General features: G+C 69.2%; 47 protein-coding genes and 8 pseudogenes (1 of these 55 only partly in view). 30 read left to right on the plus strand and 25 right to left on the minus strand.

The genetic code is table 11. The features are described from left to right. Positions 1–887: macrolide 2'-phosphotransferase (locus ACIHCL_RS32500; protein ID WP_399867664.1), on the minus strand; the 887-nt coding region annotated here is incomplete at its 3' end. A gap of 365 nt (positions 888–1,252) precedes the next feature. Here ACIHCL_RS32500 and ACIHCL_RS32505 point away from each other — a divergent pair. After that, positions 1,253–1,423 (plus strand): annotated as a pseudogene (locus tag ACIHCL_RS32505) (methyltransferase); the annotation flags it as partial. Here the strand turns inward: ACIHCL_RS32505 and ACIHCL_RS32510 are convergent. Further along, a pseudogene (locus ACIHCL_RS32510) lies at positions 1,423–1,605 on the minus strand (MoxR family ATPase); the annotation flags it as partial. The pseudogenes ACIHCL_RS32505 and ACIHCL_RS32510 sit on opposite strands and share 1 nt — an antisense overlap. Positions 1,606–1,698: 93 nt before the next feature. After that, positions 1,699–3,096, minus strand: coding sequence for a GH1 family beta-glucosidase (locus tag ACIHCL_RS32515; RefSeq protein WP_399867666.1), 1,398 nt, complete (start codon positions 3,094–3,096; stop codon positions 1,699–1,701). A 61-nt stretch (positions 3,097–3,157) separates the two neighbouring features. Between ACIHCL_RS32515 and ACIHCL_RS32520 the strand changes: the two genes are divergently transcribed. Further along, positions 3,158–3,793, plus strand: a complete 636-nt coding sequence (locus ACIHCL_RS32520; protein ID WP_399867667.1) for a TetR/AcrR family transcriptional regulator — start codon at positions 3,158–3,160, stop codon at positions 3,791–3,793. A 294-nt stretch (positions 3,794–4,087) separates the two neighbouring features. Here ACIHCL_RS32520 and ACIHCL_RS32525 read toward each other — a convergent pair whose 3' ends face one another. The 3 genes from ACIHCL_RS32525 to ACIHCL_RS32535 form a co-directional block, all read right to left on the minus strand. Then, entirely contained in the window at positions 4,088–5,350 is a 1,263-nt protein-coding gene (locus ACIHCL_RS32525) for an MFS transporter (protein ID WP_399867669.1), read from the minus strand. Further along, on the minus strand, positions 5,347–7,407 hold the full coding sequence (locus ACIHCL_RS32530) for an alpha-galactosidase (RefSeq protein WP_399867671.1): 2,061 nt from the start codon (positions 7,405–7,407) through the stop codon (positions 5,347–5,349). Before ACIHCL_RS32530 ends, ACIHCL_RS32525 begins: the two co-directional genes overlap by 4 nt. Before the next feature lie 334 nt (positions 7,408–7,741). Beyond that, the gene (locus ACIHCL_RS32535) at positions 7,742–9,763 is read right to left on the minus strand and encodes a discoidin domain-containing protein (RefSeq protein ID WP_399867751.1); all 2,022 of its coding nucleotides are present in this window, start codon (positions 9,761–9,763) and stop codon (positions 7,742–7,744) included. A gap of 459 nt (positions 9,764–10,222) precedes the next feature. Here ACIHCL_RS32535 and ACIHCL_RS32540 point away from each other — a divergent pair, with 459 nt between their 5' ends. Further along, positions 10,223–10,525: a hypothetical protein gene (locus tag ACIHCL_RS32540; RefSeq protein WP_399867673.1), complete on the plus strand. Its 303-nt coding sequence runs from the start codon at positions 10,223–10,225 to the stop codon at positions 10,523–10,525. A gap of 622 nt (positions 10,526–11,147) precedes the next feature. Here the strand turns inward: ACIHCL_RS32540 and ACIHCL_RS32545 are convergent. Genes ACIHCL_RS32545 through gcvPA form a run of 6 tightly spaced genes read right to left on the minus strand, consistent with a single transcriptional unit; the run spans position 11,148 to position 18,502 of the window. After that, complete coding sequence (locus tag ACIHCL_RS32545; RefSeq protein WP_399867675.1) at positions 11,148–12,458, minus strand: MFS transporter; 1,311 nt, start codon at positions 12,456–12,458, stop codon at positions 11,148–11,150. Next, a complete protein-coding gene (locus tag ACIHCL_RS32550) occupies positions 12,451–13,416 on the minus strand; it encodes a 3-hydroxyacyl-CoA dehydrogenase family protein (protein WP_399867676.1) in 966 nt (321 codons plus the stop codon). The genes ACIHCL_RS32545 and ACIHCL_RS32550 overlap by 8 nt, the downstream gene beginning before the upstream one ends. 5 nt (positions 13,417–13,421) lie before the next feature. Further along, entirely contained in the window at positions 13,422–14,189 is a 768-nt protein-coding gene (locus ACIHCL_RS32555) for an SDR family NAD(P)-dependent oxidoreductase (RefSeq protein WP_399867678.1), read from the minus strand. Between the two features lie 26 nt (positions 14,190–14,215). Beyond that, positions 14,216–15,403 carry an ATP-NAD kinase family protein gene (locus tag ACIHCL_RS32560; protein ID WP_399867680.1) on the minus strand — a complete coding sequence of 396 codons (1,188 nt, stop codon included), beginning with the start codon at positions 15,401–15,403 and terminating at the stop codon, positions 14,216–14,218. Positions 15,404–15,407: 4 nt separating this feature from the next. Further along, positions 15,408–17,105 (minus strand): aminomethyl-transferring glycine dehydrogenase subunit GcvPB, encoded by a 1,698-nt coding sequence (gcvPB, locus tag ACIHCL_RS32565; protein WP_399867681.1) that lies wholly within the window; start codon positions 17,103–17,105, stop codon positions 15,408–15,410. Next, positions 17,102–18,502 (minus strand): aminomethyl-transferring glycine dehydrogenase subunit GcvPA, encoded by a 1,401-nt coding sequence (gene gcvPA, locus ACIHCL_RS32570; RefSeq protein ID WP_399867682.1) that lies wholly within the window; start codon positions 18,500–18,502, stop codon positions 17,102–17,104. The genes gcvPB and gcvPA overlap by 4 nt, the downstream gene beginning before the upstream one ends. Before the next feature lie 155 nt (positions 18,503–18,657). Between gcvPA and ACIHCL_RS32575 the strand changes: the two genes are divergently transcribed. Then, positions 18,658–20,298, plus strand: coding sequence for an amidohydrolase (locus ACIHCL_RS32575; protein WP_399867684.1), 1,641 nt, complete (start codon positions 18,658–18,660; stop codon positions 20,296–20,298). Between the two features lie 327 nt (positions 20,299–20,625). Here the strand turns inward: ACIHCL_RS32575 and ACIHCL_RS32580 are convergent, their stop codons facing one another. Continuing rightward, positions 20,626–22,185 carry a PucR family transcriptional regulator gene (locus ACIHCL_RS32580; protein WP_399867686.1) on the minus strand — a complete coding sequence of 520 codons (1,560 nt, stop codon included), beginning with the start codon at positions 22,183–22,185 and terminating at the stop codon, positions 20,626–20,628. A 32-nt stretch (positions 22,186–22,217) separates the two neighbouring features. Beyond that, positions 22,218–22,402, minus strand: a pseudogene (locus ACIHCL_RS32585) (hypothetical protein); the annotation flags it as partial. Between ACIHCL_RS32585 and ACIHCL_RS32590 the strand changes: the two are divergent. Then, a pseudogene (locus tag ACIHCL_RS32590) lies at positions 22,391–22,498 on the plus strand (Ku protein); the annotation flags it as partial. The pseudogenes ACIHCL_RS32585 and ACIHCL_RS32590 sit on opposite strands and share 12 nt — an antisense overlap. 12 nt (positions 22,499–22,510) lie before the next feature. On the opposite strand, the gene ACIHCL_RS32595 reads toward ACIHCL_RS32590, so the two are convergent. Continuing rightward, positions 22,511–24,835, minus strand: coding sequence for a collagenase (locus ACIHCL_RS32595; protein WP_399867688.1), 2,325 nt, complete (start codon positions 24,833–24,835; stop codon positions 22,511–22,513). Positions 24,836–25,501: 666 nt separating this feature from the next. Between ACIHCL_RS32595 and ACIHCL_RS32600 the strand changes: the two genes are divergently transcribed. From ACIHCL_RS32600 to ACIHCL_RS32610, 3 genes and pseudogenes are all read left to right on the plus strand, one after another. Continuing rightward, positions 25,502–26,881 carry an FtsW/RodA/SpoVE family cell cycle protein gene (locus tag ACIHCL_RS32600; protein ID WP_399867753.1) on the plus strand — a complete coding sequence of 460 codons (1,380 nt, stop codon included), beginning with the start codon at positions 25,502–25,504 and terminating at the stop codon, positions 26,879–26,881. A gap of 332 nt (positions 26,882–27,213) precedes the next feature. Next, a complete protein-coding gene (locus ACIHCL_RS32605; RefSeq protein ID WP_399867690.1) occupies positions 27,214–28,008 on the plus strand; it encodes an alpha/beta fold hydrolase in 795 nt (264 codons plus the stop codon). A gap of 243 nt (positions 28,009–28,251) precedes the next feature. Next, positions 28,252–28,374: pseudogene (locus tag ACIHCL_RS32610) on the plus strand (transposase); the annotation flags it as partial. A gap of 144 nt (positions 28,375–28,518) precedes the next feature. Here the strand turns inward: ACIHCL_RS32610 and ACIHCL_RS32615 are convergent. Together ACIHCL_RS32615 and ACIHCL_RS32620 are read right to left on the minus strand one after the other, a co-directional pair. Then, positions 28,519–29,970 carry a zeta toxin family protein gene (locus ACIHCL_RS32615; protein ID WP_399867692.1) on the minus strand — a complete coding sequence of 484 codons (1,452 nt, stop codon included), beginning with the start codon at positions 29,968–29,970 and terminating at the stop codon, positions 28,519–28,521. After that, entirely contained in the window at positions 29,943–30,170 is a 228-nt protein-coding gene (locus tag ACIHCL_RS32620; protein WP_399867694.1) for a hypothetical protein, read from the minus strand. The genes ACIHCL_RS32615 and ACIHCL_RS32620 overlap by 28 nt, the downstream gene beginning before the upstream one ends. A 365-nt stretch (positions 30,171–30,535) precedes the next feature. Between ACIHCL_RS32620 and ACIHCL_RS32625 the strand changes: the two genes are divergently transcribed. Then, a complete protein-coding gene (locus ACIHCL_RS32625; protein WP_399867695.1) occupies positions 30,536–31,051 on the plus strand; it encodes a hypothetical protein in 516 nt (171 codons plus the stop codon). On the opposite strand, the pseudogene ACIHCL_RS32630 reads toward ACIHCL_RS32625, so the two are convergent. Continuing rightward, positions 31,044–32,019: pseudogene (locus tag ACIHCL_RS32630) on the minus strand (transposase). The gene ACIHCL_RS32625 and the pseudogene ACIHCL_RS32630 overlap by 8 nt on opposite strands. A gap of 289 nt (positions 32,020–32,308) precedes the next feature. Here ACIHCL_RS32630 and ACIHCL_RS32635 point away from each other — a divergent pair. Beyond that, on the plus strand, positions 32,309–32,740 hold the full coding sequence (locus tag ACIHCL_RS32635; RefSeq protein ID WP_399867696.1) for an SRPBCC family protein: 432 nt from the start codon (positions 32,309–32,311) through the stop codon (positions 32,738–32,740). A gap of 247 nt (positions 32,741–32,987) precedes the next feature. Here the strand turns inward: ACIHCL_RS32635 and ACIHCL_RS32640 are convergent, their stop codons facing one another. After that, the gene (locus ACIHCL_RS32640; RefSeq protein ID WP_399867697.1) at positions 32,988–34,313 is read right to left on the minus strand and encodes an MFS transporter; all 1,326 of its coding nucleotides are present in this window, start codon (positions 34,311–34,313) and stop codon (positions 32,988–32,990) included. Between the two features lie 345 nt (positions 34,314–34,658). Next, positions 34,659–35,498, minus strand: coding sequence for an IclR family transcriptional regulator (locus ACIHCL_RS32645; RefSeq protein ID WP_399867699.1), 840 nt, complete (start codon positions 35,496–35,498; stop codon positions 34,659–34,661). Between the two features lie 240 nt (positions 35,499–35,738). On the opposite strand from ACIHCL_RS32645, the gene ACIHCL_RS32650 reads away from it, so the two are divergent. From ACIHCL_RS32650 to ACIHCL_RS32715, 14 genes and pseudogenes are all read left to right on the plus strand, one after another. Beyond that, positions 35,739–36,647: a tRNA U-34 5-methylaminomethyl-2-thiouridine biosynthesis protein gene (locus ACIHCL_RS32650; RefSeq protein WP_399867701.1), complete on the plus strand. Its 909-nt coding sequence runs from the start codon at positions 35,739–35,741 to the stop codon at positions 36,645–36,647. Next, positions 36,644–37,495: a hypothetical protein gene (locus ACIHCL_RS32655; RefSeq protein WP_399867702.1), complete on the plus strand. Its 852-nt coding sequence runs from the start codon at positions 36,644–36,646 to the stop codon at positions 37,493–37,495. The genes ACIHCL_RS32650 and ACIHCL_RS32655 overlap by 4 nt, the downstream gene beginning before the upstream one ends. A gap of 3 nt (positions 37,496–37,498) precedes the next feature. After that, on the plus strand, positions 37,499–37,789 hold the full coding sequence (locus tag ACIHCL_RS32660) for a BMC domain-containing protein (protein ID WP_399867703.1): 291 nt from the start codon (positions 37,499–37,501) through the stop codon (positions 37,787–37,789). Positions 37,790–37,801: 12 nt separating this feature from the next. After that, entirely contained in the window at positions 37,802–38,149 is a 348-nt protein-coding gene (locus ACIHCL_RS32665) for a BMC domain-containing protein (protein WP_399867705.1), read from the plus strand. After that, positions 38,146–38,448 (plus strand): EutN/CcmL family microcompartment protein, encoded by a 303-nt coding sequence (locus ACIHCL_RS32670; RefSeq protein WP_399867707.1) that lies wholly within the window; start codon positions 38,146–38,148, stop codon positions 38,446–38,448. The genes ACIHCL_RS32665 and ACIHCL_RS32670 overlap by 4 nt, the downstream gene beginning before the upstream one ends. Positions 38,449–38,456: 8 nt before the next feature. After that, the gene (locus ACIHCL_RS32675; protein WP_399867709.1) at positions 38,457–39,926 is read left to right on the plus strand and encodes a 2-hydroxymuconic semialdehyde dehydrogenase; all 1,470 of its coding nucleotides are present in this window, start codon (positions 38,457–38,459) and stop codon (positions 39,924–39,926) included. Positions 39,927–40,026: 100 nt separating this feature from the next. Then, entirely contained in the window at positions 40,027–41,955 is a 1,929-nt protein-coding gene (locus ACIHCL_RS32680; RefSeq protein WP_399867711.1) for a flavin-containing monooxygenase, read from the plus strand. A gap of 10 nt (positions 41,956–41,965) precedes the next feature. Then, complete coding sequence (locus ACIHCL_RS32685; protein ID WP_399867713.1) at positions 41,966–42,871, plus strand: alpha/beta fold hydrolase; 906 nt, start codon at positions 41,966–41,968, stop codon at positions 42,869–42,871. Positions 42,872–43,000: 129 nt separating this feature from the next. Then, complete coding sequence (locus ACIHCL_RS32690; RefSeq protein WP_399867715.1) at positions 43,001–44,257, plus strand: MBL fold metallo-hydrolase; 1,257 nt, start codon at positions 43,001–43,003, stop codon at positions 44,255–44,257. A gap of 88 nt (positions 44,258–44,345) precedes the next feature. After that, positions 44,346–44,804 (plus strand): RidA family protein, encoded by a 459-nt coding sequence (locus ACIHCL_RS32695; RefSeq protein ID WP_399867717.1) that lies wholly within the window; start codon positions 44,346–44,348, stop codon positions 44,802–44,804. Positions 44,805–45,022: 218 nt separating this feature from the next. Then, positions 45,023–45,805, plus strand: a complete 783-nt coding sequence (locus ACIHCL_RS32700; protein WP_399867719.1) for a 2-keto-4-pentenoate hydratase — start codon at positions 45,023–45,025, stop codon at positions 45,803–45,805. Positions 45,806–46,034: 229 nt separating this feature from the next. Continuing rightward, positions 46,035–46,424 carry a YidH family protein gene (locus ACIHCL_RS32705; RefSeq protein ID WP_399867721.1) on the plus strand — a complete coding sequence of 130 codons (390 nt, stop codon included), beginning with the start codon at positions 46,035–46,037 and terminating at the stop codon, positions 46,422–46,424. After that, the gene (locus ACIHCL_RS32710) at positions 46,421–46,717 is read left to right on the plus strand and encodes a DUF202 domain-containing protein (RefSeq protein WP_399867722.1); all 297 of its coding nucleotides are present in this window, start codon (positions 46,421–46,423) and stop codon (positions 46,715–46,717) included. Before ACIHCL_RS32705 ends, ACIHCL_RS32710 begins: the two co-directional genes overlap by 4 nt. Positions 46,718–46,894: 177 nt before the next feature. After that, positions 46,895–47,201 (plus strand): annotated as a pseudogene (locus tag ACIHCL_RS32715) (SAM-dependent methyltransferase); the annotation flags it as partial. Between the two features lie 13 nt (positions 47,202–47,214). On the opposite strand, the gene ACIHCL_RS32720 reads toward ACIHCL_RS32715, so the two are convergent. Then, positions 47,215–47,868: a hypothetical protein gene (locus ACIHCL_RS32720; RefSeq protein ID WP_399867724.1), complete on the minus strand. Its 654-nt coding sequence runs from the start codon at positions 47,866–47,868 to the stop codon at positions 47,215–47,217. Then, complete coding sequence (locus ACIHCL_RS32725) at positions 47,844–48,287, minus strand: hypothetical protein (RefSeq protein ID WP_399867726.1); 444 nt, start codon at positions 48,285–48,287, stop codon at positions 47,844–47,846. The genes ACIHCL_RS32720 and ACIHCL_RS32725 overlap by 25 nt, the downstream gene beginning before the upstream one ends. Positions 48,288–48,579: 292 nt before the next feature. Between ACIHCL_RS32725 and ACIHCL_RS32730 the strand changes: the two are divergent. Further along, positions 48,580–48,850 (plus strand): annotated as a pseudogene (locus ACIHCL_RS32730) (helix-turn-helix domain-containing protein); the annotation flags it as partial. A gap of 1,111 nt (positions 48,851–49,961) precedes the next feature. Here the strand turns inward: ACIHCL_RS32730 and ACIHCL_RS32735 are convergent. Both ACIHCL_RS32735 and ACIHCL_RS32740 read right to left on the minus strand, forming a co-directional pair. After that, positions 49,962–50,549 (minus strand): sigma-70 family RNA polymerase sigma factor, encoded by a 588-nt coding sequence (locus tag ACIHCL_RS32735; protein WP_399867727.1) that lies wholly within the window; start codon positions 50,547–50,549, stop codon positions 49,962–49,964. A 140-nt stretch (positions 50,550–50,689) separates the two neighbouring features. After that, positions 50,690–51,481, minus strand: coding sequence for a hypothetical protein (locus tag ACIHCL_RS32740; RefSeq protein ID WP_399867729.1), 792 nt, complete (start codon positions 51,479–51,481; stop codon positions 50,690–50,692). Positions 51,482–51,775: 294 nt separating this feature from the next. Between ACIHCL_RS32740 and ACIHCL_RS32745 the strand changes: the two genes are divergently transcribed. After that, positions 51,776–51,985 carry a hypothetical protein gene (locus ACIHCL_RS32745; RefSeq protein WP_399867731.1) on the plus strand — a complete coding sequence of 70 codons (210 nt, stop codon included), beginning with the start codon at positions 51,776–51,778 and terminating at the stop codon, positions 51,983–51,985. Between the two features lie 102 nt (positions 51,986–52,087). Here the strand turns inward: ACIHCL_RS32745 and ACIHCL_RS32750 are convergent, their stop codons facing one another. Next, positions 52,088–52,303: a heavy-metal-associated domain-containing protein gene (locus ACIHCL_RS32750; RefSeq protein WP_399867733.1), complete on the minus strand. Its 216-nt coding sequence runs from the start codon at positions 52,301–52,303 to the stop codon at positions 52,088–52,090. A 260-nt stretch (positions 52,304–52,563) separates the two neighbouring features. On the opposite strand from ACIHCL_RS32750, the gene ACIHCL_RS32755 reads away from it, so the two are divergent. The 4 genes from ACIHCL_RS32755 to ACIHCL_RS32770 all read left to right on the plus strand — a co-directional run. Next, complete coding sequence (locus ACIHCL_RS32755) at positions 52,564–52,788, plus strand: hypothetical protein (RefSeq protein WP_399867735.1); 225 nt, start codon at positions 52,564–52,566, stop codon at positions 52,786–52,788. Beyond that, the gene (locus ACIHCL_RS32760; protein ID WP_399867737.1) at positions 52,788–55,076 is read left to right on the plus strand and encodes a heavy metal translocating P-type ATPase; all 2,289 of its coding nucleotides are present in this window, start codon (positions 52,788–52,790) and stop codon (positions 55,074–55,076) included. Before ACIHCL_RS32755 ends, ACIHCL_RS32760 begins: the two co-directional genes overlap by 1 nt. A 72-nt stretch (positions 55,077–55,148) precedes the next feature. Further along, a complete protein-coding gene (locus ACIHCL_RS32765; protein ID WP_399867739.1) occupies positions 55,149–55,670 on the plus strand; it encodes a copper chaperone PCu(A)C in 522 nt (173 codons plus the stop codon). A 290-nt stretch (positions 55,671–55,960) separates the two neighbouring features. Then, positions 55,961–56,556 carry the 5' portion of a DJ-1/PfpI family protein gene (locus ACIHCL_RS32770; protein WP_399867741.1) on the plus strand. It continues 52 nt past the right edge of the window, so only the first 596 of its 648 coding nucleotides appear in the window; it begins with the start codon at positions 55,961–55,963; its stop codon lies off the right edge, out of view.

Raw genomic sequence — 56,556 nt, forward strand, 5'->3', positions numbered from 1 at the left:
GCCTCGGGGTTCAGCATCGCCGCCGCGGTGGCCAGGTCGGTCTCGGCGCCGGTGGTCAGCGCGTACAGGGCGTACCCGATCGGGGAGGCGTCCCACAGGTGCTTCGCCTGGGCTGCCAGGCCGGGGTGGACGTGCCCGCCCGCCTGCTCGTACGCGGTGAGGGTGGCCTGGAGCATCTCCTCGCCCGCGGCGCCGTACTGGGCGGACAGGTCACGGGCGGGGTCGTCCACGCGGGCGGTGGTCCAGTCCAGGACCCCGGTGATCGTGCCCTCCTCGTCGAACAGCACGTGCGCGGGGTAGATCTCGCCGTGGGTCATCACGGTCTGCTCGGGCCAGCAGGTGTCGTCCTCGAGCCAGGCCTCGGTCAGGGCGGGGGAGACAGTGAATGCCTCGCTCACGCGGGCGACGTCGTCCCGCCACGCCTGACGTACCTGGGCGGAGGTGCGGACCTCGACGCGCGCGGCCTCGGCCTGCTCCGGGGTGATGGAGTGCAGACGGGCCAGCAGACGCCCCAGTCGCTCGGCGTAGTCCGGGCTGGCAGGGTCCATGTGCCAGTTAGGCTCCCCGGCGTCGGTCAGGGTCAGGCCCGGGGCGCCGGGCAGGGCCGGGTAGGCGATCAGCTCGGGGGAGCGGACCTGCCAGTCGGGGACCGCGACGCCGTCCTCGGCCAGGGCGGGGGCGACCAGGTCGAGGATGCGCGTCTCGGCGGCCATGCCCTCGGAGACGTCGGCGCGGCGCGGTACGCGCAGCACCCACCTCTGGCCGGTCGCGTCGGAGGCCATGACGACGCGGTAGTCCAGGCCCGCCTCGTTCACGGTGGCGTCCTGCGCGGACAGGTGCGGGCCGTGGGTGGCGGCCAGAGCGATGACGTCGTCGATCGTGCTCATGGGACCACGTTCTCACCTGCGCCTACGCCACTTCCAGTTTTCTCCCCTCACCAGCCATGCCACCGAGGGGCTGCTCCGGAGCGACACGGCCTACTCCTCAACCATCCTCATTTGCCAGATCAACCTTGCGCTCACCCTGGTTTGCCTGTGGGGAGAGGGCTGTGCAAGCCTCTTACGCCATCTCTCTGAAAGGGCTGGTCGTGACGCTCGGCATGGTTCTCGGCGACTTCTCCTCCCGCGCTTCGACGCGGGAGCGGTAGCCCTGCCTGCCCTGACACTCGCGCCCGTGTTGTAGCACGGGCCGTTTCTCCTGCTCCTCGTCGAAGTGTTCTTCGTGCCCCTGCACGTTCGATCACAAGGAGTACATGGTGTCCACGATGCACTGGACCGAATCCCACACCGCCCGATCCGCCCGCTGGCATTCCGAGAGTGCCACACCGCTTCCCAGCCTGGTCGTTGTCGCGGACGACCGTACGAAGGCCGACACCGCCTACCGGCTGGCCTGCGAAGGTACGGCGCTGCTGTGGCGCGGCGACTCGGGTGCGAGCTGCGTACCGAGCAGGCTGACGCATTCGAGGCCGAGGGACGCGGCGAAGTTCCGCACGAGGGACGACTTGCCGATGCCGGGAGCACCCCGCAGGAAGACGGGGCGCACGGTGGCGAGGCCGAGCAGCAACTCGGGGACGCGGGCGGGCGTGACGGTGACGGTTGCCTGCACGCAGAACTCCTGAAACGGGTGATGCCCGGTGCGCCCGGACTGTTCGATGCGCGCGAACAGTGTGGACGCGCCGGACAGCACGACGCAGCTCGTTTATCGTACGGCGTCCGGACGGGACGCCCCGCCGGCGCGGGATCCGCCGGTTTCCGCGCACTCCCGACCCCGCTGAGCGCGGATGAGGTCGCGGTACCACGCGAAGGACGCCTTCGGGGTGCGGACCTGGGTGTCGTGGTCGACGTAGACGAGACCGAAGCGCTGGTGGAAGCCCTCGGCCCATTCGAAGTTGTCCATCAGGGTCCAGGTGAAGTAGCCGCGTACGTCCACGCCCTGGGCCACGGCGGCGTCGACGGCCTGGAGGTGGGTGTGCAAGTAGTCGATGCGGTCGAGGTCGGGAATGGTGCCGTCCGCGGTGATGACGTCCTTGACCGAGCAGCCGTTCTCGGTGATGTAGACCGGCGGGAGTGCCGGGTAGCGCTCCCCCAGGCCGACGAGCAGTTCCCGTAGACCGTCGGGGACGACGGGCCAGTCGAAGGCGGTGCGGCGGTAGCCCTCAATGGGGGCCTCTTCGAACGGCAGCCCCTCGGACGCCGGTGCCTGGATCCGGGTCGGGTTGTAGTAGTTGATGCCGAGCGCGTCGAGGGGGGCCGAGATCAGTTCGAGATCGCCGTCCCGGATGGAGCCGCCGAGGGTGGCGTCCGCGCCGAAGGCCGACAGGTCGGGGTAGGTGCCCGTGAGGATCGGGTCGTTGAACAGGCGGTTGTGCAGGTTGTCATAGGCCTGCGCGGCGGCGCGGTCGGCGGGAGCGTCCGAGGCGGGCCACACCGGGGTGCAGTTGTTGGCGATCATCACCTGGAGGCCGCGTGCCCGCAGCTCTCTCAGCGCCAGGCCGTGGCCGAGCAGCTGATGGTGGGCGACCGGCAGGCAGTCCAGGAACAGGGTGCGGCCCGGCGCGTGGGTGCCGAGGCCGTAGCCCCAGACCATGTGGATGAACGGCTCGTTGAGTGTGATCCACTTCTGGACGCGGTCGCCCAGCTCGTCGGCCATGATGGCGGCGTACTCGGCGAAGCGGTGCGCGGTGTCGCGGTCCAGCCAGCCGCCGCCGTCCTCGAGGCCCTGTGGGAGGTCCCAGTGGAACAGGGTCGGGACAGGTTCGATGCCGCGTGCGAGCAGACCGTCGACCAGCCGGTCGTAGAAGTCCAGGCCCTGGGGGTTGACCTCACCTTTACCGGTCGGCTGGATCCGGGGCCAGGCGATGGAGAAGCGGTAGCCGGTGAGGCCCGCCTCGGCCATCAGCGCGAGGTCCTCCTCGTACCGGTGGTAGTGGTCGCAGGCCACGTCACCGGTGTGCCCGTCGCGGACTCTATCGGGGCGGGCCGTGAAGGTGTCCCATACCGACGGTCCGCGGCCGTCCTCCTTGGTGGCGCCCTCGATTTGATACGACGCCGTCGAGGCGCCCCAGATGAAGTCCGCGGACAGATGGTCCAGTGTCACGCCCAACCTCCCGAAACATGAGTAGGGCTCATGTTAGTGCGTCCGATGGGATGATGGAAGCGTGAATCGAGATCGCACCGCAGGGACGCTGCGCCGGCTGCCAGTCCAGAAGCGCAGCGCCGAACGCTTCGAACGGCTGCTGGACGCCTGCGCCGAACTCCTGGACGAGGTCGGCTATGCCGCGCTGACCACCAAGGAGGTGGCCCGCAGAGCCGAGGTGCCCATCGGCACCCTTTACCAGTTCTTCTCCGACAGGGAGGGGCTGATCGCCGCGCTCGCCGCCCGCAATCTGGAGACCTTCTTGGAGCGGGTCGCGGCCCGGCTGGAGCGCGAGAAGCCCGAAGACATCTCGGGCATCGTGGATGTGACCGTCGACGAGTTCGTCACCATGCGCCGGACGATCACCGGTTTCGGCGTGGTCGACTTCGGCGCGGCGGGACAGGACCACATCTTGGAGCCGGCCCTGGACAACAACACCGCGGTCGCCGAACGGCTGCGCGCGCTGACAGCCACCCTGACCGGGGTCCAGGGCAACGCCGAACTTGAGATCGCTGTGCGGGTGGCCCTGGAGTGCGCGGACAGCGTGCTGAAACTGGCCTTCCGTACCGATCCGCAGGGCGATTCCCAGCTGATCGCCGAGTGCAAACGAGTCCTTGACAGCTATCTGAACGATCGACTCCGGCCCCCTGGCAACTAGTTTCGCATCAGGCAACGTTCGTCCCGTCGCGACGCCCGGCACGCCCTCTCGCCGCACCGGCCGAAATCCCAAGTACGTCCAGTACGAGGGCTTCCGGCCGGCACACCGAGAGCACGCACCGGACGCGCTCCTTGACGGGCAAACGTCGCCTGCCGCGGCACTGGTTACGAGGTGGTGTTCGAGGCGTGTTTCGCGACCGAAAGCGCGAACGGCTGGGGCCCCTCGGGCGCTGCCGTGGTCACGTCGAGCGAATCACCGACGTGCTGCCGGAGGGCGCCGCCGCGCTCCTGAGCGCTAACGGACGCCCTTGACTCTCCAGACCAGTACCGCGCCCAGCGCGGACATGGCCGCGGAGCAGAGGAAGAGCGAGCGGTATCCCCCCGGACTGCCGAGCACGATCGAGGCGATCGGGGGAGCCAGAACGTAGGGCAGGGAAGTCATCAGGTTGGCCAGGGCCATGTCCTTGCCGCGGTCCGCCGAGGCAGGGAGCACCTCGGTGACCAGGGCGGTGTCGACGGCCAGGTACACGCCGTAGCCCAGGCCCAGGATGACGGCTGCGACCAGCGTCATGGTCCACGTGGGCGACAGCGCGAGTGGGATCGCGGCGACGGCCATCGTGACGCCGCCGAGGAAGACCAGCATGCGGCGCTTGCCCAGCTTGTCGGACAGCCAGCCGCTGAGGACGACCGTCGAGATCGTGGCCAGGCAGTTGACGCCGATCACGATGAGCAGGCCGTCTTCGGTGGACTGACCGGGGAACAACTGCTCGTAGTGCAGGACGTCGTCCAGGAAGTACGGCATGTAGAGCGTGCCCAGGCCGTAGCCCAGCCCCATGATGAACCGGGAACTCATCGCCCAGACGAAGCTGGGGTGCTCGCGCGGGCTGATCCGGTAGCTGTGCAGGAAGGTACGCGGCGAGAACGGCTCGCGGTGCCGGCGGGGGAGCGGCGGGTCCTTCATGGCGGTCGCGAACAGCAGTATCAGCAGCGGCAACGAGGCCATCAGCAGGTACTGCGCGGGGAAGCCCGTGACCAGCCCGAGCAGGAGACCGCCCGCGATCATGCTGCCGGCCTGCGGGACCATGGCCCAGCCCAGCACCACACCGCGCTGTCCGACCGGGACCTGGTCGGGCACCACCGGGGAGAGCCCGGCACCGATGACCATGAAGGAGGCGGACAGCACGAGAGAGCCGAGCGCGACTCCGGCGACCGTCGTCTGGACGCCGATGCAGGCCAGTGCCGCCATGCAGACCAGCGAGCCCGCGATCAGCCACGGTCGGCGGCGGCCGAACCGGCTGGTGGTGCGGTCGCTGAGCGCGCCGGCCAGCGGCGCGATGACTATTCCCGAGATCGCGCCCATCATGCTGACCCAGGCGTAACTGCCGACCTTCCCCGCCGGGTCGATCTGGGCGATCTGCGCGGGCATCAGGAACGTGGTCGGCGCCTGCATCGGGACGAACATCCCGATGTTGGCCAGGACGTACAGGGCGATCCAGCCGGAGCCGACCTTGCGGGTCGGCTCGGCGAGGGCCTCGGGCCGTTCGGGGGCGAGGGTCATCGGGGCACTCTCTTGAGGTGGGTGAGCTCGCTCGTCCAGTCGAAGGACAGCAGCGGCGGGAGACCGTGGCTGAGCAGGACGGCGCCCTCGTGCACGGCGCCGGTGGTCTCGTCCCGGTAGCGGGCGTCGGGGTCAAGGCCCTTCAAGCGGGTACGCGCGGCCGTGCGGGTCAGTGCGGACGGCTGGAACTGGAAGACGACGACCTCGTCCTCGGTGAGGTACTGCACGGCGTGGTGCTCCAAGCGGTACTGGACGCCGCCGTGCACCACGGGCCGGATCCGTTTGTACTGCTCGACCAGCATCCGGGACCACGCCAGATCCTCCTCGCTCCAGTTCCGCAGGTCGCCGCCGATGCCCATCGCCCCGGCCATCGAGACGTGGAAGCGGTACCGGACCGAGGTCGGGCGGGCGGTGAAGCTGTTCGGGCTGTCGGTGACCCAGGCGCCCATGGTCCGGGCGGGCAGCAGCTGGCAGTGTCCGTGCTGGATCGCGACCCGGTCGGCGGCATCGGTGTTGTCGGACGTCCAGACCTGGTCCGCGTAGGCCAGCACGCCCAGGTCGGCCCGGCCACCGCCGCCCGCGCACGACTCCAGGTACAGGCCGGGACGCGCGGCGCGCAGCTGGTCCATCACCTCGTAGACGCCTCGCGTGTGCCCGATCCAGACCCGGTCGGGATCGGCGGCCCCAGGCTGCCCGGCCTCACTGAAGGGCCGGTTCATGTCCCATTTGAGGAAGACGAGGTCCAGCTCGGTGACGGTCCTGACCAGCCATTCGATCGCCCACTCGCGGACGTCGCGGCGGGCGAAGTTGAGCACGTGCTGGTTGCGACGCTGCGTGCGGGTACGGCCGTCCTGGCGGAGGATCCAGTCGGGGTGCGCACGGAAGAGGTCGCTGTCGGGGTTGACCGCCTCGGGCTCGACCCACAGGCCGAAGCCCATGCCCAGCGCGCGGACATGGTCGGCGAGCGGGCCCAGGCCGTCCGGGAAGCGGTCGGGGTTGGGCCACCAGTCGCCGAGCCCGGCCATGTCGCTGGTGCGGGCGCCGAACCAGGCGTCGTCCACGACGAAGACCTCGACGCCGAGACCCGCGGCCAGCTCGGCCAGCTCGGTCTGCTGTTGCTCGGTGATGTCGAACTCGGTCGCCTCCCACGAGTTGAAGATCAGTGGGCGTTCGGCCGGCCGGGCGGGCAGCACCTGGTCTTCGACGTAGGCGTGCCAGCGGCGGCTGGTGCCGCCGAAGCCGTCGGGGGCATACAGCCCGGTGAAGACGGGGGTCTCCAGACGCTCGCCGGGGAGCAGCTTCCAGACCAGACCCTCGTGGCCGAACCCGCCTGTCCAGGAGGCGCGGCCGCAGGGGTCGCGGCGCAGTGTGATCCGGCGGCTGCCGCTCCAGGCCAGGGCCGCGCTCCAGACCTCGCCGTGCTCCTCGGCGGCGTCATGCGCGTCGAGCATCAGCCAGGGTCCGGCGTGCTGTCCCGTGATGCCGAGGCGGCTGGTGAACACGGTCTCCCCGACGGGCACCCGGTCGCGCCGGAGCTGGAACTCCCGGCCCCATTCCCCCACCACATGGCTGACCCGGTAGTCGTCGCGGGCGGGCAGCGTCCAGGCGGCGGAGTCGAACCGCAGGACGTCCACCGGCTCCTTGGCGGTGAGGACGGCCCAGCGCTCGATCTGGTCATGGCCGTCCCGGATCCGGTAGTGCAGGTCGAGACCGAGGGAGCGGACACGGTCGGTGAAGGAGAGTGTGAGCCGGTCGTCCTCGACCGTGTGCGAGACGAACCGCCACTCGAAGCCGCGTACGGCGTCGTCGAACCGGACGATCAGCGACGGCGCCCCGAAGCGCAGGCCGCCCTCGACCGCGTACTCCTCACCGCCGGGGTCGTCGCCACCGGGGTCCTCGGCGGGCAGGTCGGCCGCGATTGCGACGGCCTGCTCCAGGGTCAGGGGCCGGCCCCAGTGCACGTGCCGGGGGACGTCGTCGGCGTCCAGCCGGAAGGCGTAGGAGGTGCCGGGAGTACTCAGGAGCCAGAGGCGGGCTTCGGAGTGGTGAGTGATCACGCGAATCCTTAAATGTGAGCTTGGCTCATGTTCTGTCCATACGTTAGGCAAGCGAGCCCGCAAGGCCAACCCCCTGACGAGGGCTGTCGAAGATCGCTCCAGCGGGGCCCTCGCACGTCCGGGAGGAGGGGCGCCGATTCCGGCCGTCGGGCGTGAGGGTCTCTCGGGGATGGGCGGTGGCCGAATGCGCGGCGCGTGATTCCCCGCGGGCTGCGCGGCGCGGGCTGCGAACGCGCCGGGAAACCGGCCGGGGCCGGCCGGATCAGGAGAGCTGATCCGGCCGGCCCCGGCCGTGGACACCGCCGCACTGGTGCCGTCAGTCGCTATGAGCCCGTCAGTCGCTGTAGACGCCGACCTCTCGGAGCGAGTAGCCCCACTGGGTGCCGCGCTCCAGCCCTTGGACCCGTACATGGCGCGCGCGAGTTCCGGCGAACCGCGCCGTGTCCAGGCCGCCGTCACCGGTGGTCGTGGACCACACCGTCTTCCAGTTCGTGCCGTCTTCCGACAGCTCGACACGGTACGACTTCGCGTACGCCGCCTCCCAGTCGAGGGTGACGCGCTTGACCGGGTTCGTGGATCCGAGGTCGATCCGCAGCCACTGGTCGTCGTTCCACTCGCTGGCCCAGCGGGTGCCCGTGTCGCCGTCCACGGCCCGGCTGGGCGCGAAGCTGACGAACAGGTTCCACCACTCCGACGAGGACGCCGAGGCTGCCGCGCCCGAGGCCAGGTTCTCCCCGGACTTGTGCTTCTCGGAGTTCCCCCAGGTGCGGAGGTAGGATTCGGCGCCCGCGAAGAGGTCGTCCACCACCTTCTGGCCGCCGACGATCCGGATGTCCTCGATCCAGTCCGGGACCATGCCGTAGTGCGCGGCGCCGGTGGTGTTGAAGTCCCATGTGCGCCCGCCGGTGGTCTGCTTGTCGATCACCGAGCCGCCGTCCGTGCTGCGGAAGGGGTATTTCACCGGGTTCGGGGTGTCCCCGCCCCGCGGGCCCGGCCAGCCGCCGACTCCGTTCATGTCGGTGCCGTAGCCGTAGCCGACCCCGTACTTCTCGCGCAGCGCGTCCGTGCGCCTGGCCCCCGCGCTGAACTCCTCGGAGCCGCTCATGTACTGGCCGGCGAATCCGCCGAGCTTGTAGAGCCGCTCGGCCCAGCCCAGGTCCATCCAGCTGTGCGAGGAGATGACGCCCGGGTACGACTCGGATTCCAGGATGTCCAAGGCCCGGCCCGCGGCCTTGACGCTCATGTGGTCGAGCTCCAGCATCATGCCGCGATTCATCATGCCGCGCACCGCGTACTCACCCAGGTCGGTCAGCCCGCGGGTGTTGCACTGCGCGTCCGAGGCGTACGTGGGGACGGACACCCCCGCCGGCAACAGCTTCTCGGCCTCAGGCGCCTTCGCGTTACCGATGGGGTTGTCGTGCTGCGGGCCGCGGCAGGTCTCCGTCTTCCAGAAGGTGCCGGTCGACAGGAACTGGCCCGCGTTGATGGCCGTACCGAGGGCGCCGGAGTCGAAGCGCACCCCGCACAGGGCGTTGTCGAACTTGTGGCACAGGAACATGCTGCGCACACCCAATTCATACAGCTCGTCCAGGCCGCGGTCGATGTCCTCCTTTCCGCACTGTGCGACGTCCAGGATCTGCTTGCAGCCGAACGGCTCGGAAGTCTCGACCCCCAGGACGACGGCCAGCTTGCCCTGCTCGATGACCTCGCGGGCCTGCGTGCTGTCGGTGACGATCCGGAACCAGCCCTTGCCCGGGCCGCCGTACATCTTGTCGATGAAGGCCTGCATGTCGTACGACTTCTGCGCCTCAAGACGGATGGCGGTCATTTCGTCGCAGCCGCGGTCTTTGAAGAAGTAGACCGAGCAGATCACGCCGTTGGTGACCAGGTCGTTGACCAGCACCCGCTGGCCACCGCGCCACGCCCGCTCGATCCAGGCGTAGTAGTTCTGCTGGTGGGTCAGCGAGTCGTGGGCGGGCCAGTCCTTGAATGTGGGCCACCCGTCGGGATCGTGCTTGCCGTCGCCGCCCTTGGTGATGAAGTCGAAGATGGCGAGCGTGCCGTCCGGGTAGTGCTCGGGGCAGTCCTTGAGCGCGTCGGCGACACCCTGCTCCGAGAACGGCTTGCCGCAGATCAGCCGGCCGCCGAAGCCCTCGTTGGACATGATGTGGTCGTGGACGTCGGCGAAGCCCCTGACACGCCCTTGGGCGTCGGTGCCCTTGAAGGGCTCGCCCGTGACGTTGATCTGCGAGTCGGGCGCGGGCCGCGCGGTCGGATTCCACCAGCCGGACTCCGCCGCGGAGCTGGGTATCGGACCGAGCGCCAGGGCCATCGCGGTGAGGAGCAGCAACACCATCGTGAGGGATCTGCGTCTGTGGCGCGGAGGTTGAACCGTGATCATCACATGAATCCTTAAATGTGAGTTGGGCTCATGTTCCGCTCATACGTTAGGCACCCGAGCCCGCAACGCCAACCCCTCGACGAGGGCTGTCGCCCGGAAACGGAGAAGAGCGCGCCACCGGAGACGGGGTGCTCGCACACCCGGGAGCCGGGGTGCCGATTCCGGCTGCCGTTCCGCTCACTGGCATTCCGAGAGCGCAACATCGCCTCCCTGCCGGGTCATCGACGCGGACGACCGCATGAAAGCCGACACGGCTTACCATCTGGCTTGCGAGGGCACTGCCTTGCTGTGGCGAAGCGACTTCCACAACGGACGTCAACTTCTACAAGCGCTGAGCCGCCGTATCGACCGGAAGTCTCCCAGCAAGATGACAGCCCGGCAGAGCTGCCGACCGGGCTGCCCTAATCTTCTGCCGTGGCGAACTGGCGGCGGTCTCTGGGTGATGCGTTCTGGGCTGTGGATCGGGCCCTGGGTGGACAGCAGCGTCCGACTCCGATCCAGAAGTGGGGGGCCCGGCACCCGATCAGTGTCGGTCTCTGTCTGGCCATCCCCTTCGCGCTCTTCTTCCTGATGGTGTCGCCTGAGGACGAAGCCGATAGCCCCCTGCTCGCCGTGCTCGGCGGGCTGATCACGGGACTTCTCTTTGCTCTCACGGCCGGCGCAGAGCGACTCCGGCAGCGCCGGCTCAAGCGTCTGGGAATGTGGGACGGATCCTGAGTAGGGTCAGGAGCGGCGCGGGCGGAGATGTGGGAGAGCAGGAGGAGGGGGGATGTCACGAAATCCGAGGGCCGAGTTCTTCGCCGGCCCGGGTGGGATGTGCTTGAGCATCGTGTTCTATGGGTCGACAGCAGCCAGTAGCGCCACTGCCCCCTGGGTGAGGGTTGTCGCGGCGCTCTTTCTGGTGTTCTGGGTGATGTTGCTGGCGAGGCACCTCTTGCGACGTGCCCGTGGCCGTGCGTCTTCTGAGCACCCGGATGAATCGGTCTCCTGAAGATGCCAACGCTGCGGACGACCCGCTGTCGGTGAGGGAGGTGGGTCGTCGGGGTGGGGGCGGGTTCAACCGGCCGACACCACACGGAGCAGGCATTCTTCGGTTACGCCGAAGGCTTCTACAACCCCCGCGCCACCATTGGGCGAACGGCCAACTCAGCCCAGCCCCGGCCCGCGCCGATACGAGGAGATCGCATGGGCCGGGCCCGCTCCCTCGCAGCGCTGCGGGCGGCCGGGGCCGGAGCGGCGAGGGGCGGACCGGGGCATCAGGGGCGGATCCCGGAGGACCACCGGGGCGGCCCAGGGCACGGACGCGCCGGCTCCGTGCCGCACGGGCCCGCAGGAGCGGTCAGGTGAGATGGCCGCCGTACCGCTTCGTGGCGAGGTGGGTGCAGATCCAGGTGATGAGCCCCATGACCGCCATGTAGGCCGCGATGGGCCACCACTGCTCGCCCGACCAGGCGTACAGGCCGGTCGCGATGAACGGGGACAGACCGCCCGCGAACACTGCGGCGATCTGGTATCCGATCGACACCGCGCTGGAGCGCACCTCCGCCGGGAACAGCGAGCCCATCATCGAGGGCTGCAGCGCGTACATCACACAGGCCACGACGATGGTGACGATCATGGCAATCGTGACGGCCACCATGTTGCCGGTGTTGACGGTGAGGAAGAACGGGAACGCCAGCAGCACCGAAAGCGCCGCCGCGGACAGGTACATCCGCCGTGCGCCGAAGCGGGCCGAAACGGCCCCGAAGTACGGGATCGTCAGGATCTCCACGAACGCCGCTATGAGCGCCGCGTTGAGCAGCGCAGCGCGTTCGAGGCCGAGCGCGGTGGTGCCGTAGCTGAGCAGGAAGACGGTGACGACGTAGAACACGGAGTTCTCCGAGAACCGCATGCCGCCCGCGAGCAGGATGACACGCCAGTGGCCGCGGACCGCGGCGCGCAGCGGCATCGCGACCTGCTTCTTCTCCTTCACCAGCTTCTCGAACTCAGGGGATTCTTCCACCGAGACTCGGATCAGCAGCCCCACGATGACCAGCAGGAAGCTCGCGAGGAACGGGATGCGCCAGCCCCAGGAGAGGAATGCCTGCTCGTCCATGCGGTTGATGAGCACGAAGGCACCCGTCGACAGGATCGTGCCCGCGGGCACGCCCATCTGCGGCATGCTCCCGAAGAACGCCCGGCGGCCCTTGGGCGCGTGCTCGACGGCCATCAGTGCGGCCGCGCCCCACTCGCCGCCGACCCCGAAGCCCTGGACGAGGCGCAGGAGCACCAGCAGGATCGGCGCGGCCACCCCGATCTGCCCGTAGGTGGGCAGCAGGCCGATCGCCGCGGTCGCTGCGCCCATCACCAGCAGCGTCACGACCAGGACTTTCTTACGGCCCAGCTTGTCGCCGAGGCTGCCGAAGACCGCGCCGCCGATGGGTCGGGCGGCGAATCCCACGCCGAAGGTGGCGAACGCCAGCAGCGTGCTGATCAGCCGGTCGCCGGTGGGGAAGAACAGGTCTCCGAAGACGAGCGCGGACGCCGTGCCGTAGAGGAAGAAGTCGTACCACTCGATGCTGGTGCCGATGAAGCTGGCGAAGGCCACCTTGTGGGGTGAGACGGTGCGCCGTGGCGTGTCGTTGGCCGTTCTGGGGGTCGTGTCAGTCATGAGGTCTTCCGCCTTCGCTGGTACGGGCCGCCTTGGTGGGCGAGTCGGGGGTGTGTGGCCAGCGGAAGAATCCCTGGCCGGTCTTCTCGCCGAGATGCCCGGCGGAGACCATGTCGCGCAGGATCCGCGGCGGCTCGAAGCGGGGTCCGAGGGTGGCGGCCAGATGTTCGGCGATGGCGAGCCGTACATCGAGGCCGACCAGGTCGCTCATGCGCAGCGGTCCGACACCGTGCCGGTAGCCGAGTTCCATCCCGGTGTCGATGTCCTCGGGTGTGGCGATGCCCTCCTCGGCGATTCGCATCGCCTCCAGCCCGATCGCCACTCCGAGACGGCTCGTGGCGAAGCCCGGGGAGTCGGCGCAGCGGATCTCCGTCTTGCCGAGGTGGCGCGCCCACGCGGAGGCGGTGGCGACGGCCGCGTCGCTGGTCTGCGGGGTGCGGATCACCTCCAGGAGCGGCGTGGTGGGCACCGGTTGAAAGAAGTGCATCCCGCAGAAACGTTCCGGCTGATCCAGGGCCGCGGCCATCTCCGTGACCGCCAGCGAGCTGGTGTTGGTCGCGAGAACGCCGCCGTCGGCGACCAGCCGTTCGGCCGTCCGCAGGATCTCGGTCTTCAGGACCGGGTCTTCGGGTACGGCTTCGAGGACCATGTCCGCGGGGATGCAGTCGGCGAGGCCGCCGACCACGTGAGCCCGGCCCGCGGTGCCGTCGGGGGAAGCGGCGGCCAGCCGCTCGCGCGCCCGCCGGGCGGACGCGGGATCCGGCTCGACGACCTGGACGGTGTGCCCCTGGGAGACGGCCAGTTCCGCAATGCCCAGGCCCATCTTCCCCGCGCCGAGCACCAGGAGCGTGGCGGCACCGAGGTCCGGGACCGTCGAGGTTTTCCGGTCCGGGGCCGTGGTGGCACCCGTGGCCGCGGTTGCGGCGCCGTCCGTCCCGCCTCCGGGAAGGGCGCCCACGGCGCTCACAGCTTCGGGGCGAGCTGGAGCCCGCCCGCCACGTTGAGCGTCTCACCGGTGATGAAGCCGGCTTCCTGTGACGCGAAGAATGCGACCGCCGAGGCTATGTCCTCCGGCGTCGCGACCCGGCCGAGGGGCGTCATGCGCGCATACCGCTCGAAGTTCTCGCGCCGGGTGTCGCCCATGTCCATGGCGTCGACGAACCCGGTGTCCACGGGGCCGGGGGCCACCACGTTGCACGTCCCGCCGGTCGGGGCCAGGTCCTGCGCCACCGACCGGCACAGGCCCACCATTCCGGCCTTGCTCGCCGAGTAGGCGGGGTTGCCGCCGGCCAGCCACGTGCGTGAGCCGATCATGACGACACGGGCGCGCGGGCTGTCCATCAGCGCCTCCATGGCCGCTGCCGTCACCAGATAGGCGCCACGCAGGTTGATCGCCAGCGTGGCGTCGAACGCCTCAAGTCCGGTGGTGGACATGGTCCCCGGCGGGGCGACGCCCGCGTTGTTCACGACGACGTCGAGGCGGCCGTGGCACCCCAGTACGGCGTCGACACCCGCCCGAACGGCATCCGCGTCCGTGACGTCCAGTCCCACGGCGAACGCGCCGTCGATTCCGGCCGCCGTCCGCTCGGCGGCGGCCAGGTCCCGGTCGCTGACCGCGACGGCGAAGCCGTCAGCGGCCAAGCGGCGGCAGCTCGCGGAGCCGAAGCTCCCCGCCCCTCCCGTGACCATCGCCACGGGGCGCCCCCGCGCCGCAGTCGCTGCTTCGTTCATCTTGTGTCCTTCCCTCATCGAGATCGTCAGGCGGCGTCGATTCCAGCCGCGTTCGCGCTGCGCACCGGCATCACGGCGTACTGCTGCCACCCGGTGACCACCCGGTGGTAACCGGCGAGGAGATCACCGAGTTCCGGCGTCGGGGCGTCCAGCCATAACGGTCCGCCGCCGAGCGCCGCCAGCTTCGCGGGCGTCGCGGCAAGGAGCAGGTCCGCCGGCCGCAGGCGCGCGAGGAACGCCGCGTCCAGCTGCTGGTTTCCGCGCCCCAAGATCATGCCCTGTCCACCCACCGGGGACAGGAGCAGCCGTGGGAGCCGTCCGGCGGTGAGATCCGCCAGGCGCCGGGCGTCCACATCGCGGCCGACCGTCGTCCCGCCGTCCACCACGTCGATCCCGAGCAGGGTGTTGCGCGCCCCGAGGGCACGGGCGGCGGCGGCGACGGTCGTGCCCGGTCCGAGTACCCACAGGTCGTGCTCCCGCATCCGGCGGGCGCACTCGGCGGCGAGCCCCGCGATCCCGGCGGCGTCACCCCCGGAGCGGCCGGCCCCCACCTTGCCGCCCTGCAACCCTGCTGTCCGGGCCGGGACGGGCAGGTGGCCGTGGAGGGATGTGGAGAGCACCCCGGCGCGCCGGGCCTCCTCGTCGTGGTCCACCACCTCCGCCTGGCGGGTCGGCACGGCGCGCCCGGCGCCCGCAGCGCGCAGCACCTCCGCAGCCAGCAGTCCCGCGGTGCGCGGCGAGCGCGCGAACACGCCGGAATGCATCTTCACGCCGCCGGGCACGCCGACGACCGGGGGCAGGCCGTCGGCTCCGGCGGGGCCCGCGGCGCTCCGGTAGACGGCTGCGACGTCCCGTGCGGTACCGTCGCCGCCCGCGACGAGGACGACGTCTACGCCCCGGTCCAGCAGCGCGGTGACGGTGCGCCGGGTGTCCTCGGGGGTTGTCGTGCCCGCCGGAGCCCGGTGGACCACCCCGACACGGCATCCCGCGTCCCGGGCCGTGTCCTCGCCCAGGGCGCCTCCCCCGGTGAGCACCAGGGCGCCGGGCCATGCCTCGATGAGGGCGACCAGCGCGCCCCGGGCCCGCCGCGGTGCGGCCGCGACCGCGCCGCGCTCGCGGGCACGGCGCTGGGTGTCGGCGCCGTCGCTGCCCCGCAGCCCGGCCGGGCCGCCGATGCCCGCGACGGGGTTGACGAGGAGTCCTACGGTCGGCATGCGCTCACCGGTGCTTCGCCTTGGGCGGACGCTGTGGCTGGGGCAGTCCCGCCGGGGCCCGCCAGCGCTCGGGCTCGGGGAAGACCTCGCCCTCGTACTTGCGCCGGTAGGCGCGCCAGGAGGTCGCCCAGGTGTCCGGGTCGCTGACCGCCTCGTCGTCGACGGTGTGGATCGAGCTGCGGTGCGGGGCGGCCCGCACCAGCTCCGGATCGGTCCGGGCCTCGTGGGCGGTCTGCTTGATCGCTGCGACGTACTCGTCGAGTTCGCGCCGGGAGTAGGACTCGGTCGGTTCGAGGGTGACCGGCTCCGGCACCACGTACGGGTGGTGGCTCGTCCAGTAGTGCATGCCGTGGTCGGCCATCCGCGCGCCGATCTCACCGCTGGTGACACCGGTCTCCGCGGTCAGCTCCGCCCAGCTGTAGCGCACCTGCTCGATGCGGTGCTGTCCTTGTGCGTACGGCACGGAGAGACCGTCGACGTCGGCGAGCGAGGCCAAGACGTAGTTGTTGTTGACGATCGCGGTCTCGGCCACCTTCCGCAACCCCTCGCCGCCGAGCGCCCTGGCCCACGCGTAGGCGCGGACCAGGTTGGGCACGACGCCGTAGAAGGGGCGGACGGAGGCCGTTGCCGTGGTGTCGCCGTCCTCCCAGCCGAGCCCGTCCGCGCCGCGCACCAGGCGCGGGCCCGGCAGGAACGGGGCGAGATCGTCCGTCGCGCCGATCGCGCCCGCCGCAGGACCACCGCAGGCGTGCGGTGTGGAGAACGTCTTGTGCAGGTTGAAGTGGCACAGGTCGAAGCCCGCGTCGCGGGCCCGGGTGATCCCGAGGAGACCGTTGGCGTTCGCCTGGTCGTACACGCAGACCCCGCCGACCGCGTGCACGGCCTCGACGTACTCCGTGATCCGGGGGTTGAAGATGCCCGTGTCCTCGGGGTTGGTGATGAACAGGGCCGCGGTGCGCTGCGAGACGGCTCCGCGCAACGCGTCGAGGTCGGGGAACCCCGTCTCGTCCGGATAGAGGGTGATGACCTTGTATCCGGCGGTCCGAGCAGTCGCCGCGTTGGACGGGTGGGAGAAGATCGTGGTGATGATCTCGTCCCGCTGCTCGTGCTCGCCGCGGGCCCGGTGGTACGCCTGCACCGTCTTGACGTTGGCGTAGATCGCCGCGGACCCGGCACCCGCCTGGAGGCAGACCGCGTCCATGCCGGACACCTCGCGGAGGATGTCCTGGAGCCCGGCGAGGATCTCCAGCACGCCCTGGACGGTGGACGGGTGCTGGAGCGGGTGCAGCCGGGCGCTGCCCGGCGCGGAGACGAACCGCTCGTTGGCCTTCGGGCTGTATTTCATGGTGCAGGTGCCCTGGCCGATGTCGACGTTGAGGTCGGCGCCGAGGGTCTCCTGCGACAGGCGGAGGTAGTGCCGCAGCACCTGCGACTGCCCGACACGAGGCAGGGTGGGCACGTCCGCGCGCCGTACCGCCTCCTCCGGGGCATCGGCCAGGGCGGCGGCGAGAGCGTCGTCGGTACCGGGGACCGCGATCCCGCGGTGGCCCTGGTCGTCGAGTTCGAAGATGACGGGTTCGTCCCACCGGGGGGCGTGGTAGTCGCGCCGCAGTCCCTTGCGCGCCTGCCACCGGCCGTCCGCGGCACCGGCCGGGGCGGCCCTGCCGGCGGACTCGTCATGGATGGTCGCCCGGTCGGTCATCGCAGGATCTCCTTCAGCTCGCCGGCCAGCCGGTCGATGTCGGCGGCCGTGTGCTTCTCCGTCACGCAGACGAGGGCGGTCCCGCCGTCCCCCGGTCCGCCGGTACCGGGAAGGAGCGACGACGGCAGCTCGGCGCCGCCGAAGATCCCGCGCTCCCGCAGCAGCGCGTCGACCTCGGCGACGGTGCGGCCCGGGTAGCGGACGGCGAACTCGCGCCAGTGCGGGGCGTCGGCGTGCAGCACCTCGGCTCCGGCCTCGGCGAGGCTGCGCATCGCGTACCGGGTGCGGGACGCGACCCCGGCCCCGAGCTCGGCCATGCCACCGGGTCCCATCAGGGAGAGGTAGACGCCGGCCGTGATGCCCCACAGGGCGGCGGCCGTGCCCACCCACTCGATGCCCTCCTCGCGGCGGGCGAGGGAGGTGCGCTCGTAGGCGACATCGCAGAACCCGAGCTCGCCCGCCTTCCGGGTCGGCGCGAGGCCGAAGAGCCGGGAGGGGAACTCGAAGACGAACCGCTCGTCGTCGTGGGTGGCGATGAATCCCCCGTGCGCCCCGCCGTAGTGGAGCCCCAGGCCGAGGGACTGGATGTCGCCGCAGACGATGTCCGCGCCCCAGCGGGCCGGCGGGTCCACGAAGCCGAGGGCGAGCGGGTCGGTCCCGCACACCACGATCGCACCGGCGCGGTGCGCTGCAGCCGCGATCTCACGGGCGTGCTGCTCCAGGACGCCGTAGGCGTTGGGCGTTTCCAGGTAGACCGCGGCGACCTCGTCGCCGAGGCGCGCGGCCACCTCCTGAGGCCGTGTCAGACCGGTGGCGGGGTCGACGGGGAGCATGTCGACCGCGAGGACGCCGTCCAGGTAGCCCTCGATCTTGCCGAGCTTGTCCGGAAGCGTTGCCCCCGTCACCAGCACCCGCGAGCGTCCGGTGATCCGCCCCGCCATCCGCAGGCCGGTCGCGGCGGCCTGGAAGCCGTCGTAGGTGGGGACGTTGACGACATCCATCTCCAGGAGTTCCGCCATCAAGGAGACGTACTCGAAGAGGGCCTGCCACTTGCCGTGGTCCTCATAGGCCTCGCCGGCGTAGGCGGTAAGGAACTCGGCGCGGCCGTTGATCTCGCCACAGACCGCGGGGACCCAGTGGTCGTAGCAGCCCATGCCGAGGAACGACAGGTTCTCATCGACGGTGGCGTTCCGGCCGAGCAGGCCCATCATGTGGCGGGACAGCTCGTACTCGCTGGTCAGCGGTGGCCCGATATCGAGCGGGCGGCTCATGCGCAGCTGCGCGGGGATCGAGGCGAGGAGTTCGTCGACGTCGGCGACGCCGATCACCTTGAGCATCTCGCGCTCGGTGTCCGTCGCTGCGTTGGGGATGTACGGGTGTGCGGGTGGTGCGCCCATCTGTGTGCCGTGCCTTTCGCGGTCCCAAGTGGGTGACCCGAGAAGTCAGCCACAGCTTCCCGCCGGTCCGACCTGTACAGAGCAGCGAACGAGGAAGCCCGGATGTACAGGATGTCCAGCACCCGGCTCGGCGGTGCGTGCGTAGGGTGACGCGCATGGAACTGGACCTACTGCTCACCGATGCCCGCGTCGTCACGATGGACGGAGGCCGCCCCTTCGCCCGCAGTGTCGGCATCTGGCGGGGACGGGTGGTCGGCCTGGACGAGCAGGTGGAGGGGGTGCGCGCCCGGCGTGAGGTCAGCGTCGGCGGCGCGACCGTGGTCCCCGGGTTCAACGACTCGCACAACCACATGGCGCAGTTCGGCCAGCGCCTCGGGGAGATCGACTGCAGCGCACTGCGTTCGCGGGACGAACTCCTCAGCCTGATCGCGGCACGGGCGGCCGGGGCGGCCCCCGACGCATGGATCACCGGCTCGGGATACGACCAGACGGTGCTGGGGGGCCATCCGCTCCGCGAGGAGCTGGACCGCGCGGGCGGCGGCCGCAAGGTCCTGCTGCTGCACCGCACGAGCCATCTGCTGGTCGCCAGCACCGCGGTCTTCGAGGCGGTGGGCGCGATGGCGGCGTCGTACCCGGATCCGGAGGGCGGAACGGTGGAACGGCATGCCGACGGCACGCCGACCGGCCTGGTCACCGAGCGGGCGATGGCGGATTTCCGCGGGCTGCGCAAACCGTTCCCGCAGCGCGATCTGATCGACGCGCTCGGCGCCGCATCCCGCGTCTACCTCGCCGAGGGGCTCACCTCGGTCTCCGAGGCCGGCATCGGAGACTCCCCGCTCGTCGGGTCGAGCCCGGTCGAGGGCGGTGTCTACCAGCGGGCCGTCGAGGAAGGCGCGATCCGCCAACGCGTCCAGCTCATGGTCGCGATGGAGAACCTGCACACGTTGGCCAGCGCGGACAGCGACCCGTTCCGGCGCGGGCTCGACCTCGGCCTGCGCACCGGCCTGGGCGACGAGCGGCTGCGCATCGGACCGCTGAAGATGTTCACCGACGGCGCGTTGATGAGCCGGACCGCTTCGATGACGGCGAACTTCTGCGGCCACGACCACGCGGGCGTCATGCAGTTCACGGCGGAGGAGCTCACCGCTACTGCCGTGGACGCCGCCGCCGCGGGCTGGCAACTGGCCGTCCACGCGATCGGTGACCACGCCGTCGATGTGGCCCTGGACGTGCTCGGTGCGGTCGCCCGCGCGGGGACCCGCCCCGACCCGCGCCACCGCATCGAGCACGCCTCTGTGGTCCGTCCCGAGCAGCTCGACCGGTTCGCCCGGCTCGGCGTCATCGCCTCCACCCAGGGCCGGTTCGTCGCCGAGCTGGGCGACGGAGTCGCCTCCGTGCTCGGCGAGGACCGCCTGCCGTGGACGTACCGACACGCGTCATTCGCCGAGCGCGGCATCGTGGTCGCCAGCGGCTCGGACCGGCCCGTCGTCGCCGACGGCGGCCCGCTTCCCGCGATCCAGTCCATGGTCGAGCGGCGCACGCCGTCGGGCCGGCTCTTCAACGGCCACGAGGCGGTGTCCGTGCTGGAGGCGCTGCGCACCTACACCGTCGGTTCGGCGTACGCGCAGCGCACCGACCACGAACTCGGCCGCCTCGCCCCCGGCTACCTCGCCGACATGGTCGTCCTCGGCCGGGACATCACCACCTGCGCGACCGAGGAGATCGGCGGCACGACGGTCCTGGCCACAGTGGTCGGCGGCGTGGCGGAGTACGACCCGCAGGGGATCTTCGGCTGACGGCGGGCCACCGGCCGGTCCGTCGTCAGGGCACTGGGCGCCTGCCGCCCGCAGACCCGGGCGTCTGCCATCCCGAACAGGCCGGCTCGGACGCGGGGTGCATCGACGACTGCCGGCCCAGGCGGGTGACGGGGCAGGTGTGGCGTCGGCGTGCGCGTGCGCAGGCACTTTGGACGGCACAGCTCGGCGCCGACCCGGCGGATTCCGCCCCGGCCCGCGCCACCCCTTCCCGACCCGCTCCTGGCACGCCCCGACTGGGCACCGCACCCCGGCCCGCGGCCCGCCGCGGGCCGGCTGGGTGGCGCATCGACAGCCGGCGCCGCCCGCTCAGCCGTCGGCCGCTTCACGCTCCTCGAACAGCTCCCGGATCTCCACCGCAAGCCACAGCTCGAAGAGATCCAGCGCCCGCACCGGGTCCAGCCCTGTCAGCTCCGCGACACGGCGCAGCCGGGCGCGCGCGGTGTGCCGGTGAACTCCCAGATGGGCTGCGGCGACCTCGGTGTTCCCGGCGGAGCGCACGTACGCGCGCAACGCTCCGTAGAGGTCGGCGCCCCGCGCTTCCGGGGTCATGAGCGGGCTGAGAACCTGGTGGGCGTACTCCTGCCGGTCCGCGCCGCTCCCCAGGGACAGCAGCGCCCGGTATCCGCCGAGCCGTTCCAGCACCACGAACGGCACACCGCGTGTGTCGGCGACGTGGTAGGCCCGCTCGGCCTGACGCAGCGCCACATGCCCTTCTGACCGGTGCACCGGCCGGCTCATGCCCGCCCTGGCGATGCCGCACTCGGCGGCCAGCGCCTCCGCCCGCTTCTCGGCACCGTCGTCGGGGCCGAGAAGCCCCAGCTGAATCGTCCCGCCCGCCGAGCGGACCAGGACGTCGGCGGCCAGATCCTGGAGGCCCGCCACGAAGGCCGCCCGGCGCCCCGGGGTCTCCAGCGCCGCCACGGTGACCACCTGCACCCGGGTCACCCAGCCGAGTTCGGCCCGAACGAGCCGTTCCTCCACCTCGGACGCCTCTTTGGCGTCGTCGAGGAGGGCGTCGAACGCCTGCGCACGCGCCGCCCGACGCCTCTGCCCGGCCCGGTGCCGTAGTTCGAGGAGGACCGCAAGCAGGGAGTGCGCCATGGACCGCAGGGCGCGGTCGTACTCGGTCCATGGGCCCGGTTTGGCCACGACGAGGATGCCGCGCATGGTCCCCGCGGTGAGGACCGGAGCGATGGTCATCGTCCACTTCCCGGCGTCCATCGCGACCGACCACGGGGACGAGCTCAGCAGGCGTGCCCGGACCGTGCGACGCACCTCGGCGAGGTCCAGAGCGGCGCTGCCCCATTCGGCCACGACCCGCATCTCACCGTCGAACAGGGCCGAGTGCATGCCACTGGTCTCGGCCATTCCCGCCAGCACGGCGTCCGGTCCCTTGACCTGCGCGGCGGCCTCTGCGAGGTTCCGCTGGGCGAGCAGCGCACGGCGCATCGGCTCCGTTTGCTCGGCATTCAGCGCGTCCGAGACGGCCTGGATGATCGATTGCAGTCCGGTGTTCTCGGGCACGTGCACCAAGGGCAGGCCGGCCGCAGCGCACCCGGCCAGGAGCACGGCAGGCAGCTCGGGGTGCGGCAGGCTCGCGCCGGTGCTGACCCCGAGCGCCACGACGCCCACCCGCGTCAGGCGCTCGCAGTAGGCGAGGGTCTGCGCCGCGTCCTCGAACCGGTTGAGCCCGGTGGACAGCAGCAGTTCACCGCCGAGCAGCCAGGGCGTCGGGTCCTCCAGTTCGCTCACGTGCGCCCAGCGCACCTCCTGGCCGAGGGCGTCGGTCTCGCCCCCGGCCCCGTCGCCATCGACGAGGCCGAGTCCAAGACCGGGCAGCGCGAGGACGTCCTTGAGCGTGATCATGACTCGGAGTGTGTCACGCACGTCAAGCCCCCCGGGTGGGGCGGGCGGCGCTGCTGACAGGCCGTCCGGCGCGGTCGAGTGCGCAGCATCTCGATGCCGGTTTGAACCTCGCGCTGCCGGGACTCGACCAGACCGTCGGTGTACAGGAGCAGGGCGGCACCCGCAGCACCTCGGCTCGCCCGTCCGAGTGGAGCGGGACGGGCGGTGGCACGGCCGCGAACGGCTTGGGATGCTGCGGGTGCGGGAAGGTGCGATCGTGCTGCACGGCATGCGGTGGCCGGACGGGATCCGCGGCCCTGCCTGCCTCGCCCCGTAGGCCGTCGGCCTACCGGTACTGCGTGGTGACGCTCACGTCGCTGAAGTCCTGCTGTCCGGCGGCGAGGCTGAAGTAGACCCAGCCGGAGGGCGGGTTGTCGATGGTCAGCGTCTCGTTGTTGCCGGCGTTGGTGGACTTCGCCTGGTGCGAGGTGGTGGTGGCCCAGCTGGTGCCGTTGTAGTACAGGTCGGCGTTGCCGGTGCCGCCGGTGCTGGTGATGGTCAGTTGCTTGACGCCGGCCGGCAGGTACAGGAAGTGGCTGCTGTAGTTGCCGGTGGTGGCCGCGAGGTTGTCCCGGCGGCAGTTCTTGTCGAACTGGCGCGGGTCGGCGTTGGTGCAGAGCGGGGTGGACGGGGCCTCCGGCAGGGGGCCGCAGTCGTCGGTCGCGCAGGTGGTCGTCAGCCAGGTGGCGAAGTCGGCGTCGTAGCTGGTGCCGATGGTCTGCTTCAGGAAGGTGCGGGCCCCGTCCCAGTCACCGGTGCGGTACTTGCTGAGCACGGTCTCGATGTCCGCGGGGTGTGCCTGCAGCATGTAGCGGACCGCCAGGAAGCCCCACCGGTAGACCCTGGCCGAGTTGACGTCGGGGTCCTCGTCCTGTCCGTAGACGGTGTCGAACAACTCGCTGAGCTTGTAGGTCTTCTTGCCTGCCTCGGCGATCGCGTCGGCGTTGCGCTCCTGGCGGTAGCCGTACGAGATGTTCTCGGCGATGCCCTCGACCCACCAGATGGTCGGCGTGGTCTGGCTGGCTTCGAAGTCGCCGTACATGTTGTAGCGGCCGTCGAGGAAGTGGGTGTACTCGTGGTTGAGGTTCCAGACCTCGAACCTGGGGCGCAGCCAGGACGCCTCGTGGGCGATGAAGCGGGCCTGGTTGCCCGGCTTGGACGGGTCGCCCTCCTCGTACATGCCGCCGTTGTCGACGTCGATGTCGTAGATGGCCCAGGCGTACAGCGAGTACTGGGTGTAGTCGTCGAAGACGACGACCTCCAGGTTGGTGTTCACGTCACCGGGGATCGGGCCCTTGTCGCCGATCACCCGGTGGAAGTAGGCGTCCTGGTTGATCAGGCTGGTGCAGGTGGTGGCCAGCTGTCCGGGGGACATGTCCTGGGCGCGGATCTTCAGGTCCGGGGTGCAGGTGTGCTGGATCGGCAGGACCATCGGGAGTACGCGGCTGCCCAGGTCGCAGATGCCGTAGGCCTCGCAGTTGCCCTTGTCGTACTGACGCGTGGCCCAGCCCAGGTTCATGGTGATCGGGGCGGTGGGGCCGACGTTCGGGTAGCGGTTGATCAGGTCCTTCAGCAGCGGCCGGACCCGGTCCTTGAGCTCGGGGACATCGAGGGCGTGACCGAGGAAGCGGCCGATGTTGCTGACGGTGTCCCAGCGGTTCAGCTGTGCGTCGTTGCGGGTGATGAAGTCGGCCCAGGTGTTGAGGATGGCGGGGTCGGCCTTGAGCGCGGCCCGCCAGCCCCGGCTGTCGTTCTTGGCATCGAAGCCGTTCTCGATGACGCGCTCGGCGTTCTCGAGGGAGAGGACCATCCGGTTCGGCCAGGTGGCGTCGTAGCCGGCGAGCATCCACTTGACGACGCCGGCGTAGCGGCCGGCTTCGTGGGTGCTGTCGATGAGCGTGACGACCTCGTTGAGGGTGTCGCCGTTGGCGTTGGTGATGTCCTTGCTGTGCGGGGCGGCGAAGAAGGCGTCCAGCGCGCCGCGGGCCGAGGTCTGCAGCGCCGTGCCGTATGCGCCGACGACGTCCCCGTGGTTGTCCTGCACGTAGTAGCCGGCACGCAGGAACATCACCAACTGGCCCACGGAGGTGCTGTTGTCGCCCGGGTAGGTGGCGGAGGCGTCGCGCAGCGCGTTGGCGACGGTCACCATCTGGGCCTCGCGGAACGTCTTCCCGGCGTCGGCCCCGGTGAGGTTGAACAGCGGGTAGGTGCAGCTGACCTCGGGAAGAGCCTTGAGCTGCTGGATCAGCGCGCTGCCCGTGGCGTTGATCACTCCGGACAGGTCGCCGCAGTCGTTCCCGCCGGCGGCGGCCTTGAACTGCTTGCCGGTCCTGGCGGGTTCGGCGGTCGGGGCGGCGGCCGGGGCGGACTCTTCGAGGGAGTCCTGTGAGGAGATCTTGAAGCCGGAGCCGTCGGTCGTGGCGTCGGGCGACTTGGGAACCGGGATCGACCGCGGCGCCGGGGCCGCGGGTCCGGCGGCGTTGATGCCGGCCGGGGCGGCGACGGGGGCGGCCTGGCTTTGCGGTGCGAACAGGCCGAGCGTGATGAAGAAGGCCGCGCCGAGCGCAGGGAGCCTGCGCGCGTTGGCCGTTGATATCCGGGATGGGCGCATCTGTGGGGGCCTCCGGAGCCGTCGTGACCGCACGTTGGGACATGTGGCCTATTGGTGTGTGACATGTAAAATTGCACACGTCCCGTCGCGTGGGAAGATTCCGGATTGGATTGCCGCCCGTCGCAACCGAAACGTTGCAAGATCGGCGGCTCCGAGGGCCATTACCATCCCTTGGCTGCGCGGGGGTCGCCGATGGCCGCACCTCCCGCAGGGGCGACCTGCCGGGCCCGGTCGGGTCTTCGCCCCGGATGCTCCACCGACCAGGGCAGGGTGCGGCCAAGCGCGGCGAGCTCCGCACCGGCTGCGGTTCCTCGGATCTGGTTCTCGGCTCAGGTCGTGCGGCGCAGGGGGATGACGACGTCCTCGCCGGTGCATTTCGCGCTGAGGCGGTAGCGGCTGATGTATGCGAGCCGGCCGGATTGCGCGAATGTGCAACTGTCAGAGCTCGCGATACGTCTCATCTGGTGCGGAGCTCAGAGTGAGCCGGCCGGACAGTCAGGGCGGCGCTGTGGGCACCACCGCCCGGTCATGGCCTGGCCGGGGATGAGGCGGGTGAGGGTGCCGACAGGGGCGGCCTCGATCGAGTGTGAAGGGATCACTGTGCGGGGAGTGACGACCACAGCCCGGCCGCCGTCCGTGTCCGACGGGTACGAGGCCGAGCACACCATGTCCATCGAGGCGTTCGCTCTGGCGCCGAACCGGCGGCGCATCGAGGCGTGGCTGCTCGGCTTCGTCGTGATGATCACGGTGGGGGGCTACGCCTATACCGGGCTGTCGATGCAGGGGCACGTTTCCACGGGAGTCTTCGGCTTCGGCGCGAGCGTGCTGCTGCTCGCCCTCGTCGCGCACATCGCGGTACGGCTGTGGGCGCCGCGCGCCGATCCGCTGATCCTGCCGATCGCGCTGCTGTTGACCGGCCTGGGCCTGGTGTTGCTGCACCGCCTGGACATCACCTACGCGGCCAAGCCCTACCTGCGCATCGACCAGGCCGGCAGCGGGCAGTTGATGTGGACCGTGATCGGCATCGCGGTATGCGTGGGCGTCCTGCTGATGCTGCGCGACTACCGTCGGCTCCAGCGCTACTTGTACGTGATGATGGCCGCCGCGCTGGTGCTGCTGATGGCTCCGGCGTTCTTCGGTGCCGACCAGTTCGGCGCCAAGCGGTGGATCACGCTGGGGCCGCTGTCGATGCAGCCTGGCGAGTTCGTGAAGATCATGATCGCGGTGTTCTTCGCGGGCTATCTCACCGTCAGCCGCGACGCGTTGGCCCTCACGGGACGCCGGGTGCTGGGCGTGCGGCTGCCCCCCGGGCGGCAGATGGGACCCATCGTCACCATCTGGATCATCAGCCTCCTGGTGCTGATCTTCGAGCGGGACCTCGGTACGTCGCTGATCTTCTTCGGCCTCTTCGTGATCATGCTGTACCTGGCCACCGAGCGGACCAGCTGGGTGGTGTGCGGTCTGCTCATGGCCGTCGTCGGGGCCGCAGCCGTGGGCTCGATGGAACCTCACGTCCACGGGCGGGTGGTGGCCTGGCTGCACCCCATGGACGCCTTCACCGCCAAGGGCCAGCAGACGGGCATGTCCGACCAGTTGGCCCAGGCCCTGTTCAGTTTTGGCAGCGGAGGCGTCACCGGAACCGGCCTTGGCCAGGGGCACCCGGAGCTGATCGGCTTCGCGGGCAACAGCGACTTCATTCTCACCTCCGTCGGTGAGGAACTAGGCCTGGCCGGAGTCATGGCGGTGCTGCTGCTGTACGCCCTGCTCGCCGAGCGCGGCCTGCGCACCGGTGTGGTCGCCCGCGACCCGTTCGGCAAGCTCCTGGCCGTGGGCCTGGCCAGCGCTCTGGTGTTGCAGGTCTTCATCGTGGCCGGGGGCGTACTGGGTCTGATCCCGCTGACCGGCAAGGCTCTGCCGTTCCTCGCCAAGGGCGGCTCATCCATGGTTGCCAACTGGCTCATGATCGCCCTGCTCATCCGCATCAGCGACGGCGCACAGCGCCGCCGCGAACCACAGGCCGCACGGACGCCCGCGCCCCGTCGGTAGCTCCCCTGCTTGGTCCCCGCTGCCGAGCCGGCCGAGGGCAGTCACGATGGTGATGCATGCGGCCGGGGGCGGTCTGCGCCCATCCCGGCGAGGACGGGAAGCGCCTCCGAGAGCGCAGGGGGTCGGGCTCTGGCGCGGGCGTGATGTGACGCCACGGCTGATGCGGGATGTCACTCCGATGCCGCGCCGAAGTCACCCCTTTGGATGTCATTGCCTGGCCCGTTCGGTCTGGCCGCGTGAACGCTGAGGTGCCGTAGGCCCCTATCGAGAGCGAGGCCACCATGACAGTACCCGCGATACACGGCTCACTGCTCCGAAGCAGAACGCTGCGCGTGGCGACGGCAGGGTGCGCGGTCACCGCCCTGTCCGCGCTGACCACGGTCCCAGTGGCGGCGAACAGCGGTGCGAGCGCAGCCAAGCCGACCGTCGTCCTGGTGCACGGCGCCTTCGCGGACAGCTCCAGCTGGAACGGGGTGATCGAGCGCCTGCAGCGCCGCGGTTACACCGTGATGGCCCCGGCCAACCCGCTGCGCGGCCTGTACAGCGATTCCGCATACATCGCCTCCGTCCTGAAGACGGTCAAAGGCCCGATCGTACTGGCCGGTCATTCCTACGGCGGTGCCGTCATCAGTACTGCCGCAACGGGAAACCCCCGGGTCAAATCCCTGATCTACATCAACGCGCTGATGCTGGATGTCGGTGAGAGCGGTATGTCGCTGTCGGCCCGTTTCCCCACCGCCCTGGGCACCGCCACGAACTCCGTGCCGTACCGGACGGCCGGCGGCGGCGGCACCGACCTCTACCTCAAGCGGGACAAGGTCCACCCGGTCTTCGCCAACTGCCTGCCCGAGAGCCAGGCGAACCTGTTGGGTGCCACCCAGCGCCCGGCGGCCACGACCGCGTTCTCCCAGACGGCCAAGGTCGCGGCCTGGAAGGAGATTCCGTCCTGGGCCCTGGTGGGACGGCAGGACATGACCGTCAGCCCCCAGCAGGAGCGCTTCGAGGCCAAACGCGCCCACTCCCACACGCAGGAGATCGACTCCTGCCACGTGTCCCTCATCGCCCGCCCTGACGCCGTGGCCGACCTGATCCTCCAGGGTGCCACCGCGGCTGCGGGCGGCTCCTGACATCGATGCAGCCGTCAAGCAGCCGGCCGCCGACGGCTTCCCGTCACCGACGAGCCTCGCGGTGACGAGCGCGTCAGCGCTCCTGGGAGGGTGTGTGGAAGCCAGGGAGCCCCAGTCCGCCGGGCACGCCTCGGTCATGTCTGCCCCGTTGGAAGTGTCGCTCTTCCTCACCGCCCTCTGCTGTCTGCCGGCCGTACTGCTCGGGACTCTGGTCCACGTCCAGGTCAGTGCCGGATGACGACCACGAAGGAGACCATCCTCACGATCACCATCAAGGCCCTGGAATCGATGGCGGAATGGCGCACCCGCCCGCTCGATTCGGTCTACCCGGTCGCCTTCATCGACGCCGTGCTCGTCAAGATCAGGGTTCTGGCTCAACTTCTGTGAAGCCGAGCTGATTCCCGGCTCCCGAGGTTGACGATTCTAGTGAACCGGCAGGTCAGCGGCTTGCTCGAAGTGGGTCCCGGACAGGGGCGGCGTAAATGCACAGAAGTTGAGCCAGAACCAAGATCAGGGACAGCCATGTCGCCGATCGACCCATCTACGTGGCCGGGGTGCTTCGGGCTGCGGTGGTATCTGTGACGGCGAAGAGCGCTGCAGACGGTCATGCAGGCGTTGCCGCACCGCGTCCTCAGCCTGTCGCATGGCGAGCGGAAGCCGCTGGCGCCGCTCCAACTCTGCGGAAGTACGCCTGCCCTCCTCCCACCGTTGGGCGATTTCCGCGCCTGGGCGCCGCGCCATGTCCTGTGCGTATTCCTGGTCCTCCCGTGCGGCGGTGCGTGCTCGGTCGATCAGCTCCGCCGGCGCGCCCTGTTCGATCAGTCGCTGGACCAGATCCACACGCGGTCCAGAGACATCCGGAGTCGGCTCAGTGGCCGCCAAGGCAATCCGCTCGCCCCGGGGCGCCAGGACGCTGTCAGGCGTCAGCAGCAGCGGGAGCGGGGCACCGGGGGCGATGGGTTCGCAGGCCAGGACTTGTAGCAGCGGTCGCGCCGCCGTGTGCGCGAGGCGGGCCGGGCTCTGCGAGTTGGGGTCCATGGCGGCGACCGTCTCGGCGTCGACGGCCACCTGCTGCAGCACAGGTATGGAGGTGGCGTCGACCTGGCCCCGCACCGCAAGTTCTGTCACGACCTGCTGGTGCAGGCCCAACCAGCAGGCCGCCTCGTCCGGGGGCAGCTGCCGTGCCCGGCTGGCGTGCAGGGCGTTCACGGCTGCAGGCTTGCTGATCCATCGGCTGTCCGGCGAACGGTCGTTGACGTACAGGTCGGCACCGCTGCGGTCGGTGACGGTGATGCGGTGCACGGCCGGGCTCGCCTCAGCGGCCGCGATCGTCTCCGGCATCATCCGGTACGCCAGGTCATGTCGGTCCGGCAGAGTCCAGCGGCCGCCTTCCAGGAACCGGCACAGGCTGTCCAAGCGGCTGCGCTCGGCGCGTACTCCCAGGCCAACGACTTCGACGCGGCGGCCCAGCCCGGCGAATTCCTCCGCCGTGGCCAGGGTCATGGCCGGATCCCTGAAGTCGCCTTCAAGCATCAGGCTGTAGCCGTAGTCCCGCGCGTACTCGATGCTCATCCGCACCCAGGCGCCGGAGGCCTGCCCGGTGGCCTCGGGGAACAGCCACGGCTCGTTGTCCAGGATCTTCTGGTGCTGGGGGTGGAACGGACGCAACTCATCGCCGGTCAGGGGAACGAGATGCTGGTTGGCGTGCCGCTGTTCGGAGGCGGCCATGGCCTGGCTCTTGCCCGCGGCGGGCTGCCCGCCCAACAGGACCAGCACGGGCTGGTCCTGCGGAGCGTAGCCGGAGAAGACGAAATCCTTGACCCGCTCCTCGAAGCGGTCGCGTAGCTGCTTCTCGGTGAGGAAGTAGTCGCTCGCCTCAGCCACGGCGCCCTTCAGAGTGAGCAGTTCTGCCTTCCAGTCCTGGACGCGGGCGATCAGCTGGGTGCGGTCGTCGGCCGACACCGCAGTGTGGCGCCGCTCGCGAGCTGGCCGAGGAAGTCGAGGATTCCCTGGCCGACGGGGGTCGGGGCGATGAGCACGCCCAGGGCCAGGACAGTGATCACGGTGAACTTCTCGCCCAGCCGGCTGTGTACCTGCGTCCGGCGGCGCGGCCGGAGGACGATGCTGATCGCGAGCAGTACCGCCACGTTGATCGTCAGCAATCTGCTGGACCTCCCCGTCAGACCGAGCCGCCCTCAGGCGTGGAAGCGGAGGGCGACGTGCGCGTCTTCTTGTGTAGTGGGGGCCCGGCCGTACTGCTGGGGGTTCGCTGGTGATTGACGATAAACCGATCTTCTGGCCGGATCCGTCAACAGCGGCGCGGCAACCGCGCGGATCTGCAGGTGCTGCTGGATCCACCCGAAGCCGAGGCCGATGAGTCCGGCCCCGGTGGCGTAGGCGGCGCCGCGGAGAGCGCTGGAGAGCAGGGCGTCCGGTGGGGACGGTGCGGCAGGTGTGGTGGCGGGCGGAGTAGCCGGTGACGGTCTCAGGGCCTTCAGGAACTCCTCAGCGTCGATGGCTGGGGTGCGTGGGTCGGCGAGCCGGGCAGCATGGCGGGGCGGCTGATCTGCGGTGGGATGACGTTAGTTCCTTCTTCGACCCGGACTTGATGGGGGCGTTGCCGGACGTGCGTGTCCCGGATGCCTCGGTGGAGGACTGGCAGGCGGTCCTCGATCTTGTCGCGGAGAAGGGCTGGAAGTGCCAGTACTCCGAGGGGGAGACGGTGCTTCCGGTGCCTCGGACAGAGGCCGTACTGTCCCGCCCGGCGGATGCAGACTGCCCGGACCTGCGGGTTTGGCCGACTGCCGATGTGTTGGCCATCTTCCGTTTTCATGCTGACGATGAAGTCGACTTCGACGTCGACCTTCGGGAGTTGCAGGGCCAGGATCGCCTTGATGTGTTCTGCGGCTTTCTCCGGGAGATCGGGCGCCGGCTGGGCAAGCCCGTGCTGATGGACCCGGAAGGCGACTATGGCCATCCAGTGCTCGGCTTCGATGTAGAGGCCGATCGAGTCGTTCTCCTCGCAGACCCGCAGGTCAGGTGACTGCGGCCGACGGCTGCGGTTCGTAGAAGGTGCCGTCGCGGAGCATCGCGAACAGCACGTCGGCCCGGCGTCTGGCGAGGCGGAGCAGGGCCTGGGTGTGGTGCTTGCCCTGGGCGATCTTCTTGTCGTAGTAGGCCCGGGATGCCGGGTCGCCCAGGGCGGCGAACGCGGAGAGGAAGAAGGCCCGTTTGAGCTGCTTGTTTCCTCTCCTGGAGGGTTGTTCGCCGCGGATCGAGGGGCCCGAGCTGCGGGTCGCCGGGGCGAGTCCGCCGTAGGCGGCGAGGTGGCCGGCGGTCGGGAAGGTGCTGCCGTCGCCGACCTCGATCAGGATGCGGGCTCCGGTCCTGACGCCGACTCCCGGCACCGACGTCAGGACCTTCGAAAGAGGGTGGGCGTCCAGGAGTTCCTCGATCCGGGCGGCCAGCAGTTTGCGCTGGTCAAGGACGGCCTTCAGTGAGACGGCCAGGCTCGGGACGATCAGGGCGGCCGCCTCGGTCCCCGGAACGGTGACGGTCTGCTCGTCCAGGGCGGCGAAGATCTCCTCGAACAGACGCTCGGCCGTCCTCGGCGCCTTCGGCCGCAGCAGGGTGACCAGCCGCCGCCGTCCGGCCTTGCGTATCTGGGCCGGTGACCCGAACCGCTCCAGCAGCGTCAGGACGGTCGGGTGCTGCAACCGCGGCCCCAGGACCCGTTCCAGCGACGGATGGATCTGGGTCAACAGACGGTGCAGCCCATGTCCCGAGCGACCGCCAGTGGCAGGGCGCCGATCGAGGCCGGCTGATCGACCACGACCAGCACCGTTCCGTGCTTGGCCTGGAGTTTCGCAAACAGCTCGCGGAGCTTGGGCTCGGTGTTGGGCAGGCGCTTGCCGGAGGATTTCTTCTGGCTGGGGTGACGGCGGTGGCGTGGTGTTCGCTCTTGCCGACGTCCAGGCCGAGGAAGACGTCGATGTCGCCGGTGTCGATCACGTGCAGGCCCCTCCATCACGCTTTCGTCCGGCCTTGCCAGGGCACCGAGCTGCCACATCCACGTTACGGAGAGCTATTCCGGCCTGGGTGAAGCCGGCGCTCAAGCCCCTCATCAGTGGTCCGTCGATGCCTTCGGAGCCGGTGACACCACCCCCGGATCATGAACAACAAGGGGGGGAAGTCATGCCGGGCCCGGAGGCCAGAGGCCCTCTTGCAGGACCGCGAAAGCATAACGGGCGACAATGGAGATATGGCCCCGTAAGCCGTGAACCAAGTTGCGAGGTGGCCGATGAGCACTCTCGAAGAACAGATCGACGTCGACATTCCGATCGCTGCGGCCTGGGAAGCCCTCCACCGTGCGGAGACCTATCCGCGGTTCGTCAAAGGAGTACGCGAGGCTCGTTCAAAGGACGGGCACCGGACGCACCTGGATGTCGACGTCGGCGGCCGGGTTCAGGAGTACGACGCCGAGATCACCGACCGCGACAAGGAACACACGATGGAGTGGCAGACCACGAGCGGTCCGGTACTGGCGGGGACCTTCTCACTGCTGCCCATCGACCGGGAGCACACCCGGGTTCAGGCCCGGATCGAGTACGACCCGGGCACCGTCAAGGAGGCGTTCGGCGGGCCGAAGGGATTCGCCCAGGCGACCGCGATCGAACGGCTTGTAAGGGACGACTTGGAGCACTTCAAGGAGCTGGTGGAACAGGAACAGTGAGGCGCCCCCCACCGAGTACGACAGCAGGGCGGTCCATCCACCCCTTTGGTGGTTCCCGGCGTCGGGTGCTCGTTGCCCCTGTCGGTTTCCCGGCCACCACCGTGGAGCCGCCGCGGCTCCGGCTCTCATTCGATGGGCCGGGGCCGCGGCGGTACCCTCCTGCGTCTCGCGGAATTGCTCTTCGAGGTCATCTGACGTGCGAACTTCCAGCCCAGGGGTCTTCGCTGGCGGGGTACGTAACATCGCCTCAGTGCGCGCTGTCCACGTCGACGGATGGTGCCGGGGTGTCCGCCGAGTCGAGTGCGGCGTGGCGGGGGATGGCCCACATGGCCAGAGCGCCGAGCAGCGCGGGGATGGCGAAGGCGTAGAAGTTCGCCCTGAAGCCCCAGTCGGAACCGATGACGCGGCCTCCGTAGGCGGGACCGAGGATTGCGCCGAGGCGGCCGACGGACAGCGCCCATCCAAGCGCGGTCGCCCGGCTCTCGGTGGCGTAGCGCTTTCCGATGAACGAGCTGACCTGGATGGTTGTACCTATGGTGCCGGCACCGGCGATGGCCACGAGCAGCAGCCGGACGCTGATGGGCAGGGGCAGGCTGAGCAGGAAGATGCACAGAGCGGCCACCAGGAACATGGTCACCGTCACCCGGCGGTCGCCGAGCCGGTCCGCGATGGCACCTGCGACCGGTGTGCCCAGGATGGCGCCCACGTTCAGTGCCAGGACGAAGAGCAGCGCTGACCCGAAGGAGTAACCGCCCTGCGTCATGATCTGGGCGAGCCAGGTGTTGAGGCCGTAGATCAGCAGCATCCCGATGGCCATTCCGACGCCGAACAGCAGGGTGGGGCGCCTGTTGCCGTGGGTGAACAGAGCGCGGATCGGCGCGAGTCTGCTGGTGCCGCCGGGTGCGGTGCCTTCCTGGCCGCTCAGCTTGCTTTTCGTCTGGCTGATCCCGGCACCGGGCTTCAGCCGCGCGCGCTTCTCCCGAGCGGCAAGGAAGCTGGGAGACTCCGGAAGGAGGAAGAACGCCAGCGGTACGAGCAGGAGAACCGGGGCCGCCCCGATCCAGAACATGGTGCGCCAGCCGAGGGCGGGAACTGTGGGGAGCGCGATGAGAGCGGCCAGGATGCCGCCGACGGAGTATCCGCAGAACATCAGGGCGTTGGTCAGGCTGCGGTAGCGCGGGTGCGCGAACTCAAGTGTCAACGCGATGGTTGTCGGGGCGAGGCCGCCCAAACCTATACCGGTCAAGAAGCGCAGGATGCCGAATGTCGTCGGGGTCGGTGCGACGGCGCACAGCACCATCCCGGCTGAGAGCCAGACGAGGCAGAACAGCAGGACCTTTCGTCGCCCCACGAGGTCGGTGATTGTTCCGACAGCGAGCGTTCCGACCAGCATGCCGATAAACGTGTAGGAGCCGATGGCGCCGGCTTCGTCCGGCGTGAGATTCCAGACGTCGTCGTTGAGGAGAACCGGCACGACAGTGCCATAGACGATCAGGTCATAGCCGTCCAGGACGATGCAGGCGAAGCAGATGATGACGACGCGCAGCCGATCCTGCTTTGTCGACATGAGCATGGGGGAAGCCATCGGGTTCTGTGATCCTTCCGCGGGATGTCACTGCTGGCAGCGCGGTGCCTCGGGCACAGTGGCTGTGCGGCACCGCCCTGGCGTGGGTGCGTCAGGCGTTCCGGGGCCGAAGCGGGTGGGATGCCGCCTTCTCCTTGTCCACGGATGACCGGCGCGCTTCCGGTGAGATGTGACGAGGGTCGCTCCCGCTCGGCCCACTACCAACGGGCCGTCCGGCTTGACCGGACAGATACCTTGATGCTCGCCCCAGAACTCGGATAGTCATGAACGGTGGGGCCGGAGTCGCGTCCACGCCTCGGGACTGCGGTGGATGCCTGTGCCCGGTCGGCGCCATCACTCCGTTAGGTGGGGCAGCCGTCGGCCGATGGTCGTTGCCACCAGCAGTAGGTCCTTCACCAACTCGTCGAACACATCGCGTCGGCGTAGCGCGTCCACGGGTGCGGAGATCGACACACCACCTACCGGCACGGCCGCGCGGTTCGTGATAGCGGCGCCGACTGACGCCCTGCCGGAACGCTGGGCGGGGACCGTTGCGAAACCTCGCCGTTTCACCTCGGCGAGATCGGCCTCGAGGGCCTGGCGATCCGGTGCCGGTTGGCATTCGGCCTCGCAAGCCACGGCGATGCGCCGCCACGCTTCCTCCGGTGCCAGCGCGGCAAGCGCCGCCCGGCCGCAGTCGGTGGTGTGCGCGAGTACACGAGAGCCCATATGCACGTCGGTCGGGAGACGCCAGAGGCTCGATGTGCGGTCCAAGTACACGATCCAGCCCCCGACCAGTTGGGCGAGGTGCGCCTCCACCTGATCGAACCGAACGAATCGCTTCCCCACGTCCTTGGCCGCGTCGAGCAGCCCAACGCGTTCGATCACCTGACCGCCGAGACCGATGAAGGCGGGTCCCAGCCGGTACCCACGACCCGGCACCAGCTCCAGCATCTCCGCTTGTACGAGCGCCACGCACAGACCGTGGACCGTGGTCCGTGGAATGCCTGTCCGAGTCGCGATCTGCCGCAAGCTCTGGCAGGGCGCAACGGCATTGAAGCTGTGGAGGATGCGGGTGGCCTTCAGTACCGAGGAGACCGGAGAAACCTTGCGGTGCCTCCCATCCGGTTCACCTGGTGCCTCCATCGACGTGCTCCAGCCGAACTCTGCCGAGGAACCGGACGGACCAATCATGTGAAGAGAGTACCTATCGGACCTGGGGGTGGCCAGATTCGGTCGTGCGTCCGGTAGGCCGGTGCCCGAGCGCGCGGCACGCCCTTACCTGGAGGGACGGAGACTGTCGGCTATCTGCTGCTCCTGTCCCGCACTGCCGGACAGCTTGTGGTCGCCTCCGCGTCGGCGTTTCAAACTCTTCGCATGTCGCGCATTTTTCGTGCAACACCGGGAGACAGCTCGTGGCGGCGTAGGCCCTCTTTGGTCACCTCGCCGATCGATGACGGTCCCGGCATCGTCGCTGGCTACCTCGCACCGCACCCGCCCCACCTGCTGTACGCGGAGAATCCGCCGCAGAACGAACCGCGGTCCCAGGGCGGATGGGAGGTCCTGCGCTGGGCCTACGAGAACGTCAGGAAGCGGATCAAAGCCCTTCGGCCGGACGTTATCGTGATCCACGCCCCGCACTGGATCACGATGGTGGGCCACCACGTGAACTGTGTGCCCAACCCACGCGGTATCTCCGTGGAGCCGATCTTTCCCAACCTGCTGCGCTACCGCTACGACTTCCGGACGGATGTCGAGCTGGCCGAGGCCATCGCAGACCAGGCGTCCGCCGACGGCTTGGTGACCCGGAAGCTCAAGGCCGAAGGGGTGCGCGTCGACTACGCCACCATCACCGCGCTCCACCTGCTGAACCCGGAATGGGATATCCCCGTGGTGTCGCTGTCCGCCAACAACAACCCCTACTACTACTCGACCAGCTCGCTGGACCAGATGGAGGTGCTGGGGGAGGCCACGCGCAAGGCGATCGAGGCGACCGGTCGCCGGGCCGTCCTGGCAGGCTCGAACTCGCTGTCTCATCTGCACTGGGACCGGGAGCCCGAGCTGCCCGAGGACATGGCTGGTGAGCACGTCTACAACAACCACCAGTACCAGTGGGACATGCGCCTGCTCGAACTTGTTCGAGCCGGCCGGACGGGCGACCTCAAGGGGTTCATCCCTGAGCACATCGAAGCCACCGAGTCAGAGACGAAGGCCGGCAGTCTGAGTTGGATGCTGTCCGCTCTCGGGTGGCCCGAAGGAACCGGTGAGGTGCTGGCCTACGGCACGGTTATCGGCACGGGCAACGCCGTCGCGGCCTGGGAACCCAGGGGGGTACCGGCATGAACCGTTCGTCGGGTTTCGCGGGTGCGGCCCTGATTCCGGGGATGCCTCAGCTGCTCGCAGAGCACAAGGCGAGCAGTTGGGATGCGCTCGCGGAGGCAACCACTGAGGTGGGCAGGATCATCGCGGACGAGGCGCCGGACGCGCTGCTGGTCCTCTCGACCCAGTGGTTCACGGTGCTGGGTCACCAGTTCCAGATGGACCCTCGCCCGCAGGGCGTGCACGTCGACGAGAACTGGTACGACTTCGATTACGGGACCCTGAGGTATTCGTTCCCCATCGACGTCGAATTGACTGAGGAATGGGCAGCGGAGACCGAACGGTCCGGCTTTCAAGCCCGGCGTACCCGTTATGAGCACTTTCCCATCGACACGGGAACGATCGTTGCCCAGAGTGTTCTCAACCCCGGCGGCAAGGTCCCTTCCGCTCTTGTCTCGTGCAATCTGTACGCCGCCGCCGACGACCTGGCGGCAATCGCCGGGGCAGGAGTACGGGCAGCGGAATCCTCCGGGAAACGGGTCTTCTTCGTGGCCGTCTCCGGACTGTCCAGCGGCTTGACGCAGCGCTGGATAGCCCCGGAGGAGGACCGCGTCGAGAACCGCGAGCACCAGGTGTGGGACCGCAGGATGCTCGACCTGCTGTCCGACGGTGACCTGGAGCGGGCGCTGGCCGCCCGCGAGCAGTACGCGTCCGCGGCACAGGTGGACAGCCAGTTCCGCGCCCTGGCCTTCCTGGCCGGGACGGGACAACTCACCTCCCCAGCGAGTGTTCTCGCCTACGGCCCCCTGTGGGGCACCGGGGGAGCTGTTGTCCACTGGCCGTCCTCATTCGTAAAAGCAAGTGAGAGGTGAATCGTGAATCACGCGGTGGGGTTTATCGAGGCAGAGGGGTTCGTGCCGGTCTTTGACGCGGTCGACGCCATGGTGAAAGCGACCTCGGTACAGGTGAACGGCACCGTCAGGCTCGGCGGTGGACTTGTGGCGGTCGCGGTCACGGGAGATCTGGCCACGGTGGAGGAAGCCGTGGAGGTAGGAGAGATGGCCGCGCGTGAGGTATCGGGCGCGCGGGTACGTTCGATCATTTTCGCGAGTCCGGCCGGGCCGGTGGCGGCGCTCGCTCTTCATCCGGAACTGCTGGACTCGTAGGAGGGAAGTGCGATGAACCAGTCTGGTCAGGCTGTTGGCCTGGTGGAGACGCGTGGAGTGGTCGCGTTGGCGGCGGGTATCGAGGCGATGCTGAAGACCGCGAATGTGGAAGTGGTCGGGATCGAGCGGATCTCGTACGGGTTTTTCGCGGTCGCGGTAGAGGGGCAACTCGCAGCCGTGCGGCAGGCGCTGGATTCGGGGTCCGCGGCAGTGGGGGAGTACGGGGAACTGCGTGCGGTGCGGATGTATCCGCGTCCTGACGCGGTGTCGCTGGGGCTGTTGGAGAACGGTTCACGTGAGGCGCTGGCGGCAGCGATGTCCCCGGGGGCGAGGAGCCTGGAAGGTGGGGGTGCGGGGTGATAGTCGGCCAGGTCGTCGGACGGTTGTGGAACGACCGGGAAATTCCGTCGTTGGCGAAGCGGCGCCTGGTGATGGTCAAGCCAATCGAGGGGCCGCTGGTCGTGGCCGTCGATCTGGTCGAAGTGGCCGAGGGGAACACGGTGCTGGTGACCGGTGATGACGCGGCCCAGAGGCTGGCCGGTGAGGGCATCGATGCCGCGGTGATCGCCCTGGTCGGCGGCTCCGACCAGAACCACACCCAAGGCGCAGTGGTGTCTCTCGGCGCGCCGGGGCACCCTGCGGACCAAACCCGGGAGTAAACGTGCATGTGAGCCAATCCCAACTCCGCAATTTCGTACGCGGCCGGTTCGTGGAGGGCATCTCGACGTTCGAGAAGGTCAGTCCGGTCGATGGCTCCGTGATAGCGGTCGTCCACGAGGCCGGCTCCGGCCTCGTGGACGCCGCCGTACGCGCGGGGCGAGAGGCGCTGGAGGGCGCCTGGGGGCGTACTACCGTCGCCGAGCGGGCACGCCTGCTCCATCGTGTCGCCGACGCCATCGAAGCCCGGTTCGATGATCTGCTGCGAGCCGAGGTGGCGGATACCGGGAAGCCCGTCCCACTTGCCCGGGAGCTGGATGTCACCCGTGCGGCCATGAACTTCCGCTGCTTTGCCGACATGGTTGCCTGTACCGGTGTGGACGCCTTCATCACCGAGTTCGGGAACGGCGGCAGGGCCCTGAATTACGCGGTGCCCAAACCCCTGGGAGTCGTCGGGGTCATCGTCCCGTGGAACCTTCCGCTCCTTCTGCTCACCTGGAAAGTGGCACCTGCTCTGGCCTGCGGAAACGCGGTGGTCGTCAAGCCTTCGGAGGAGACACCTTCGTCGGCCGTGGTGCTCGCCGAGATCATGGCCGAGGCAGGCGTCCCCGACGGCGTGTTCAACGTGGTCCACGGGTTCGGTGCCGGATCGGCCGGTGAGTTCCTCACCACCCATCCTGGGGTGGACGCGATCACGTTCACCGGGGAGTCGCGCACCGGTTCGGTGATCATGCGCGCTGTGGCCGACCACGTTCGTCCGATTTCGTTTGAGTTGGGGGGCAAGAACGCCGCCATCGTGTTCGCCGACGCCGATCTCGACCAGGCAGTCGAAGGGCTGAGCCGTTCCATCTTCACCAATACCGGACAGGTCTGCCTGTGTACCGAGCGGGTGTATGTCGAGCGGCCGGTTTTCGACGAAGTCGTCTCTCGGCTCAGAGAGAAGGCGACTTCGCTGCGTCTGGGGTCGCCCTACGAGGCCGGGACGACAACCGGACCACTGATTTCCCTCGGGCACAGGACGAAGGTGGCCTCCTTTCTGGAGCGAGCCGTGGAGGACGGCGCCGAGGTCGTCGTCGGCGGTGGCATCCCGGCTCTGGGGCCGGAACTGGACGGCGGAGCGTGGGTCGAGCCCACCCTGTGGACCGGACTGGACAGCTCCTCCCGGGTGATGCGGGAGGAGGTCTTCGGGCCGGTCGCCGGGTTGGTGCCCTTCGACAGCGAGCCCGAAGCGGTGTCGCTGGCCAACGACACCGAGTACGGTCTGGCCGCCGTGGTGTGGACCAGCGATCTGGAGCGGGGCCACCGGGTGGCCCAGCAGATGCGCGTGGGTATGTCATGGGTCAACGCCTGGTACCTGCGCGATCTGCGATCGCCGTTCGGTGGCACCGGCCTGTCCGGGATCGGCCGCGAAGGCGGAAGGCGCTCGCTGGATTTCTACAGTGAGCCCACCAATGTGTGCATCCGCCTGGCTGGTCCCTGACCCTCGGCGAGATACCCAGACGTAAGAAGTTCCCTGGAGCGGGCCGAGGTACGTGCCGCGACCCACCAGTAGTGTGCCCATAGAGAGAGTGAGCGCAGGCATGACTGTATCGCGACCCGCCCACCCCATTGCCGCTGGTGATGACGAGATCAGGGAGGCGCTGCTCGACGCGGATCTGCCTGCCTTGCTGCCGGCCCTCGCTCATCTGACCGGGGACCAGGCGCTCATCGCGGACCGTTTCCGCCCGGCACCTCCCTCACCCGCCGCGGACCTGCTTCCGCAGGGAGGGATGTCCCCCGAGACCCAGGCAGCGGCCCGCGAGCTCGCTCTCACGGCCTTGCGGCGGTACCGCGACGCGGGGGCGCCGCCGCCTGGACCCACATCCCTGGAGGAACAGCGGGCGCTCGTCCGGTTCGTCACAGGAGACCTTCCCGACGACTACCTGCCGCTCCTGAACCATGAACTCGGGCTCACCGGCGACGTCGGGGCGCCCAGCTGGCACAAGGACGAGCTTGCGCCGGACAGGGAATTCACGGTCGCGGTAATCGGGGCCGGGATGTCGGGAATCGCTGCCGCTCACCGCCTCGATCAGGCCGGAATCCCCTATATCGTTCTTGAGAAGAGCGAGGATGTGGGCGGCACCTGGCGGGCGAACCGCTACCCCGGGTGCCGACTGGACACCAGCAATTTCGCTTACAGCTACTCCTTTGCACAGAAGGCCGACTGGCAGAACCAGTTCTCCCCCAGAGACGAGATCTTCGGCTACTTCAACGCGGTCGTCGACGACTTCGCGATCCGCTCACGCATCCGCTTCGGGACCGAGGTCATCTCCGCGTACTTCGACGAGGGGACTACCACCTGGGAGCTGACCTGCGAGTCCGCTGACGGATCACGGTCGGTCGTCCGGGCCAATGCCGTCATCAGCGCGGTCGGCCAACTCAACCGCCCCAGCTACCCGGACATCCCCGGCCGGAATCGTTTCCGAGGGGCGGCGTTCCACACCGCGCAATGGCCGGATGAAGTCGACCTGACAGGGCTGCGGGTGGCCGTCATAGGGACCGGCGCCAGCGCCTACCAGGTGATCCCCGCCATTGCCTCCGACGTCGGGGAACTGCGGGTGTTCCAGCGGACCGCTCCATGGATGATGCCCACCCCCACCTATCACGACAAGCTTTCCGACGGCATGCGCTGGCTGTTGAGGCATGTGCCCAACTACCACCGGTGGTTCAGATTCATGCAGTTCTGGAACAGTCTTGAGGCCAGACGCCAGTTCATGGTGATCGATCCCGACTGGACGTCCGAACGGTCCGTGTCGAAGCTGAACGAAGCGGTGCGCCAGGCACTCCACTCCCACTTGGAGGGGCAGTACGCCGACCGCCCTGACCTGCTGGCCCAGGTGATCCCGGACTATCCCCCGTATACGAAGCGGATGCTGCGTGACAACGGGGACTGGGCGCGCACTCTGAGGTCGGAGCACGTTCACCTGGTCACCGAGGGCATCAAGGAGATCACCGAGAAGGACATCGTGACCGCCGACGGGGCCGAGCACGAGGTGGATGTGATCATCTACGGCACCGGCTTCCTCGCCGCGCACTTCCTCGAACCCATGAAGATCACCGGACGAGGTGGTGTCGACCTGCACGAGCAATGGGCGGGTGACGCACGCGCGTACCTCGGTATCACGATCCCCGGGTTCCCCAACCTGTTCTGCCTCTACGGACCGAACACCAACCTGGTTCTCAACGGGAGCATCATCCTCTTCTCCGAGGCGGGAGTGCACTACACGATCGGCTGCATCCAGGAGCTGATGCGCCGCGGCGCGGGCGCCATGGAATGCCGCCAGGACGTGTTCGAGTCCTACAACGCCCGGATCGACGAGGCGAACCAGTCGATGGCGTGGAGCACGCCGGGGGTCAACAGCTGGTACAAGAACGCCTCCGGTCGGGTCACGCAGAACTGGCCGCTGCCGATCATCGAGTACTGGCGGCTGACAAGGCGGCCTGACCCCGCCGACTACCACTTTGGATAGGACATCCCAGATGCCTGACACCAATCCGAGCCTGCTCCCTGCCGACGGGCCGGCTGTCGCCGTCGCAGGCACCGCCGGCCCCGTCACCGAACGACGGGTCAGGGCAGGGGGGTATACGACGCGCTATCTGGAGGCGGGCGACCCCACCGCACCTGTGCTCCTGCTGCTGCACGACGGCGCGTGGGGCGGCAGCAGCGACGTCACCTGGGGAGCCATGATCCCCATGTTCGCGCAGCACTACCGTGTCCTTGCCCCAGACCTCCTGGGCTTCGGCGGTACCGACAAGGTGGCGTACTTCGACCGGGCCCCTCACGAGTTCCGTATCGAGCACCTGGCGGCCTTTCTGCGAGCCCTGGCCGTGGAAGAACCAGTGCATGTCATCGGCAACTCGTTCGGAGGAACGATCGCCCTGCGGGCTCTGCCCGAAGCAGCACTCCCAGCGCGTTCGGTCGTCAGTATCGCGGGCGGCGGAGGACCGTGGAGAACGCCGTTGTCACGGCAGCTGTCCCGCTGGGACGGGTCGCAGGCCGATATCGAACGCATACTCAGGCTGCTTGTGGACGACTTTCCCGGCTTTGCGGAGCAGGCCGCCAACCGCACCCGCTGGGCCAGGCAACCCGGACACTTCCGCACGATGGCCGCCATCGGGGTGACGTTGCCCGAGCCGCTCAAGCAGCCCCGCCAGGACTCGTGGCCTGCCGCCCTCGCCACGACCGATGTCCCCGTCCTCCTGGTCCAAGGCAAGCGCGACAGCCTGCTGGAGCCCGGCTGGGCCACACACATCGCTGCCGCCGCGCCCCGCTGCGAGGTGGTGGATCTCGCATGCAAGCATGCACCGAACATCGACATGCCTCACGTGCTCCTGCCTGTTCTCCTCAGCTTTCTCCGCCGGATCGACCGCGCGGCAGCGCGGTAACCGTGTACGCCTCGGTGAGCAGTCATCCGACCGCTTGGTCCGACCCCAAGGTCCTGTGGTGGGAACCGGTGTCCGGCCTTGTCGGACACATGTTGGACCGGCTGTGAACCCCGACCTAGGTTCGATTCCATGGCAAAGGTATTTCATTCGGGCGTCGGTGACCGAACGCGCCACCGGCGGCTGGCAAGCAGTCCTGCCAGCCCTCAGGACTGCTGCGACGACGGTCTGCCCCCGAAACTGGCGCTCCCCACGATCACCAAGCCCCAGACGGGTTCGATGCGCGGACCCAGCGCGGGGCCCGGAGAGCACTCATCCCGGGACAGCGCCGCCCTTCGCGTCCTGACGTTGGGGACCGCGGCCGGGCCGGTCGTCTGGCGCGGGCGCACCGGGATCTCGACAGTGATCGTCGTCGAGGGCGTCAGCTACATGGTGGACGCGGGTATCGGTTCCGTCCAGCGGTACCGGCAGCTCGGTCTGCGCTGGGAGGATCTCCGCCACATCTTCATCACTCATATGCACTCCGACCACTACCTGGAACTGCCTCACGCGCTCCTGGTGCCATGGGAGTTGCCGGGGGAGTCCTACACCGACACGTTGTCGATCTGGGGACCCGGTACGGTCCCCCTGGACCTGCCGCATCACGGCCCACCGGGACAACCCAGCTTCCCGAGGCGTGTGGAGAACGTCGCCTCGCCGATCCCCGGTATCAGCGAAGTCGTGGACGGTATCCTCGGCTCGGCGTTTCAGGGCGACCTCAATATCCGGTACGTCGATGAGGACCACGCCGACATCCGTGAGTTCATCCAGACCAGGGACCTACAGATTCCCAAGGACGCCGGCGCGGACTACGCCACCCGCCGGTGCCCGCCCATGGACCCGTTCAAGGTCTTCGAGGACGACCGAGTGAAGGTGACCGCCACCCTGGTCGACCACCGCTTCTGCTTCCCGGCGTTCGCCTACCGATTCGATACCGAGCACGGCTCCGTGGTGTGCAGCGGTGACACCAGGCCGAACGACAATCTGCTGCGGCTCGCCGCCGACAGCGACCTCCTGCTGCATGAGTCGATCCACCTCGACCACCTTCTCTCCGAGCTCAAGCCCGCGCCGGGCCTCATGGAGGGGCTGCTCGCCAACTGGGAGGAGCGCCACACGCTGCACTCCGTGGTGGGCAAGGTGGCCGAGTCCGCCGCGGTATCCAACCTCGTCCTCAGCCACCTCGCTCCCGCGCACACCGATGTCGTCTCGGACGACGAGTGGCTGGAGCACGTACGGCGAGACTTCAGAGGCGGCAGCGTCGTCGGGCACGACCTGCACGAGATCCGGCTGGTGGGGCGACCCGGCCGCAGAAAGGACATGCAGATGCGACCTGCGAAGGGTGTGCTGTGACGATGAGTGAGTCAGACCGGACGGATGGTCCAGTGCGAACACACGGGACCTGTGGAACCGCCGGCCACCGGGGCGGAGGCGCGCGGTCTTGAACACCGTCTCTCCTGAAGAGCGTCTCGCACAACTCGGCCTGGTGCTTCCGCCGCTACGGCCGAAGGCCGGCAACTACCTGGGATATGTACGCCACGGCGACCTGCTGTTCCTCTCCGGTCAAGGCGCCGACGGGCACGTCGGGCACGTCGGAGTCGACCGCACGGTCGAGGAGGGACGCCTCGCCGCACGTGACTGCATGCTGAACCTGCTGGCACAGACACGTGACGCCCTCGGGTCGCTGGATCGGGTGGGCCGGATCATCAAGACCCTGGGATTCGTCGCCTGCGCCCCCGAGTTCCGCGACGCGCCGAAGGTCATCGACGGCGCTTCCGACCTCCTGCACGAGCTGTTCGACCCCGAGCGCGGTTCGCATGCCCGTTCTGCCATCGGAGCGTCCGCGCTCCCGTTGGGCTTCACGGTCGAGATTGAGATGGTCCTGTCCATAGAGCACTGAAGGCTGCCGGGCCCGGCGACTGTCACCACCCGGCCGCCAGGCCCGGCGTACTGCGGATGCGGCGGCCTCCGACGGTTCGCGAACGCCCGCTCCGGCGATGCCGGGCTGGCGGGTCGCCGAAGAGAAAGCGCCGTGCCCCGGCTCGGGACCGAATGAGTGCACGTCCTGGGCCGCGCTCAGGGTGGAGTTCGCCACACGATGCCACAAGGAGAGCCCTCGTGAGTGACTGGACAATCGACCGAGCGGTGGACGAACTGCTCAGCCGGGAGGCCGGTCGCCGAGCCGGCGACCGGATCAGCGACGACTGGAAGAGTCTTGACCTCCCCACCGCGTACCAGGTGCAGGATGCCCTAGTACGCCGCAAGGTCGACTCTGGCGAGAAGATCGTTGGGGTCAAGCTCGGCCTCACCTCCCGTGCCAAGCAGCAGCGCATGGGCATCGACTCCCCGCTCACCGCATGGCTCACGGATGCGATGGTGCTGCCGGAGGGTGCGTCTGTGCCACTCCATGAGCTGATCCATCCCCGCGTCGAGCCGGAGATCGCCTTCGTGATGGGGGAACGGCTGTGCGGACCAGGGGTCACCGCCGCGACCGCACTCGCTGCCGTCCGCAGCGTGCATGCCGGGTTCGAGGTCATCGACAGCCGTTTTGCCGATTTCTCCTTCGCGCTGGCCGATGTGGTCGCTGACAACGCCTCGTCGTCCCGCTTCGTCATCGGCGGGCTCGGACTGCCGCCGCAGGCACTTGACCTCGCGCTGGAGACCTGTGATCTGGGGGCCGACGGCGAGATCATCGACTCCGCAACCGGCGCTGCGGTACAGGGCCACCCTGCGGAAGCGCTCGCCCTGGCGGCGAATTCGCTCGGCGCACGCGGGATCGCCATCGAAGAGGGGTGGCTCGTGCTCAGCGGAGGACTGACGGACGCGGTGCCCATGGTGCCGGGGCAGGAGATCAGCGCGGAGTTCACCCACCTCGGCACGCTGAGGTTGACCAGCGTCTGAAACCGGGGAGCGGCGACGCCGCCGGCCCCCACGGAGTCCTCATACCCGTTCGATTCAGTCGCGTCAGGGGAACTCACGGGGGTCGGCATGGACCGTGAGGGGAGCCGAACCACCCCCGACCGAATCCCCCTTCCCGGCCCCGCCTCGTATTCAGGGAGCCTCCCGTGATTGTCCTGCTCACCGATCCGGACAGCCGGTACCCGTGCCGCACACCTGCAGGGAGGGTCCCGTGAGCTTCCCCTGGTCCACCGCGCCCCGCACCGGTCGCTCCGCCCCGTGGTACGAAGAGGGCGAGGAGCCGGACTACCGTTTCTCGCTGGCCAATGAGCGTACGTTCCTCGCCTGGTTCAGAACGGGCCTCGCCCTGATCGCGGGAGCCCTCGCTGTGGCCCAGTTCATCCAACCGCACACGCGAGGGACCGTGGGGACGGCACTCGGCGCGCTACTGGCGGTGACAGGAGCCCTGTTGTGTACCGCGGCATACTGGCGATGGCGCACGGTCCAACGAGCGATGCGCCACAAGCAGCCACTGCCGCCCACCCGAATGCTGTCGGCGCTGGCACTCGGCGCCTCGCTGACGGGCCTCGGCCTGCTTTTCCTGATCGCCAAGGGACCATGACGTCGCAAAAGCGCGCCGAACGGACACGAGATTCCGGCCTGCAGTCCGAACGGACCGCACTCGCGAGCCGCCGCACTGCACTCTCTGCACTAGCCGTGGCGATCCTGGCACTGTGCAACGGACTCACCCACCCGGGACCGGCCGCCACAGCCGCAGGAATTCTCCTCATCGCAGTGGCGGCTCTGACCATGGCCACGAAGACCAACATCCGTATCCGGCACATGACGATGACCTGCTGCGCGACAGGTGTCGGCATCCTGATCACCGCGCAGGCCACGTCTCCAACCCTTTGAAACCAGCGAAGTGAAGTGAGCTGTACCGAGATTTGTGGAGTCCCTGATGCCAGGGTTACGGTCCTGGCGAAGGAGAACCACCAGCACCATGGCAGCACCCCGTAAATACCCGGACGAGCTCCGCGAGCGCGCGGTCCGAGAGGTCCGAACCAGCGGTCGGCCGATCGCCCATGTCGCGAAGTCGCGCAGACCGTTCAGCCACAGGCACGCATTACGTACGTCGACAACGACCCGCTGGTCCTGGCCCACGCCAGGGCACTCCTGACGAGCGCACCGGCAGGTATGACGGACTACGTCCACGCGGACATGCTCGGAAGCCGAGCACGTCCTCCGGGAAGCCGGTCGGACTCTGGACATGACCCGGCCCATCGCCGTCATGTTCCTGTCCACACTGGGACACGTCGAGCCCCAGACCGGTATCGACCCCACCCGGCAATACATGGCCGCCCTCCCGGCAGGCAGCCACCTCGTCCTCTGCGACACGGGTTGGCCGGGGTTCACCACGTGGTGAAGTCCACCGCGCGGACGCAGTGTGGGTCGGTCTCGTCGACCGTCCAGCGTTCCTCCTCGCGCACGAGCGCCGGGAGAGCGGCGAGCAGTGCGGTCAGCGCGCCGGTGAGGCGCACGTCGGCCGCGACCAGGCCCTCGGCTTCCTCGACTGCGACGTAGAGCCGCATGCCGTCATGACTGGTGAGGAGGAACCCGCACAGTGCCGGGCTCGGCGGTGTCTCCACGGACGGCCAGGCCAGGGTCCGCAGCACGCGCAGCGCATGGTCGGTGCGTGCCGGTGGTGCCGGTTCGACGGCGGAGGTGTCCACCCGGATCAGGCTCATGCCCATCATGGTTGTGTCCGGGTTCGGGGGAGTACCGGCTGCGAGCGTTCGTGTCCAGCCCAGGATCAGTGGGGCGGTGACCGGCTCGTCATCGTCGTCGACCAGTGGGATCTCGTAGGCGACCAGCGCGCGCGGCGTCCTCGTGCCGGGGTCGCCGGTGACGATCCGGACGGCGTCCTGCGTCGGCAGAACTCCGCGCAGGAGGGTCCGGCCGATCAGGGGAACCGCGGTGTAGTCGAGAAGGAAACGTGTGAGATACGCCTGGTGCTCGACCGTCTCCTGGCACAGTCCGCTCACGCGTTGACCCAGTCCGGGCATTTGGTGACGCCCTTGCAGTAGGCCGTGATGACACCGATCTTCTGGCCCTTTCCCGCATCGTACTCACCATCTGCGGTACGGCGGGCGTACTGCACGATGACCACGATCTTGACCATTCGGCGGCCGTTGCGGGCGACCCCGTAGTACCCTAGGCGCCCCCCGTTCTTTCGATCCACCTTCCCGGCCAGGGCAGCATTGACGACCCTGCACTTCCTGATGTTGTGCTTGCCGGAGAAGTGGCTCCAGCCGAGATCGCCGTTGCCGTACCGAGTGGGAATCACCCTTCCCTCGGGATCGGATTCCTCGCACTTCACCTTCTTGCTCCAGTACCGGTCCGCCGACGCCTCGGTGGCCGGCCCGGCAGCAACGAGCAGTGCAGCACCTGCAACGGCCGCGGCCACGACGTTGATCGCCTTCATGGCCGGACCGTGCCACACCTCGGCCAGGAACGTGCCTGCTTCGCCGACAGAATCGTTCCCCCGTCCCCCATACGGAGGACCCAGGGCCCCACCCGAAGTGCTGGCCTCCGCCGAGCACTTTCGCGTCCAGTACGGCGAGACCAGCCGCCCTCATCGACGCCAGCCCGCATGCCCTCGGCCAGGCACCGCTGTGAGCGCGTAGCGGCTAGTGCAGCATCAGGCAACGTTCGCTTCGTTGTGACGTGTCGTCCGGTTGCTGTGTCTGGTGGTACGGGGCGGTCAGAGTGATCAGGTGGCTGAACGTGTGCGGGTCCGGGAGATCGATGACGACGAGGGCAGGCGGTTGCTGCGGACCTTCGCCGGGGTACCGGTTCGGTGGTGACGTGGCGGCGGGCGCAGATGGTGCTGCTGTCCGGGCACGGCATGTCCGTGGCGAGGATCGGATCGCCGGGGTGACGTTCACGAGCCCGGATCGGGTCCGGGGCGTGATCCACAACTTCAACGCGGACGGCTTTGAGGCGCTCTACCCGAAGTGCAAGGGTGGCCGGCCGAGGACCTTTACGCCCGGCCGAGGTGGGAGAACAGCGGGTTCAATCTCGCTGGTGTGGTCTGCCCGGATCCCGGAGGGCTCGTCAAGTGGCCGGCGGGGTTGACGATCCTGGTGCCGAAATCAGGCCTGGCTTTCTCGCATCCAGGCCGCTGCCCGCTCTCCGCTGAAGGTCGCGGTGCTGAACCCGACAACCGGACGCATCCTCTTCGTACGCGTCAGCCCGACCCCAGAGGTTGCCATGAGGCCTTACTGACTTTGGCTCGTCAGGGTGAACTTTCCCGAAGTCTCTGATGGGCTCGGTGTGATGGCTGTATTGGGTGGTGTGTGAGGTATGCGGATGGGGGCGGGCTGACCGCTGCGGGACGGCTGCGCCGGGAGACGGTGCGTATGCAGGCGGCCGAGTTGTTCGAGCCAGCCTCGCTGTCGTCGCTCTCCACCGACTCGAAGCCCTCGTCCGCAACCGACTCAAACGCCTCCAATACCGGCCCGACACCCTCAACGGCTTCATCACCGGGACCGGCCTCGCCCTCGACACCCAACGTCACCCTAACGAGCCGAAGTTCAGTAACGACACGGACCCGGATGCGGGAGTCGTTTGGTGCGGCCGAAATCCCGGTCTACATGCTTTCGTCCGGGATCGACTTCAGGACGGTCAGGGCGTCGCCTCGGTGCAGCGTGTAGGTCATGGGGGCCTCTTTCAGGGCATAGCGGGCCATGATCGTCATGACGTCGGTGGCGAGAGTCGCCGCGGTTCGTGTTCGTGGCGAGCCGGTGGGCCATGGCCAAGTTCACCGAAAGTGTCCTATCGGTCTCGGTGTGCGCCTCGGAGTTTGAAAGGGGGCGGGCCTGGCCGGATGAGACAACTCTCGCCATCCGCGAGGTGTGGTGACCGCAGTGGCGTACGGCGTCCGTAGCCATCGGCGCTGCAGGCTCTCCGGCTGCGGGCAGTAGCCGCGTTGGAGGTTGTGGGGAAGCCATGAGAATGCGGCCGCTGTGATCGCATCCCGGCTGTCCGCATGTTGCCATATCCGGGAAGCACGTGTTGAGGAACCAGAACGGCAGCCTACCGCTCGGTGCGTGGTAAGCGGTCCGAGCGGTAGGCGATGTGACGAGCTGTTGTGCGATCAGCAGGACAGCGCCGGCTCCGTCTTGTCGTCGAGCATCGCGCAGAGCGTCGTACGCGCTCGGGAAACCCGGGACCTGATAGTACCCACGGGGCACGCGCTGGTCCGGGCCGCGTCGTCGTAGGGCATGTCCAGGAGCTGGGTCAGGACGAATGCCTCGCGGCGATCGTCGGGCAGCGCGTCGACGAGGGCCATCAGGGCGATGCCTTCGTCGAAGCCGGGCAGGTCGCGCGGTTGACTGCACTCCGCGACGAACTGCCAGTCCGGAGTGTCGGCCAGGCGCGGCCGGGAAGCTGCGCGCCGCAGGTTGTCGACGACCGTTCGGCGGGCGATGGTCAGCAGCCAGGCACGGGCCGAGCCGCGGCCCTGGAAGAGGTGGACCGTGCTCACGGCGCGCAGGAACGTCTCCTGAACCAGGTCCTCGGCCACCTGTGAGTCGTCGGCCAGGGCGGTGACGTAACGGCGTACGTCGTGGTGGAGGGCGCGGAAGACGAGCCCGAAGGCGTCGGCGTCACCTGCTGCGGCACCGAGAGCCCAGGCGGTGACTTCGTCCTCCGTCACCCCGGTTTGTTTTTGGGTAGGAAGCATGGGACTGCGGTTCCTTCCGGGTGCCCGGACAGGGCGCGGCCCATGGGCGTGACCCGGTCCGGTGAGTGAGAGATCGCACCCGTGCGGTACGTGCACGGGTGCACGTCGGCGGTGGTCGAACGGCCGACGTGAGCCAGCTGTCAGCGGACAGCGATCTCTCTGGGTGGTCCCCGGGTGACGAGCGTGTGGACGAGCAGGCGCGGGCGCGGGCGCGTGACGGAACGGTCGGCGGCGGATGCCGGGGGTGCGGACGGCAGCGGCCGGAGTGCGTCGAGAAGGAAAAGGGGAAGGTGGAAGCGGTCCGCCAGGGCGCGGAGGATCTGGAAGGCGGCGCGCTCGCCGCGGGCCAGCCACAGTCCGCACAGCAGCGCCGCCACCACGTGTGCCGCGAGCATGCCCCAGGAGGCGGTGCCGGTCATCGCCGCCATGTCGTGTGCGGGCTGGGCGGCGTGAGCCCCGGTCGTGTGGGCTCCGTGGGCGGTGTGCCCGAGCGCCGCTATGGTGGAGGAGCCCCCTTCCAGGCGGGGCAGCGGCATGCTGTCCGTCAGCCCGGCCTGTGCGGCCACGTCGTAGGCGCGGGCCGCCGCCGCCGTGTCGCTGTGCGGGCCGCACAGCAAGGCGTCCGCCCATCTGACGGCGAGCGCGGACTCGCCCCCGGTCCCCGTGGCTGTCTGCTGCGCGGTCTGGGCGAGAGTGAACGCCGCGTGGAGCGCTGCCTGTACTGCGACGGTGAGCGCGATGACGGTGGCCTGGCCCCGTTCCCTTCCGGCGACGAGCCAGGCCAGTGCGCCGACGCCGGTCAGGCACAGCCCCAGCGCCCACCAGGGGAGCGGGGCGCCCGACATGAGGACGTGACCGAGGGCAGCCAGCGATACGCACACGACCGCGAAGAGCGCGGACCGTGTGGTGCGAAACCGCCATCCCACCGACATGCTTCCCGATCCTGGCACTGCCCCGCCGACACCTCCAGGCCGGGTCCCCTTTGGCGTGTTCCGGACTTTGTCCCGCCGCCCTGGCAGCCGACCCGCCGACATCTGAGTGGTCGTACGGCAGCTCCTTCCAGTTCCCCTCCCCTGAGGGTTTCGGGTGCATCGGGTGCGCGCGGCCGAATCGGCGTGCTTCTACGCCGGAGGCCGACGGAGCGTGCCGTCCGGGGCCTTGGGCATCACCTCGGTACTCGGGCTCCTGGCTCCGCCCGGGGGCCGACGAATGTGGAGGAAAGTGCGATGTCCGGATCACCCGCCCCCCTGGCCACCTTCTGCGGGAACTGCAACTGCGGCTGTCCGCAGCTGTTCGTGGACGAGAGTGCTCCGGCCGAACGCCGGATCGTGATCACCGACGACTTCGGTCAACGGGTGGAGATGAGCGCGGACCAGTTCGGGTCCCTGATCGAGGAGGCCAAAGCCGGCCGCCTCGACGCAGCCGTCAGCGCATGACAGCCACGCGGGTCCGGGGAGTGGGGCTTCCCGGACCCGCACTCACCACTCGGCTCAGGACGGTGTGGACGAGCGCCGCTCGGTGACCGGCGGGCCGCCGGGTCAGCCCGTCACCGGCCCCGCGACGGTGTATCCGGCCTCGGCGATGGCCGCGCGGATCCCGGTGTCGTCGAGGTCCCGGCCGCGGACCAGAACCGTCCCATCGGGAAGGCCGACCTCGACCTCGTCGACGCCCGGCACCTCGGAAACCTCCTCCGTGACGCTCGCCACGCAGTGGCCGCACGACATTCCGGTGACGCGGTAACGGTTCTCGCTCATGCTCTGCTCCTGGTGTCGGGTCCCTCCGCATACGGGCAGCGGAGGGCAGGCGTTCACCGGCCGCTCGGTCGGACAACTTCGGTCAGCCGGTCACCACAGGAGTCGTGTACCGACCCGGACCCGCTCCCGCCTTCACCCGTACGGGTGTTGTGACGCTGTTCACCCGTACGCCCGGGAACTCCCGTCGGCCCTCGTTCGACTTCTGGACCGCCCCGAGCCGTCGCGCATCGGCTCGTGTCCAGAACGTCGAGGAGCATGCTGTGGAGCAGAAGGCAGATCGCGGGACCGGAGCGAAGACCGCCCGGCTCGTCCCACCACCCGCGTTGTGGGCGTTCCTGTTCCTGCTCGGCGCGGTGTTCGCGGGAGCCTACGCGGTGGGGCAGGCGGTGGGGCCGGTCGCGCCAGGGATGCATGGACCGGGAATCACCGGCGACGCGCCCGCCCGGGACGGGAAAATGCCGATGGAGCACGGGGGCGGTCACTGATGGCGGCCGAAGCTGCGCCCACCGTCTTCGTGACCGACATCGCCGTCGGGGGAATGACCTGCGCGGCCTGCGTCCGGCGGGTCGAGCGCAAGCTGGGCAAGCTGGACGGCGTCACGGCGGAGGTGAACCTCGCCACCGGGCGGGCGCGGGTCAGCCATCCCCCGCAGGTGAGCGTCGAGGAGTTGACATCGGCGGTCGGCGCCGCCGGGTACACCGCTCACCTCGTGATGCCGCCAGAGGGCGAGCGGCCTGCCCAGGCTGAGGAGGCGTCCGGGGACGAGGCGAAGCGGGAACGCGGACGTCTGCTCGTCACCGCGGTCCTGTCGATTCCCGTCCTCGTCCTGTCGATGGTTCCCGCGTTGCAGTTCGACAACTGGCAGTGGCTGTGTTTCGTACTCACCGCTCCCGTCGCGACTGCGAGCGCATGGCCCTTCCACCGCCGTGCCCTGAGCGGACTTCGGCACGCCACGGCAACCATGGACACACTGGTCTCGCTCGGTGTGCTCGCGTCGTTTGGCTGGTCGGTGTACGCGCTGTTCCTGGGCGGTGCCGGTCTGCCCGGGATGCGGATGCCGTTCAGCCTGGTCCCCTCGGCCTCCGACGGCATGGCGCACGTCTACCTCGAAGCGGCGGTAGGCGTACCGCTGTTCGTCCTGCTGGGCCGGTTCCTGGAGGGCCGGGCCCGGCGTGGGGCAGGGGCGGCCCTGCGGTCGCTCGCCCGGCTCGCCGCGAAGGAGGTCACGGTACGCCGCGGCGGGGTGGACGAGCTCAAGCCGATCGAGCGGCTGCGGCTCGGCGAGATCTTCGTGGTGCGCCCGGGGGAGCTGGCCGCCACCGACGGTGAGGTGACCGAGGGCAGCTCGGCCGTCGACCTGTCCCTGGTCACCGGTGAGTCCGAACCCGTGGAGGTAGGTCCGGGGTCCCCGGTGACCGGTGGTTCCGTCAACATGGGCGGTCTGCTGCTGGTGCGGGCGGCCGCCGTCGGCGCGAACACCCAACTGGCCCGCATCACTCAGCTGGTCACCGACGCCCAGGCGGGCAAGGCCCGCGCCCAGCGGCTGGCCGACACCGTCGCGGGCGTCTTCGTCCCCGTCGTCCTGGCGCTCGCGGCCACGACGCTCGGCTTCTGGCTCGGCGCCGAGGCCGACCCGCAGGCCGCGATCACCGCCGCCGTCGCGGTCCTCGTCGTCGCCTGCCCGTGTGCGCTGGGCCTCGCGACCCCGACGGCGCTGATGGCCGCCACCGGTCGCGGGGCGCGGCTGGGCGTCCTGGTGAGCGGACCCCAGGCGCTGGAGGGGCTCCAGCACGTCGACACCGTGGTGCTCGACAAGACCGGGACCCTGACCTCCGGGCACATGAGCGTCGGTCGGGTCACCGCCGCGCCCGACGGTCCGGGCGCGGACGAGGCCGTACGGCTGGCGGGCGCGGTCGAGCAGGGCTCGGAGCACCCGCTGGGCCGGGCGATCGCGGCCTTTGCCCGCCGCGCCGCCGGAGACGATGACCTGCCCGCCGTGACCGGGTTCCGGGCCATCGCAGGGCACGGGGTGAGCGGAACGGTGGAGGGACGCGAGGTGGAGGTGCTGACACCCGACGGCACCGAGCTGCCCGCCTCCCTGCAAGCCGCCCGAGAGCGGGCCGACGAGGTCGCCCGTACAGCAGTGCTGGTACGGGTCGACGGGGTCCCCGCCGCCATCGTGGAGGTCGCCGATCTCGTACGGCCCGGCAGCTACCGCGCCGTCGACCGGCTGCGCAGGCTCGGCGTCCGCCCTGTGCTGGCCACCGGCGACCGGGCCCCCGTCGCACGGGTGGTCGCCGAGGATCTCGGCATCGCGGAGGTCCACGCCCGGTGCACCCCGCAGGACAAGGCCGAACTGGTGCGCCGGCTGCGGGCCGAGGGGCGGCGGGTCGCCGTCGTCGGCGACGGTGTCAACGACGCCGCCGCGCTCGCCGGGGCCGACCTGGGCATCGCCATGGGCACCGGGACGGACGTGGCCATCGGCGCTGCCGACGTCACCCTCGTACGCAGCGACATCGAGGCGCTCGCGGACGCGGTCCGGCTGGCCCGGCACACCCTGGGCATCATCCGCACCAATCTGGTGTGGGCCTTCGGCTACAACGCCGTGACCATGCCGCTGGCCATGGTCGGCCTGCTCAACCCCATGGTCGCCGCCGTCGCGATGTCCCTCAGCTCCGTCCTCGTCGTGGCCAACAGCCTGCGGCTGCGCACCTGGCAGCCCTCGCCCGCTCGGAAGCCCCATACCCGTACCACCGCACGGAGCCCGGTGTGACATCCACCGTTCCCGCCCGCATCGTTCCGGCACAGCTCATATCCCCTCCTCTCCGCAAGGGAGCGCGCGTTCATGAATAACCTCCTCTCAAGCTCCGGCCGTCTGCGTCGGGCACGGGAGGCGGCCGGGACCGGTGCGGTGGTGGCGCTGGCCTCGCTCGCCGCGATCGGCTGCCTCTCCGCCTGGACCACCGCCGGATACGCGGGCAGCCCCGCGAAGATCGACGTACGGGAAGCCCGGGTCCTGCTGCCGGTGATACCGGGGCGGAATACCAACGCCTACTTCCGCATCGTCAACACCGGCGGCGCCCCCGACCGACTCCGCTCGGTCACCTCCTCGGCCGCCTCGGCCCCCGAGCTGACCGTGCACCGCATGAACACGGCGAACGGCGCCTACCGCGAGCGGTCCGGGGACGTGGTGATCCCGGCGTACGGAGAGGTGGAGATGTCCCCGCACGGCTCGGCGGTGACCCTCCGCTCCGACGCCTCGTGGCGTCCCGGGGACCGCGTCACGTTCACCCTCGACTTCCAGCGGTCCGGGACGGTCACCGTGGACGCCGTTGTCCGGCCGGTCGCCCTGGGGTCCCCACCCTGAAGCCGAGCCGGGCGTCCCCTCTCTCACCGGGGCCTTGCCATCCCCACGAGTCAATCCGCCGACGTGGGAACTCAGCAGGACATCCACCCGACTTATGGAACGGCCCGGCAGCCGTTTTCCTCTGTGACGGCAGCGTATTTCCAGCAGCGCGGAGCACTTTCGCTTCTGCGGTTTCCGGGCGGCGGGGCGTTCGCCGACCGAGCGGAGACCACACCGGCTTCTTCCGCTTGCCCGAAATTCTCGCCTTCGCTTGTGCACCTGCCCTGACCGATTCACCGAAGGAGCTTTCCGTGCAGGTCGCGATCGTGCTCTATCCCGGATTCACCGCACTGGACGTCATCGGCCCATACGAAGTCCTGGGACGCCTTCCGGGGGCCCAGGTCGTCTTCGTGGCCGAGAACCCCGGCCTCGTGACCAACGACCTGGGCAGCCTGTCGATCAGCGCCGTGAGGCACCTGGAAGGGGTGCCCGCACCGGACGTGGTCCTGGTGGGCGGAGGCCCCGGGCAGGCGGACCAGATGGCGGACGGCGCTCTGCACGCCTGGCTGCGAAGGGCCGATCGGTCGGCGACCTGGATGACGTCCGTCTGTACGGGATCGCTGGTGCTGGCCGCAGCCGGGATCCTGTCCGGCCGCCGCGCCACGACCCACTGGGGAGCGCTGGACCAGCTCACCGAGTTCGGGGTGACGCCGGCTCCGGAGCGCGTCGTAGTCGACGGCCACTACGTGACCGGTGCCGGTGTTTCGGCCGGTATCGACATGGCCCTGACGCTGGCCGGCCGGATCTCGGGCGACGACGTGGCCCAGGCTGTGCAGCTCCTCATCGAGTACCCGCCCCAGCCGCCCTACGACGCGGGAAGCAGGGAGACGGCTTCGGACGAGGTCGT

It is taken from the genome of Streptomyces sp. NPDC052042, from assembly GCF_044548345.1.
Taxonomy (GTDB): Bacteria; Actinomycetota; Actinomycetes; order Streptomycetales; family Streptomycetaceae; genus Streptomyces.

Coding starts and splice junctions, on each gene's coding strand:
- ACIHCL_RS32560 (WP_399867680.1), bottom strand. CDS start 15,403: ATGCCGACCGTAGGACTCCTCGTCAACCCCGTCGCGGGCATCGGCGGC.
- ACIHCL_RS32665 (WP_399867705.1), top strand. CDS start 37,802: ATGAACCAGTCTGGTCAGGCTGTTGGCCTGGTGGAGACGCGTGGAGTG.
- ACIHCL_RS32525 (WP_399867669.1), bottom strand. CDS start 5,350: ATGACCCTCGCCCCCGAACGGCCCGAGGCCCTCGCCGAGCCGACCCGC.
- ACIHCL_RS32545 (WP_399867675.1), bottom strand. CDS start 12,458: ATGACTGACACGACCCCCAGAACGGCCAACGACACGCCACGGCGCACC.
- gcvPA (WP_399867682.1), bottom strand. CDS start 18,502: ATGGGCGCACCACCCGCACACCCGTACATCCCCAACGCAGCGACGGAC.
- ACIHCL_RS32600 (WP_399867753.1), top strand. CDS start 25,502: ATGTCCATCGAGGCGTTCGCTCTGGCGCCGAACCGGCGGCGCATCGAG.
- ACIHCL_RS32575 (WP_399867684.1), top strand. CDS start 18,658: ATGGAACTGGACCTACTGCTCACCGATGCCCGCGTCGTCACGATGGAC.
- ACIHCL_RS32750 (WP_399867733.1), bottom strand. CDS start 52,303: ATGAGCGAGAACCGTTACCGCGTCACCGGAATGTCGTGCGGCCACTGC.
- ACIHCL_RS32680 (WP_399867711.1), top strand. CDS start 40,027: ATGACTGTATCGCGACCCGCCCACCCCATTGCCGCTGGTGATGACGAG.
- ACIHCL_RS32745 (WP_399867731.1), top strand. CDS start 51,776: ATGTCCGGATCACCCGCCCCCCTGGCCACCTTCTGCGGGAACTGCAAC.
- ACIHCL_RS32725 (WP_399867726.1), bottom strand. CDS start 48,287: ATGAAGGCGATCAACGTCGTGGCCGCGGCCGTTGCAGGTGCTGCACTG.
- ACIHCL_RS32740 (WP_399867729.1), bottom strand. CDS start 51,481: ATGTCGGTGGGATGGCGGTTTCGCACCACACGGTCCGCGCTCTTCGCG.
- ACIHCL_RS32555 (WP_399867678.1), bottom strand. CDS start 14,189: ATGAACGAAGCAGCGACTGCGGCGCGGGGGCGCCCCGTGGCGATGGTC.
- ACIHCL_RS32690 (WP_399867715.1), top strand. CDS start 43,001: ATGGCAAAGGTATTTCATTCGGGCGTCGGTGACCGAACGCGCCACCGG.
- ACIHCL_RS32640 (WP_399867697.1), bottom strand. CDS start 34,313: ATGCTCATGTCGACAAAGCAGGATCGGCTGCGCGTCGTCATCATCTGC.
- ACIHCL_RS32580 (WP_399867686.1), bottom strand. CDS start 22,185: ATGATCACGCTCAAGGACGTCCTCGCGCTGCCCGGTCTTGGACTCGGC.
- ACIHCL_RS32535 (WP_399867751.1), bottom strand. CDS start 9,763: ATGGTGTTGCTGCTCCTCACCGCGATGGCCCTGGCGCTCGGTCCGATA.
- ACIHCL_RS32645 (WP_399867699.1), bottom strand. CDS start 35,498: ATGATTGGTCCGTCCGGTTCCTCGGCAGAGTTCGGCTGGAGCACGTCG.
- ACIHCL_RS32710 (WP_399867722.1), top strand. CDS start 46,421: ATGACGTCGCAAAAGCGCGCCGAACGGACACGAGATTCCGGCCTGCAG.
- ACIHCL_RS32595 (WP_399867688.1), bottom strand. CDS start 24,835: ATGCGCCCATCCCGGATATCAACGGCCAACGCGCGCAGGCTCCCTGCG.
- ACIHCL_RS32760 (WP_399867737.1), top strand. CDS start 52,788: ATGGCGGCCGAAGCTGCGCCCACCGTCTTCGTGACCGACATCGCCGTC.
- ACIHCL_RS32635 (WP_399867696.1), top strand. CDS start 32,309: ATGAGCACTCTCGAAGAACAGATCGACGTCGACATTCCGATCGCTGCG.
- ACIHCL_RS32720 (WP_399867724.1), bottom strand. CDS start 47,868: ATGCCCGGACTGGGTCAACGCGTGAGCGGACTGTGCCAGGAGACGGTC.
- ACIHCL_RS32655 (WP_399867702.1), top strand. CDS start 36,644: ATGAACCGTTCGTCGGGTTTCGCGGGTGCGGCCCTGATTCCGGGGATG.
- ACIHCL_RS32765 (WP_399867739.1), top strand. CDS start 55,149: ATGAATAACCTCCTCTCAAGCTCCGGCCGTCTGCGTCGGGCACGGGAG.
- ACIHCL_RS32735 (WP_399867727.1), bottom strand. CDS start 50,549: ATGCTTCCTACCCAAAAACAAACCGGGGTGACGGAGGACGAAGTCACC.
- gcvPB (WP_399867681.1), bottom strand. CDS start 17,105: ATGACCGACCGGGCGACCATCCATGACGAGTCCGCCGGCAGGGCCGCC.
- ACIHCL_RS32685 (WP_399867713.1), top strand. CDS start 41,966: ATGCCTGACACCAATCCGAGCCTGCTCCCTGCCGACGGGCCGGCTGTC.